The organism is Nocardia sp. NPDC058640, assembly GCF_042716995.1.
Taxonomy (GTDB): domain Bacteria; phylum Actinomycetota; class Actinomycetes; order Mycobacteriales; family Mycobacteriaceae; genus Nocardia.
The window spans coordinates 83,230-123,745 of record NZ_JBHXRG010000012.1; the positions used below are offsets into that span (position 1 = coordinate 83,230).

The window sequence follows — 40,516 nt, forward strand, 5'->3', positions numbered from 1 at the left end:
CGACGGATTGGACGCGGTGTCGATGCGTCGCCTCGCGGACCGCCTCGAAGTGGGCACCATGTCGCTGTACCGACACGTGGCCAACAAGGACGAACTCATCGCGGCCATGACCGACGAGGTCGCCGCCCGCCACCCCTACCCCGACCCCACCGGCCAAGGCTGGACCTGGCGCGACCGGGTTCGCATCGCCGCGGAGATCGACTGGATGCTCTACCAGCGGTATCCCTGGATCCTGCTCACCTTCGCCGTGCCCCGCTACAGTTTCGGACCACAGGGGCTGGCCAGTTTGGCGTGGCTGGTCGAGGGTCTGCGCGAGCTGGATGTGTCCGCGCGCGAGGCGACCACGATGGCGTTCTCGGTGTGGAACTACATTTCCGGAGCGAGCCTGCCGGTGGTCGGCGGGGCTCTACTGGCCGAGAAGCGCACCGCCACCGACGACGCCAACGGTCTGCGCGATCTGCTCGACGGAAAACCTTCCTCCCCCGTCCCGCCCGCCCTGGCCGATCTCAACGGCGCCGGCGTGAGCGACCTGACCTCCGAGGACCTGCTGTTCCTGGGCCTGGAGGCCTTGTGCGACGGTTTCGCCGTCCGCGCCACCCGCCGATCCCCCACGGAATCGACCCCCTAGACAGGTTTTCAAGATCACCACGCTCTGGTGGTTGAATTTCGGACCAGAATCCAACCACCAGAGCGTGGTGATCGATCGACCAGATCGCCGGGCGCCGGGCGCGCCGACGAATGTCGGGCGACACGGTGGGCGTCGGTGGGGAAGACTGGACCCATGACCGACGCGCAACCGCCCGCCGACCGTCGACTCGCCGCTCAGGCCCTCGCTGCCAACGACCCGACCGGGTGGTTCGAACCGCTCTACGCCGAAGCCGCGGCGGGGAACTCGGTGGTCCCCTGGGACCGCGACGTACCCAATCCCCTACTCGTCGACTGGTTCCGCACCGCGGACCTACCCCAGGGCGCACGCGGCCTGGTGATCGGCTGCGGCTACGGCACCGACGCGGAATACGTTGCCTCCCAAGGCATCCGAACCACCGCCTTCGACGTATCCCCCACCGCCATCCGCGCCGCCCGAGCCCGCTTCCCCCACTCCCCCGTGACCTACACCGTCGCCGACCTCCTCGACCCGCCACCCGCATGGCTGCACGCCTTCGACGTGGTCATCGAGTCCATCACCGTCCAATCGCTGCCCCCTGACGTCCGCACCACCGCCATCACCAATATCGCAAACCTGTTGTCCCCCAACGCGACCCTGCTCGTCATCGCCGACATCCACCGTCCCACCGACACCACCGGCCCGCCCTGGCCCCTGACCCGAGCCGACATCGACGCCTTCACCACCCCCGACCTCACCCAGGTCCGCGTGGAAACCGTCCCCCGCCCCGACACCTCGGGCCGCCACCGCTGGCGAGCCGAATTCCACCGCCCTGCGTCGGCGTGAGCCGGAACCCCGGTTCGCCGGTCACCGCACAGCGGTGCGCCACGGGGGCACGGTCAGGTAGGTCGCGGCGCGCAGCAACCACTCCACCGGTCCGTAGGGGTGGCCGCGCAACCACCAGGCACTGAGGGCGAGTTGGGCGGCGAAGGTGAGCAGGGCGATCCCGATCACGGCCAAGGGTGGGACAGTGTCTGCCAGCGCCAGGCCGTACCCGGTGTAGACCAGCACCATCACGATCGACTGGCCGATGTAGTTGGTGGCGGCCATGCGTCCGGCGGGGGCGAGCAGGGCGGTGACGCGGCCCAGTCGCGCGGAACGCGCCGCCAGCAGGACCGCGGCGACGTACGCGAAGGTCATGGCCGGGTTCACCAGTATTTGCAGACCGTGGACCACCGTGGGCGGATGCCACCACTGCATCGATTCCGCGAAGGTCATCGCCGAGATCGGCAGGCCAAGGCCGAAACCGGTCAGCAGTACGCGAAATGACCAGCGGCGCAGCAGATCCGGGTCGGCGAACAGGTTTCGTTTGCCCGCCGCCATGCCGATCAGGAACATGGCCAGGCTCGGCACGCCCTGGGCGAACCAGATCAACAACAGGAACAGCGGCGCGAGTGCGGTCTGGGTGTCCATCGTCGACGCGAAGCTCCCGGTGTAGTCGGCGGCCATCGCGGGCAGGTCGACGAACTCCCCGAACACCAGCACGCCACTGAAGCCCGGCAGCAGACTCCAGGCCGACCACGTCGCGTACAGCACGACCGCGGTGATCACCGCGGTACGGGGCCGCAGCTTGCGCAACGCGATGAGGATCAGGCACAGGAAGGCGTAGAGCGTGAGGATGTCGCCGATCCACAGCAGGTAGACGTGCACCAGCCCGATCGCCATCAGCGCGGCGCACCGTCGCAGCAGTCGGCGCGTGGGCGAGGCCCCGGCTCGCTGCGCCGCCGCGATCTGCAGGGTGAACGAGTATCCGAACAGGAATGCGAACAGCAGGTAGAACCGCCCGGTGAACAGCGCGTCGACCGTGGCGCGCACCAGCAGGTCGACGGTGCCGTCGAAGCGCAGCACCGGGACTTCACGGGTGCCGATCACCGACCACAGCGAGGTCGCCACGAGCACATTGGTGATCAGAATCCCGAACAGGGCGAAGCCGCGCAGAATATCGAGCTCGGCAATGCGATGTCCGGATTGTGCTGCGGGCGTATGGGTTTCGAGCGATTCAGCCATGTACTGAGCGTAGGTGCGCCCCTGTCGGTCTTCGTCCACCGTGAGAACTACATGCATGCCGTACCCGGGTACCCCGCGTCACTCCTGTGGCGTATTGACAACCGCGCGACATCACCCCAGGACCGTCGCCTGATCAACCCACGCCACCCGCAGTGCCACAATGGAGCGGGATCATGCTCGGCAAGTCACTCGCAACCAGCACGGAGGCGGACATGCAGGCAGTTGTCATCGACGAATTCGGCGAACCGAAGGACGTGCTCACCGCGCAGGAGGTGCCCGTTCCCGAGCCTGGAGCTGGGCAGGTGCGGGTAAAGATGGCGCTGTCGCCGATTCACAATCACGATCTGGCGATCATTCGTGGGGTGTACGGGTATCGGCCGCCGTTGCCCGCGATTCCGGGGACCGAGGCGGTCGGTGTTGTGGATGCGGTCGGCGACGGGGTGGATAACCTGCAGGTGGGGCAGCGGATCGCGCTGGCCGGGTTGCAGGGGGCGTGGGCGGATTTCTTCCTCGCGCGTGCCGATCAGGCGGTGCCGATGCCGGACTCGGTGCCCGATGAGACGGCCTGTCAGTTGTTGGCGATGCCGTTGAGCGCGCTGATGTTGCTCGACGATCTGCAGGTGAAGTCCGGGCAGTGGATCGTGGTGAACGCGGCCAATGGCGCGGTGGGGCGTTTGTTGAACTTGTTCGCGAAGGCACGCGGGGTGCGGGTGTTGAGTTTGGTGCGCGGGCCCGCGTCGGTGCTGGCGTTGGAGAAGTTGGGTTACGGGCCGGTGCTGGACACCGAATCGGTGGGCTGGCTGGCCACGGGGGCCGATATCACCGGTGGTGAGCCGATCGTGCGCGCTGTCGACCAGGTCAGTGGTACCGCCGCGGGTGATCTGATGGCGTTGCTGGCGCCGCGCGGTGAACTGATCTCGTTCGGTGCGCTGTCGGGAAAGCCGTTGATCATCGACACCGGGGCTGTGATCTTCAAACAGGCTGTGGTGAAAGGTTTCTGGGGTCAGAAGCGCAGTTCCGAGATCGGGCGTGCCGACTATGTCCGGTTGATCACCGAAGTGGTGACGCTCGCTGCCAACGGGACATTGCGCCAGGATGTGCAGGCCGATTTCCCGCTCGATCAGGCTGCCGAGGCTGCTGTGGTGTCCGAGACTCCCGGTCGCAACGGCAAGGTCGTGCTGCACGGGTCGCGCTGATCGCACCGACTGATCGGCCGGGGATACGACCCGGCCGATCATTGTTTCTGACGAATTACCGCGCGGCACAAGGTTTTCCATGTAGTTCCCACGCCTGATGCGCAGTTCACCGGACCCGGGTACCGTCGATCCGATGGCCGACCTAACGACCCCCGCCCCCGTCGAGTCCATCGGCACCGACTTCTTCGACGACCCGCACGCGCACTACGCCCGCTGGCGCGCCACCGGGCCCGTCCACCGAGTTCTGTTTCCCGACAACGTGATCCGCTGGGTGGTCGTGGGCTACCAGGAAGCCAAGATCGCCCTCGCCGACCCACGTTTCCGCAAGGACATCTCCCACGTCGACGAAATCGTGCAGAGCAAAAAGCAATCCACCCCGACGGACCCGAATGTCCTTGCGCTGCTGAGCCACATGCTCGGCACCGACCCGCCCGTGCACACTCGCCTGCGCAAACTGGTCAACAAGGCGTTCACCAGCAAGCAGGTCGCCGCGCTGCGCCCCCGCATCGAACAGATCACCGAGTCCCTGCTGGACGCGATGAGCGACCGTGACGACGTCGATCTGATGGCCGAGTTCGCCAATCCCCTTCCGGTGACGGTGATCTGCGAACTGCTCGGTGTCCCGTTCGACGACCGCGACGACTTCCAAGCCTGGACAAAGGCTTTGGTGACCGTGGTCGGTGAATCCGCGGAAGAACAGCGTCTGGCCGCGTCGGCGGCGATGGTGGGCTACCTGGCAAAACTGGTGCGCACCAAGCAATCCGAGCCCGCCGACGACCTGCTGTCCCAACTGGTCCTGGCCGACGACGACGGCGACCGGCTCACCGACCGCGAACTCGTCTCCATGGCCTTCCTGCTGCTGGTCGCAGGCCACGAGACCACCGTCAACCTCATCGGCAACGGCGTCCTGGCCCTGCTGCGCAACCCCGACCAGTGGAAGTCCCTGCGCACCGACCCCACCGGAATACCGGCCGCCATCGAGGAATTCCTCCGCTTCGACGGCCCGGTCGACATGGCCACCGTCCGCTACACCACCGAACCGATCACCCTGGGCGACACCGAGATCCCCGCAGACGAACTCGTCTACGTCTCCCTAGCCGCCGCGAACCGAGACCCCGCCCGCTTCCCCGACGCCGATACCCTCACCACCGACACCCCCACCCCCGGCCACCTGGCCTTCGGTCACGGCATCCACTTCTGTGTCGGCGCCCCACTGGCCCGAGTGGAAGCCGAAATCGCCTTCACGGCCCTGCTCCGCCGCTACCCCGACCTGACCCTGTCCCCCACCGCCGACCTGCACTGGCAATCCAGCACGCTCATCCGAGGCCTGCTCGAACTCCCTGTTCGCTTGCGCTGACATCCGGCCGGCGCAGGAATCGCCGGGCTCCCACGCGCAGCCGCGAACAGCGACGCGCTGACCAGATCAGGCAGCTGACGGCGCCGTTCGCGTGTCGATAGTGCCCAGACAACTGGACCGATCGACGTTGACTATCGCACCCGCGCGTGGGCCCTCGCGAGCTCGACACTGGGCGCATGGCACGACTGCAGATCGAAGCGGTGTCGAAGAAGTTCGATGCCGAGTACGCGGTGCGCGAGGTGAGTCTCGACATCGCCGACGGTGAGTTCATGGTGTTGCTGGGGCCCAGCGGGTGCGGCAAGTCCACGTTGTTGCGGATGATCGCCGGGCTCGCGGAGCCGAGCGCCGGGCGGATTTTGGTGGGCGGCGTCGACGTGACGGACGCGGCGCCGCAGCGGCGGGATCTGGCGATGGTGTTCCAGAGCTACGCGCTGTATCCGCATCTGTCGGTGGCGCGCAATATCGGGTTTCCGTTGCGGGCTCGGCGCAGGCCGCGGGCGGAGATCACGCGGCGGGTCGCCGAGGTGGCGGCGACGCTGGAGATCTCGGCGCTGTTGCAGCGACGGCCGGTCGCACTGTCGGGCGGGCAGCGGCAGCGAGTTGCGTTGGCGCGCGCCATGGTTCGTGATCCCGGCGCGTTCCTCATGGATGAGCCGCTGTCGAACCTCGACGCGAAACTGCGCAGCGCGACCCGCGCGGAACTGATCTCGCTGCACCAGCGGCTGGGTGCGACGTTCCTGTATGTCACCCACGATCAGGTCGAGGCGATGACGATGGCCACCCGCATCGCGCTGCTCAACGAGGGTCGCGTCGAACAGTGCGGCACCCCGGAGCAGCTGTACGACCACCCGCGCTCGACCTTCGTGGCCGGCTTTCTCGGCTCGCCCCCGATGAACCTGTTTCCCGCTGTCGTCACCTCGACCGACGGCCACCTGAGGCTGATCGCGGACGGTGTCGACGCCGCGCTGGACATCACCGAGGTTTCCGGCGACGCCACCGCCGTCGTCGCCGGAATCCGTCCCGAACGCCTGCGCATCGACGACACCTCCAGGGATGTCCGTGGCCGGGTGCGGATGGTCGAGAACCTCGGCAGCGAGGAACTCGTGCATCTCGAGTCCGGCCTCTGCCTGCGGGCGGCGCGACCGGCGGGCGTCCGAGTGGGAGAGAACATCGCCTGCCGGGTCGACCCCGCCGACATCCACCTGTTCGACCCCGACACCGGCCTGCGTCTGACTTGGCAAGCATCCCAACCTCTTTCGAAGACAGCCGCAGTTCCCGTCCACTGAGGAGATCACCATGAAACGCACACTGCCCGCACTGGGCCTGGCACTGACCCTCGCTCTCACCGGCTGTGGCCTGGGCACCACCGGGTCCACCGACGCGACCACCACCGCACAGATCCCCGAACTCGCTGCCGACCAACAGGTTTCGATCGTCTTCGAGTCCTACAGCTACGGCGTCGCGGGCGCGTGGACCGACACCTTCAACGCCCTGATCGCCGACTTCAGCGCGAAGCATCCCAACATCAAGGTCACCGCGCAGAAACCGCAGGGCAACAGCCCGAATCCGGCCACCGACACCGTCTCCAGCATCCAGAACCAGATGGTCGCGGGCACCCCGCCCGATGTTGCCCAACTCGGCTTCTCCGACCTGGATTTCACCATCAACCAACTCAAGGCCAAGCCCCTGGACCAACTGGTCGGCGCGCAGGCCGTGCAGCAGAATTTCGACGGCGCCCGGCACGCCTATGCCCCGCGCGCCCGCACGCTCGACGACTGGAAGGGCCACACCTATGGCGTTCCGTTCGTCTTCTCCACGCCCGTGCTGTATTTGAACGCGTCGCTGTTCACCGAGGCCGGGCTCGACCCCGCCAAGCCGCCCACCACCTGGGACGAAGTCACCACCGCCGCGAAGACCATCGCCGACCGCACCGGCAAGGGTGGCGTCTACATCGACTGTCTGACAAAGACTTCCAAGGATTGGTGTTTCCAGTCGCTGGTGCGTTCCAACGGTGGCCGGGTGATCTCCGAAGACCGCAACAGCCTCACCTATGCCGACGCACCCGCCGTCGAAGTCGCCGAGATGGCGCAGAACCTGGTGAACACCGGCAGTATGCCCAAGCTCAACCAGAAACAGGGCTACGAGGCGTTCGCCCGCGGCGAGATCGGCATGATGCTCGAAACCAGTGCGCTGCAAAGCCTTTTCGTCACCGGCTCGAAGGGCAAATGGGACCTGCGTTCGGCGCCGATGCCCGGCTTCGGCACGAAACCGGTTGTGCCGACGAACTCCGGTGCGGGCCTGCATATTCTGTCCGATGACCCCGTAAAGCAGCGTGCGGCGTGGGAGTTGATCAAGCACCTCACCAGCGAGGATTCCTACCAGAAGATCGCGCAGAACATCGGTTACCTGCCGCTGCGGACCGGCCTGCTCGAGGAGGTAGGCGGGCTGAAGGAATGGGCCGACCAGAACCCGCTGTCGCGCCCGAACGTGGCGCAACTGGCCACCATGGAGCCGTGGGTTTCGATGCCGGGCAACAACTATCTGCAGATGCGTGACGGCATGATGGACGCCGTCGAAGCCGTGGTGTTCCAGGGCGCCGACCCGCAGACCACGCTCACCGCGGCCCGTGCGGCGGGCACCGAACTCATGCCGAAATCATGAGCGAGCTGACGATCGTCCAGATCACCGACACCCACCTGCGGGCCGAGGGTGAACTGCTCCACGGGGTCGACACCGCGGCCAATCTGAACACGGTGCTCGCCCGGCTGCGAGAGTTCGGGCAACGCGTCGACGTGCTGATCTTCTCCGGTGATCTCAGCGACAACGGATCACCGCAGGCGTACCGGCGGTTGCGCGCCGCAGTCGAGCCGGTCGCGGCCGACCTCGGTGCCGAAATCGTCTATGCGATGGGCAATCACGACGAACGCACAGCCTTCGGCATCGAATTGCTCGGGTATGAAACCGTGGACTCGACCCAGCCCCACGACCAGTGCGTCGAGGTCGCAGGGGTTCGAATCATCGTGCTGGACAGCACAACTCCGCACGAGCACGACGGCAAGCTCGAACCCGAACAACTCGCCTGGCTGGCAGACATCCTGCGCACGCCCGCCCCGCACGGCACCGTCCTGGTGGTGCACCATCCGCCGCTGCGCTCCCCGCTCGCCACCCTCGACTTCCTCCGCCTCAAAGATGCCGAACAGTTGGCGGAGGTCGTGGCGGGCACCGATGTCCGGATGATTCTGTGCGGGCACAACCACCTCACCGGCGCCTCCGCCCTGGCCGGGATTCCGGTGTGGATCGGCCCCGCCATCGCCTACCGCCTGGATGCGATGGCACCGGCGGGCAGGCACCGCGGCTTCGCCGCACTCGGGTACAGCCGCATCGACGTGCTCGAGTCGACAGTGTTGGCCACCGCGATCGACGCAGCGCCCGCCGAGATGGTCTACGACCGGCCCGAACAGGACATGCTCGACCAGATCGCCGCGATCACCGCCGCCCGGAAGGTGCGGTAGATGTTCGTCATCGAGGCACCGGGGTCGCCGACACCGACCGTGGTGCAGCCGGTGCGCCGACGATTCACCCGCCGCCGGGTGGCACGGTTCGTCGCGCCGTACCTGTACCTGAGTCCGGCGCTGTTGCTGCTGGTCGTATGGACGTATCAGCCACTGGTGCAGGCTGTGCAACTATCCACCTACTCGTGGAACCTGCTACCCACCGCGCCGATGACACCCGTTGGCACCGCCAATTACGAACGGCTGCTCGACCTTCCGTCATTCTGGGGTGCGCTGGGCCGCACCGGGACACTGATTCTGGGTCTGCTGCCGTTCACGGTGGTGCTGCCGGTCGTCATCGCGATGGCAAGCGCACGGGTGACCGGTCGGGCGCGCACCGTCTATCAGGCGCTGGTGTTCGCGCCGTTCCTGGTCGCGCCCGTCGCGGCAGCGGCGGTGTGGCGCTGGTTGCTGCACCCGGGGTCAGGGTTTCTGGCCCAGCTGACCGGCTCCGACCGCAACTGGGTCTACGAGACCTCGACCGCGCAGGCGGTGATCATCGCGATCACCGCCTGGCACCTGATCGGTTTCGCGATGCTCGTGGCGTGGGCGGGCCTGGCCGGGATCAGCGGTGACTACGACGAAGCGGGCAGGGTCGACGGCGCCTCCGCCGGTCAGATCCGGCGCTGGATCACGCTGCCGCTGCTGTCACCCACTGTGTTGTTCCTGGTCCTCACCACCGTATTGCTCAGTCCCACACTGACTTTCCCGCTCATCGACTCGATGACCCAGGGCGGCCCGGCGCAGTCCACCACCAACATCTACTACCTGCTCTGGGACTACGCCTTCCACAGTTTCGACGCCGGTCTGAGCGCCGCGGCCGGTGTGCTGCTGTTCGTCGGCTTCGGCCTGGTGGCCGCAGTGCTGGTCTGGATCTCGGAAAAGGTTGCCGTCCATGACGATTGAACGACTGCGCGGGCTTGGCAGCCATCTGCTGCTGGCCGCCACGGCGCTGGTGTGCGTGTTCCCGATCTACTGGCTGTTCGCGACCTCGCTGCGCAGACCCGAGGACGTCACCTCGCTGTCGCCGATCCCGTGGCCGCTGTCGACGGCCAACTACCTCGACGCGGCGCAGAAGGTCGACATCGTCGGCCTGATCGCCAATACGTTCTTCGTCGCGGTGCTCTCGGCGGCGGGCCAGCTGCTGATCGCGCTGCTGGCTTCCTACGCGTTCGCCGTCTACACGTTCCCGCTGCAGAAGCTGCTGTATCTGGCGTTCGTCGGGGTGTGGCTGGTGCCGTTCCAGGTGACGATGCTGCCCAACTACCTCCTGCTCAACCAGCTGGGCCTGATCAACACGCTGATCGGTGTCGTGCTGCCGACACTGTGCTCGGCGCTTGCGGTACTGCTGTTGCGCCAACACATGTCGGCGTTTCCGAAAGAACTCATCGCCGCCGCGAGGATCGACGGGCGCTCGTCGTGGTCGATCCTGTGGACGGTGGTGGTGCCGAACCTGCGGCCCGCCCTCGCCGCACTGGGCATTGTGTTGTTCATCAACGCGTGGAACGAATACTTCTGGCCCGCAGTGGTTTTGCGTCAGTCCAATGCGGTCTTGCAGCTGGGCCTGCGGAGTTTCATGGGCTCCGAGGGCGATCAGTGGGGGCCGATGATGGCGCTGGCGGGTCTGGCCTGTCTGCCGGTGCTGCTGCTGTATCTGGTGCTGCAACGCCACATCGTCAACGCGTTCGTGCGGTCGGGCCTGAAATAGCCGTCACGCCGCGTCGGTGTGTGCGGTGTCGGCCAGGCAGTCCAAAAACCGGGCCACCGCCGGATTCTGTTCGTCGGCCCGCCACACCACATGCAGATCCAGGGTCGGGACCGGATCGACCAGTTTCACCGCCACCGGGTCGGTGTCCGAGGACCCCATACCCGCCGACACAGCTCGGGGCAACGAGGCGAATCCGACCACTGGGCGCACCGAGACGATATGGGCGGTGGCGCCGGGATCGTCGGCAAGGTGGGTGATGTTCAACGAGATTCGCGTCTGCGCCGCCGAGCGCGCAATCGTGTCGTACATCGCCGGGCACTGATCGCGAGCGAACAGCACACAGTCCTGATCGCGCAGTTCCGCGAACGGCACGTGCGACCGGTGGGCCCAGCGGTGCTGTCGGCCGACGACGGCTACCAGCGGAATCCGTTGCAGCACACGGCGATACCGAAAATCGGCGGTACTGGGGTGACCGTAGACCATGGCCAGATCGAGGGATCCGTCGGCCAGTGCGGCCAGTTGCGGCCCGGTTCGCTTCTCCCACAACGAGACCGAGATGCCGGGGTGCCGGTCGGTCAGTTGGGCCAGCGCGTCGGGCAGCACGTGTTTGCTGGCGGGCAGGTTGTAGCCGATGTTCAGGCTGCCCGCGCGACCGGCGGCGGTCGCCTTCGCGGCCTCGGCTGCCCGGTCGAGTTGGGCGATGATCTGGCGGGCTTGCAGTTCGAACTCCCGGCCCGCCGGCGTCAGCCGAACTTCGTGCGAGTTACGGGCCACCAGTTGGACTTCGAGGGATTTCTCCAGCTTCTGCAACTGGGCACTGAGGCTGGGCTGAGTGAGGTGCAGACGCTGTGCCGCGCGCCCGAAATGCAACTCTTCGGCGAGGGTGATGAACGAGACGAGGTGGCGGAATTCCATGGTGCGGCTCCTTCGACGACACCGCAACGCTATCGACGGCAGCTAACCCGCGATGAATCCCGCCCGCCCGGCAGTGACTGTCCGCATTGCCGGGCGGTGAAAATCAGGAATTCGGGCCGTTGACCACGGCGTAGGCGAAGCCGTCCCAGCCCTTGGCGCCCACGGTTTGGATGACGGTCGCGTCGAGGCTGGGTTCGGCGGCGAGCAGGTCGATCAGGTCGCGGCTGGCTCGGGCGTTGGGATCCTCGGTGTGTTCGTCGGCGACCGTGCCCGCGCGGACCACGTTGTCGACGATGATCACCGAGCCGGGCTCGGTCAGGCGCAGGGCCCATTGGACGTAATTGGAGTTGTTGACCTTGTCTGCGTCGATGAAGACCAGGTCGAAGGGTTCGGTCAGGTCTTCGGCGACGCCGGGCAGGGTGTCCAGGGCGGCGCCGACGAGGATTTCGACGCGGTCGCCTACGCCGGCGCGGTCCAGGTTCTGTCGGGCGACCTTGGCGTGGCGGGGTTCGAATTCGAGGGTGACCACCAGGCCGCCGTCGCCGACCGCGCGGGCCAGCCATTCGGTGCTGTAGCCGCCGAGGGTGCCGATTTCCAGGACCCGGCGGGCCTTCGCGGTGCGCGCCAACAGGTTCAGCAGTTTGCCCTGGGGTGGGGAGACGTCGATGGCGGGCAGGCCCGCGTCGGCGTTGGCGGTCAGGGCGGGCACGCCCTCCTCGCCTACGAGGGTGGTGACGATGTAGTTGTCGACGTCGGCCCAATCGTTGGTCGTCATAGTCGCAGTCTGCCACCGACCGCGAGTAGACACCGGGATCTACTTCGCGGTCTCGACCTCGGTCACGCCGCGGATGAGCGTGGCCGCGTTCAAGGCCATCGACTTCAACGACATCATCGCCTGGGAAAGCTCCAACAGCAGAGTCCCGACCTTCGCGGTGGCGAACGAGATCTCGAACAGCGCGCGGGCGATCAGCGCGGGCGTGGCGGTGCCCGCGGACACCAGCAGAATCGCGGTCGCCTCGGCCAGCATCCCCGCCAGACTGCTCAGGATCTCGACGATGATCGTGCGCACGGTTTCCACGACCCGTTTCATGCCCTCGTTGCACTTGGCGAGCACGTCGGCGATCGCCGCCTTCTCGGCGATCCGGCCGGTGAGTTCGGTGGCCTTCTTCCGGTACGCCTCGGCAGCGCAGCCGGCCCAATCGCCGATGCCGGTGTCCAGCGCGCCCGCCCACGCTTGCGCGGTGGTCTGCAGGTGCGCGGCGATCTTGGCCCAGGAATCGCTATAGGCCTTGACCATGTCGGGGTTGCCGGAGATCGAATCCAGGGACTTGCGCATCGGTTCGACGTGTTCGAGCATCCAGCCCATCAGCTGCGTGCCCAGGAAGTTGAACGGATCGAATTTCGCCAGGGTGGAGGTGCCCTTGATCGCCTTGCCGAACATCGACGCCGCGTCGTACCAATCATGGCCTGTACTGGCCGCTTTGGCGATGGCCTCGGTGCTGTCCAGGACCGAGCCGTCACCGGTGAGCGCCTTGTGCAGGCCGAGTCCGTTCTCCCAGGTGTCGCCGTGCAGCGTGCCTTTCATGATGCCGGCGTTGGGCTCGTCCCCGCCTTGCGGAACACCGACATTGCTGAACAGGAAATTGCTTTCCTGGTAGTAGCTGTTGCGGTAGTCGACGCCGCCTTCGAGCAGGTCGTTCTGCGGGGCTTCGCCGTCGTCGAAGCTGCTCACCGTGCCGGGCAGGATCGTGTGCTGGTTGAGGAATCGGCCCGCCGCGTTGGGTCCGTCGGCCATGGTCAGGCCCTGCTGTCGATCTCGGCGGCGACGACCTTCAGCTCGCCCGCGCGGGTGGTGTCACACGATTCGAACGTGTCGGCGGCGGTGCGCAGTTTCTCGGGCATCTGCGCGGTCGAACTGTCGAGCAGGGCGAGGGTTTCGGTGATCTCGTCGTGCAGCGCGTTGAGCGTGGCCACCGCATACGGCTTCAGTAGTAGGCCGTAACCGTCGTCGGCGTGGGCGAGGTAGTCGGCCGCCTCGAGCGCGGTGGCCACCCCGCGGGCGACTTCGTCCACCGAGCAGGCCTGCGACCTGATCGCCTCGAGATTCACATTCAACACACTGGTCACACCGAGATCCCTTCTCCGGCGAACTCGGTCGAGTCCGCAGTTCTCGATCTGGTTGAAGGCGCCCCTTGTTTCGGAAGGTTCGGTGCCTACTGCAGCCAGGATTTGCGCTGGTAGAACAGATCTTCTTCGGACGGCTCGTCGGGTGCCACGACCCGGTCGCGGTCGGGCTTGCGGGTGGGTGGGGCCGACGTGACCGGCGGCCACGGCTCGGCCGGCGGCATCGGCGCAGGCGTGCTCAGGGGCGCCTCGGGATCAGGGAATCGGTCGTTGTACTGGCCCACGATCGCCGCACCCGCCTCGTCGGTGCCGACCATGTCGTGCACCAGAACGGTCACCCGTTCGCGCAGCCGCGACTGCGCACGCCGCGTGCACGCCATCAACTCGGTCGCGACGGCCGCGGGGTCCATCCCGCGCACCGCAGGGGTCAGGGTGATCGCGGTAGTCGATCCGTCGGCGTCGACGGTCACGCTGATCCGCCCGTCGGCGGAGGTATCGGTGACACTGACCTGCGCCATCTGGCCGTGTAGCTGCTGGTATTTCTCCGCTTGACGTTCCAGATCCTGCGCCCACCGCGCCAGATCATCAGCGGCACTGGTCAAGTCGTCCACGCTGCGCGCCCCTCCCGCCGGTGCCCGGCTGTCGCCGACTAGGAGCGCCCCAAACCCGCCCCGCTCGGATCGCGCCGAGACTACCTCGAGCCTGCGACACGATCGCAGGGCCCCGTCAGAACAGGAAGTACCGCTGCGCCATCGGCAGTTCGGTGGCGGGCTCTTCGGCCCAGACTTCGCCGTCGATGCGCACGGTGAAGGTGTCGGGGTCGACTTCGATGTGTGGCATGGCGTCGTTGTGTGGCATGTCGGCCTTGGTGACGCGGCGAGCGTTCTTGACCGGCACCAACTTTCGACGCACGTTCAAGCGGTTGGCGAGGCCGTCGTCGATGGCCTGTTCGGAGACGAAATGCAGCGAGGTCGCCGCGGCGGCGGGGGCGGCGGCACCGAACATCGGGCGCGGCAGCACCGGCTGCGGGCTGGGGATGGAGGCGTTGGCGTCGCCCATCGCGGCCCAGGCGATCATGCCGCCCTTGAGCACGGCGTGCGGGCGCACGCCGAAGAACGCGGGCTCCCACAGCACCAGGTCGGCGAGTTTGCCGACTTCGATCGAGCCGATCTCGTCGTCGAGTCCGTGCGAAACCGCCGGGCAGATCGTGTATTTGGCGATATAGCGCTGCACGCGGGCGTTGTCGGCCGCGCCGTCGCCGGGCAGGGCGCCGCGGCGACGTTTCATCACGTGCGCGGTCTGCCAGGTGCGCATCACCACTTCGCCGATGCGGCCCATCGCCTGCGAGTCCGAGCCGATCATGGAGATGGCGCCCAGGTCGTGCAGCAGGTCTTCGGCGGCGATGGTGGAAGGGCGGATGCGCGATTCGGCGAAGGCCAGGTCTTCGGGGATCGACGGGCTGAGGTGGTGGCAGACCATGAGCATGTCGAGGTGCTCGTCGAGGGTGTTCACCGTGTGCGGGCGGGTGGGGTTGGTGGAGCTGGGCAGCACGTTGAGATGTGAAGCGACAGTGATGATGTCGGGTGCGTGACCGCCGCCCGCGCCTTCGGTGTGATAGGCGTGGATACCGCGCCCGGCGATCGCGGCGAGGGTGTCCTCGACGAAACCGGCCTCGTTCAACGTGTCCGAGTGCAGTGCCACCTGCACGCCCGCCGCGTCGGCGACGGTGAGGCAGGCGTCGATCGCGGCGGGGGTGGAGCCCCAGTCCTCGTGCAGCTTGAAACCCGATGCGCCGCCGCGCAATTGCTCCCACATGGATTCCTGGCTGACCGTGTTGCCCTTGCCCAGCAGCACGATGTTCATCGGCCAGTGGTCAAGGGATTCCAGCATCCGCGCCAGGTGCCAGGAGCCGGGGGTCACGGTGGTGGCCTTGGAACCTTCGGCGGGGCCGGTGCCGCCGCCGATCAGGGTGGTGATGCCGCCGCCCAGGGCTTCGTCCATGAGCTGCGGGCAGATGAAATGCACGTGGCAGTCGATCGCGCCCGCGGTGAGAATACGGCCGTTACCAGCGATGATCTCCGTGGACGGGCCCACCACCAGGTCTTTGTGCACGCCGGTCATCGTGTCGGGGTTGCCCGCCTTGCCGATGCCGCAGATTCGCCCGTCGCGGATGCCCACGTCGGCTTTGATGATGCCCCAGTGGTCGATGATGACCACGCCGGTGATGACCGTGTCGGGAGCGCCGTCGGCACGGGTGGCGCGCGACTGCCCCATCGACTCGCGCAGCACCTTGCCGCCGCCGAACACCGCCTCCTCGCCCGCGAGTCCCGGTCCGCCGCTGCGGTCTTCGGTGATCTCGATGAGCAAGTCGGTGTCGGCCAGGCGGATTCGGTCGCCGGTGGTCGGACCGAACAGTTCGGCGTAGCGGGCGCGGCTCAGTTCGGTCATCGGTTCTCTCCCGGACGTCGCGGCGACGCTGCTGCCGCGCAATGGTTTTCGTGTGACTCAGGCATCGAGGTGCCCCGGCGGGTTCATGCTGATGCCGTAGACCTCACGGGTGCCGCCGATCGGGACCAGCGAAACTCGTTGCGGCAGGCCGGGTTCGAAACGCACCGCGGTCCCGGCGGGAATGTCGAGCCGATGGCCGTGCGCGGCCTCGCGATCAAAGGCCAAGGCGGCGTTGGACTGTGGGAAGTGCACGTGGCTGCCCACCTGCACGGGCCGGTCGCCGGTATTGACCACCTCGAGCTCGACACGCACCGCGCCGGCATTCAGTTCGATCGTGCCCTCGGCACACAAGTACTCACCGGGAATCATGGGCGTCGCCTATCCGATCGGGTGGTGCACGGTCACGAGCTTGGTGCCGTCGGGGAACGTCGCCTCGACCTGCACGTCATGGATCATCTCCGGCACGCCGTCCATCACGTCGTCGCGGGTGAGCACCGACCGCCCCGACGACATCAACTCCGCCACCGTCCGCCCGTCGCGCGCGCCCTCGAGCACGTGATCGCTGATCAACGCGATCGACTCGGGATGGTTCAACTTCAACCCCCGCGCTTGCCTGCGGCGTGCCAGCTCGGCCGCGTAACTCAACAGCAGCCGTTCCTGCTCGTGCGGCGACAAGCGCATACGTTCTCTCCTGTGCGGATCGTGGTCGGTGAGCGACATTCTGGCATGTCCCGCGTCGGCGCGGCGACCGCCGAGACCCTGACCGGGGACTACCCCCGCGCGGTTTACGCGATGTTAACGAAAAGCCCGCTCTCGGCGATAGCCAACCAACATTGCTGACAAATCCGTCACTGAAACCAGGTGATGTTCCATGGTCAGGCACCTCCTCGCCGCGGTGGCCGCTGCCGCGCTGCTGGCGGTCGGTATGGCGTGTGCGCCGTTCCGGACATCGGAACCCGAGTCGAATCAGCGGCCGACCACCTCGGTCAGTCGCACCAAAGCGGTGGTCATCGAACCCGACCAGGTGGGCGACGCGTTGCATCAACGGGCGCGCACGCCGCCACCGCCCTCCGCGCCCGTGGTTCTTCCGCCCCCCGCAGTGCCGCCGGAAGTGCGTCCCGAACCCGCGCCTCCGGCCCCCGCGCCGATAGCCCCGGTGACCCGTACTCCACACTTCGTTCCCCCACCGGCCCCGGCACCGCCACCCCCGCCGCCTGAGCCCGAGCCTGAGCCGACGACGACGACCACTCCCCCACCGACAACAGAAACAACAACCCCCACAACCACTTCCACCACGCCGACAGAAACGACCGAGACGACGACACAGACCACACCCACCGAGGACTCGGAAGAGGAGTAAGACGACCCCAACACCGACCCAACGAAACCCATTGGCGCCGAATCCGATAGCCGACGTACCGTCACCCCATGACCAACTGGACCGGCCTACTCAACGTGGTCGACGTCGAAGCCACCTGCTGGACCGGCGACCCACCTCCCGGCCAGACCAACGAGATCATCGAAATCGGCATCACCGTAGTCGATCTCGCCACCCGAACCCGGCTGAGCAAGCACGGCATCATCGTGCGCCCGACCCGGTCCACGGTCAGCGAGTTCTGCACCGAACTCACCACCCTCACCCAGCAACAGGTCGACCAGGGCATCGACTTCGCCCAGGCCTGCCGTCTACTGACCACCGAGTTCGCCGCCCGCGACCGCCCCTGGGCGAGCTGGGGCGACTACGACCGCAACCAGTTCCGCACCCAATGCGCCGCCACCGGCGTCGATTACCCCTTCGGCCCCGACCACACCAACGCCAAGTTGGTCTTCACCGAGTCCCACGCCCTGCGCCGTCGACCAGGAATGGACAAGGCGCTGAAGCTGGCCGAACTCCCCCTCGACGGCACCCACCACCGCGGCGAGGACGACGCCTGGAACATCGCCGCCCTGGTCGTGAACGTGCTCGACCGCGACAGCTGGCGCATCACCACGGTCGACTGAGGGACGGCGCTGCGCGTCTCGACGGGCGAACTTCAGGCCGCGAGGTTCTGTAGCCGGACCTGTCCGCGTGCGACCAGGCGGCCGTCCGCGTCGGTGACCACCACGACCCACAGTTGCTGGCTGCGGCCGCGGTGAATCGGGGTGGCTTCGGCGGTGAGCAGGCCTTCGCGGACCGCGCGCAGGAAGTCGGTGTTGTTGTTCACGCCCACGACCGTGCCGCGGTCGCCGAACCAGACGCCGCCGCCGACGCTGGCCAGGGTTTCGATGACGGTGCAGTAGACGCCGCCGTTCTGGATGCCCGCCGGCTGGTGCAGTTGCGGCCGCACGTCCCATTCGCCGCGCACCCGGTCGGGGGTGACCTCGGTGAAGCGAAGACCGATCAGGTCGGTGAAGGTGCCTTCACTGGCCTTGTTCATCAGTTCGGGCGTGACGTCGGCCAGCGACAGCGGCATTTCGCTCATACCGTCCGGTTTACACCATCCGAAACGCCGTGCCGCACCCGGGAAGACGTAGCGGCGGGCACCGTCGTGAAGACGGGGCCCGCCGCGGCAGGATGGCGGAGTCGACCGCAGCCCTCGGGACTACCGGCTCATCCGTACGCCGAGTTGAGCATAGGTCAGGCTTACCTAAGTAGTCAACTCCTTGCCCGCGCAGCGTCAATCGAGAACCGCGACGGCTTCGACTTCCACGAGATGGTCGGGGTCCGACAGCGCCGCGACACCGATCAGCGTGCCCGGCGCCAACGGGGTCATCCCGAGACTTTCCGCGGCTCGGGCGAGCCCGTCGACGAAGGCACCCATCTTGTCCGGCGTCCAGTCCACGACGTAGACGGTCAACTTCACCACGTCGGCGAATGTGGCACCGACCTCCGCCAGCGCGATGCCGACATTGCGGTAGGACTGCGCGATCTGGGCCGCGAGATCGCCCGCGCCGACCGTGTTCCCGTCGGCGTCCCACGACACCTGCCCCGCGATGTACACCGTGCGCGAACCGGTCGCCACCGCCACCTGACGGTAGAGGTCGATCGCGGGCAGATCCTTCGGGTTCACCAGGGTGATGGACATTGCTTCCTACTTTCACTCAGTCACTTGCGGTTCCTCAGTAACCATAGGAGAGTGATCGCTGACGTGGAAGAACGCACTTTTTCGAAACGGAGGAACCCGATGGTTACCCAGCAGCTCAGCGGCCTGCCCGAGGATGCCGACATCGGCCGCGCCGACTCGTTGGCGCGCGAGATCTTCTCCGATATCGCCAACAAATGGGCCCTGCTCATCATCGAAACGCTCGGCGACCAGACCCTGCGGTTCAGCGAACTGCGCAACGGCATCGACGGCATCAGCCACAAGATGCTCACCCAGAACCTGCGCATGATGGAACGCAACGGCTTGCTCGAACGCACCGTATTCCCCACGGTCCCACCGCGCGTGGAGTACCGGCTCACCGAACCCGGCCGCGGACTGCGCACAACAGTGGACTCCATGTGTGCGTGGACCCAGCGCTACCTCGCCGATATCGAGACCTCGCGGCGGCACTTCGACAAGTGACGCGCCGGTAGCCCCACCCCGGGTTTGCTCAACACGATCGCAATACTCCATGATCGCTGTACCTCTATGTGGTTCCGAGGCTTGTGTCGATGGTGATAGCTCATGTTCTGGGCGTTCGACGGCCAGCGTGAGCGCGGCGAGAGAGGCAAGATTTCGTGAGTAGCAGTCGAATTCCCCGGTGGGCCGTGCAGGCGGCGATGTGTGCGGCGGTCGTCGGGGCCGCGGTCACAGCGCCCGTGCAGGCCGAACCACTGTGGCCGGGCGGGCCCGATGTACCGGGCGTGCCCGCCATCGTTCCCCCGCCGCCGCCCGAACCGGTGGTGGCGCCGTGCAGCGAGAAAGCCCGTGCGTGCCTGCAGTTGTCGACCAACAACGCGTGGTTGATGGACGAAGGGAAGGTCACCTTCGGCCCCAGCCCGATGTCGCACGGCCGTCCCGGGTACGAAACGCCGCCCGGAGTGTTCAAGGTGGCGTTCAAGAAGCCGTTCCACTGGAGCACTTTGCACAACGCGCCCATGGAGTACGCGGTGTTCTTCAACGGTGACATCGCCTATCACATCGGACCGACCGAGGAGCAGTCCCACGGTTGCATCCGGTTGACGCCGGAAGGCGCGAAGGCGCACTACGATTGGCTGCAACCGGGCGACATCGTCGAAGTTGTTGCCTGAGTTCCGAATTCACGAAAGGGAGGCCGGCACACCGGCCTCCCTTTTTCGTACCGAGGCGGCGAGGGCGTCGAACAGCCAGAGTTGGGCGGCGCCGGAGGTGACGGGTTCGCCGGTGAGAGTGGTTGTCAGGTGCCAGTATCGGCGGACTCGGTGGTCGGCGCCCGCGGCGTCGGTGAGGAGTTGGCGGCGAAATGTCGGGGTGTCGCGACGGGCGCGGGCGGTGGCGTGGATGTTGACGTAGTGGTCCAGTTCCGCGCCGGGTGCGGGGGTTCGACCCGCGGCGACCAGGGGTGCGACCGCGATGCAGGCGTCCGCTACGTCGAGCAGCAGGCGGCGTTCGTCACGGACGCCGGGGGTGCTGCGGTGGCGGATGGTGTCGTACATGGAACGGGAAAGACCCGGGTTCGACACTGTCGCAATGAGTTCCGCGTAGGCGATCAGATCGTCGGCGCGGGCGTCAGAGGTCAACTCGGGGACGTTCATGCCGAGGAAGCCGTCGATGGCCGAGGCCGGTAGCGGGGCGAGCTGACGGCGCCAGAACGTGACCAGCACGTCCCGGGCCGCGCGTGGATCCACCACCGCGGCAATCAGATTCAGTTGGTCGCAGTGCGTGTCAGGCGCTGCCGACTCGACAGCGTGCAACAGAGCCCGGCGGCGGTACAGGGCGGCGAGTTCGTCGTCGACGGCGGCGCGTTCGGCGGCGATCACCTCCGCGATCGAACGGGTGCCGGTCAGCACGTCCTCGATCGCGGCCAAGCCGACGCCGAACGACCGCAGCCTGCGCAACAGCATCAGTCGATCCACCGCCTCAGGACCGAATATCCGATGCCCGGTGGCTGTGCGCGCGACATCCAAAAGTCCCGCGTCGCAATAGAACCGGATCGTGCGCACCGCGACGCCGGTTCTGGCCGCGACCTCCCCGATCGTCAGATGTGTGATCCGAGTCACTTCCACTGGCACCTCCACCCTGGTGGAGCTCCTACGGTACCGAGAACGCCACGCGAAGGAGACCCGACCATGACCGGACAGCGCACCACCGAAGACACGATCTGGCAGGCGGTGGCCGAGGAACGCACCACCCTGGTCGCCCTGCTCGAAAACCTGCCCGAATCGGCATGGGACACCGCGTCACTGTGTGAGGGCTGGCGGGCCCGGGATGTGGTAGCCCACCTGGTGCTCGCCACCCGCATCACGATCGCCTCCCTGGTGGTGAATCTGGTTCGCGCGCACGGTAATACAGACCGCCTCATCCATGACACGGCGGTTCGCCATGCCGACCGAACACCCACTGCCGAGTTGCTGTCCGAACTCCGAGGCACCGTCGATTCCCGGGCCACGCCGATCGGCACCACACCGATCGATCGCCTGATGGACCTGCTGGTGCACGGTCAGGACATCGCCGTCCCACTCGGCATCGACCGAGTGATGCCACCGGAAGCCGCACGAATGTCTCTCGAGCGCGTCTGGACGATGGGTTCGCCGTTTCACGCGCGAACACGCCTCGCCGGATACGAATTGACCACCACCGACGCGACGTGGACGGCGGGCGCCGGCACCCCGATCTCCGGCACCGCTGCCCAGCTACTGATGGTGGTCACCGGTCGAACCTTCCCCGATCGGTTATCCCGGTGATGTTCAGACCACGCAGCAGTCCGCAGCGGCGGCTGACCGGTGCTGCGGACTGCGGGAGATGTCGAGGATCAGGCGGTGACGGTGGGGCGGTCGACAGTATCGGTTGAAATGCTTACCGCTGGTTCAGGTTCCGAGGTTGCGCCGGCCGAGATTCGGCGCAGCAACGTCACTGCCAGCACCGCGCCCGCGGCTGACAGCGCCGCGGCGGTCCAGGAGGCGGCGTTAAGGCCGTTGGTGAAGGCTTCTCGGCCTGCGGCGATCATGGATTCGGCCAGGTCGGCGGGCAGGGTTTCTGCGGAACTCAGTGCGCCGGAGAGGGTTTCGGAGGCGGCTCCTTCGGCATCCGACATTCCGGCGCGGTAGGCGGCGGCACCCACGCTGCCCAGCAAGGCCACGCCCAGGGCGACGCCGAGGTCGCTGGCGGTGCTTTCCACCGCCGACGCCGCGCCCGCCTTCTCCGGTGGGGCCGCGCCCATGACCAGGCCGGGGATCAGTGCCATGGCCGGGGCGATGCCGGGGTAGAGGATGTAGAAACCGACGATGAGCAGCGGTAGGCCGCCGACGCTGTCGACCTGGGCCAGGACCAGGTAACCCACTGCTGACACCGCCAGGCCGGCGGCGATCAGGTAGGCGGGGCGGACTCGGGCGGCGATGGCGGGGGTGAGTGTGGAGACGATGACCAGGCCGATCGCGGCGGGCAGGATCCACAGGCCCGCCTGCAGCGGCGACTGGGCGGCGACCATTTGCAGGTACTGGGTGAACAGCAGGTACACCCCGCCCAGAGCGATGGCGGCGAGCATGTACACGCTCAGCGAACCACTGAAGGTGCGGTTCGTGAACAGGCGCACGTCGAGCATCGGGTCGGGCAGGCGCAGTTGCCTGCGGACGAACATCACCGCGAACACCACACCGGCGACCAGGGGCAGCAGAGATTCGACCGTGGCACCGGTTTCGGCCAGCTTCTTCACGCCGTACACGAACGGCAGCAGCGCGGCCAACGACAGCGCGACGCTGAGCGGATCGATCCGACCCGCCTGTGGCGCACGGTATTCGGGGATCAGGAACGGCACCGCGAGAACCACCAATGCCATCACCGGCACGCCGATCAGCATCGACGCACCCCACCACAGCGACGCCAACATCAGCCCGCCCAGCAGCGGGCCCAGTGCCACACCGGCCGACACCGACGCGGCCCACAGACCGATCGCGGTGGCGCGCTGCCGGTCGTCACGGAACATGGTGGTGATCAGCGACAGGGTGGCGGGCATGACCGCGGCCGCGCCCAGACCCATCACCGCACGCGCGGTGATCAGCATTTCCGCGTTCGGCGCGAAGGCCGCGAGCACCGACGCCAGACCGAACAGCGCCGCACCGGCCAGCAGTAGTCGACGTCGACCGAGTCGGTCGCCGAGGGTGCCCATGGTGACCAGGAATCCGGCCATGACGAAGCCGTAGATGTCGTTGATCCACAACAGTTGACCGCTGCCCGGTGACAGGTCGGCGGCGATGTACGGGGTGGCGAGGAACAGCACGGTCATGGTCAGGAACAGCAGGACCGTGGGCAGCAGCAGGACCGCAAGGCCCAGCCATTGGCGGGTGCCTGCCCGCTCGGGGATTTCGGTGAACTCGGACATCAGGAGGTTCCCTTTCGGCGATGATGCGAACTGGGACCGACCTTGCCGGGGCGGGCTTCGGAATCCCTTCGGGTCGACTCCAGACGGCCTCGAGCTGTCGTGCCGTGCGCACCCGTTTAGGGTGGGTGACATGCGTTTCGGAGTGCTGGGGCCGTTGGCGGTATGGACCGACGACGCGCGCCCGGTCCGCATTCCAGAGCTCAAAGTGCGGGTGCTGCTCGCGGCGCTGCTGGTGGAACCGGGACGGGTCGTGCCCGCCGACCGGCTCGTCGACGACCTGTGGGGTACGGCGTTGCCCGCCAATCCCGCCGGGTCGCTGCAGACCCGCGCCTCGCAATTGCGGCGCGTGCTCGGCGACGCCGAAGCAGGCGGCCGGGAACTGCTGGTGTCGCGCTCCCCCGGCTATCTCCTGGACGTGGCCGCGGGCTCGGTGGACTCCCAGGTATTCCAGCAGTTGCTGCGCCGCGCCCGCGACACCGACGACATCAGCACTCGCGCAACACTTCTCGCCGAAGCGCTGGCCTTGTGGCGTGGGGATGCGCTCGCCGATCTGGCCGATCACGACTTCGCGCGAATCCCGGTGCTGCGTCTCGAGGAGCAGCGACTGACCGCCGTCGAGGACCACGCGCAGGCCCGCATCGCGCTGGGCGACCACGATCTGGTCGCCGACGAACTCGGCGAGCTCACCGAAACGCATCCGCTGCGTGAACGTTTGCGTGGCGCGCACATGCTGGCGCTGTACCGATCGGGGCGGCACGGGGAGGCCCTGGACTCCTACCGGCGGTTACGCGATCACCTCGCCGAGGAGCTCGGCCTGGACCCCAGCCCGGAGCTGGCCGCGTTGCATCGTGCTGTGCTGGAACAGGATCCGGCGCTGGGTGCACCGGTTCGGCCTGCCGCGGCGCCGGTGACGCCGCGTCGCGATCTGCCCGTTCCGGCTACCTCGTTGATCGGGCGCGAGGACGATCTCGCGGCGATCGGCGCGCTGCTGGGCGTCGAAAGGCTGGTAACGCTCGTCGGGCCGGGTGGCGTGGGCAAGACTCGACTCGCATTAGCTAGTGCCGCAACATATCCCGCGCGTGACGGCGTGCTGTTCGTCGAGCTGGCGGGGCTGTGCGTGGACAGCGATCCGGATAACGCGTTGCGAGCGCTCACCGAAGTTGTCGCAGCCGCATTCGAGGTTCGTGACGATTCTGCCCCGTCGAGTCCATTCCCGGTGCCGGACAACGGCTCTCAATTGAGTCACCTCGCCGAGACGGTGCGCGCCAAGCAACTGTTGCTCGTGCTGGACAACGGTGAGCACGTCGCCGATGCGGCCGCGAGGGTCGTGTCACGCCTGCTCGCCGCCGCACCCGAACTGCGGGTACTGGTCACCAGCCAGGTGCCACTGAACATCGCCGGCGAACACATCTGGCCGGTGTCCCCGCTGGCCGTTCCCGACGCACTGCGGACCGCGGACGCGGCCGACTCCACATCGGTGGCCGACCTGCAACTCTCCTCCGCCGCACAGCTTTTCGTCGAACGCACCCGATCGAGCACGCCCGGTTTCACCGTCACCGACGACAATGCCGCCGCGATCGCCACCATCGTCGCCCACCTCGACGGACTGCCGCTGGCCCTGGAACTAGCCGCCACTCGGGTTCGCGCGCTGGGCGTACACACCCTCGCTGAACGCATCGACGACCGATTCACCCTGCTGTCGGCCGGTTATCGGGACGCGCCGGACCGGCAGCGCACCTTGCGCGCGGTGATCGATTGGAGCTGGGAACTGCTCGATGACGCCGAACGCACAGTGCTGCAACGACTCTCGGTTCACGCCGACGGCGCGACTCTAGAGTCGGCGGAGGCGGTCAGCGCGGGCGGCAGTATCGCGACCGGAGATGTCGCGGAAATCCTCGCGCGACTGGTCGATCGGTCCCTGATCATCGCCCCCACCACCGATGTTCGCCCGCGCTTCCGGCTGCTGAAATCGATCGCCGCCTACGGTGTCGACCGATTGCGTGACAGCGGTGCGGAATCCCCCACGCGCCTGCGACATCTCGCCTACTACCTCGACTTCGCCGACCGCGCCGACCGACACCTGCGCACCGCCGACCAACGCCGCTGGCTGTCCCGCCTGGACACCGAGTCCCCCGATCTGCGCCGAGCACTCGAAACAGCCCGTGCCGCAGGCAGATCCGCTGACGCGTTACGCCTGGTCAACGCCCTGGCCTGGTACTGGGTGATGCGGGGACGGCTGGCCGAGGGCATCCGATCCCTGGACGTCGCCCTCGCGGTGCCCGGCGACACCGACCCGACCGCACGTCGGGTCGCCCTGCTGTGGCGCCGGGCGTTGGCATTGGGCGCGGGCCATGCCGAATCAGCGGGCACCCGGTCGGCGGAACCCACGCACCACCCCGCGCCACGTCCCGGCCCCGCGGAACTGCGCGCGCGCTGGTACCTCGCCCACGCGCACTCCGGCTTCGCCGCCCACCAGGACATGGACGACGCCGCGGACCTGCTCATCGCCTTCGCCGACGACGACTGGGGCGTCGCGGCCGCCTCGGCGTCACTGGCGCGCGAGGCGTTCGGCCGCGGCGACCTGACCGGACTGTGCGAGCACGCGCGACGCAGCAGGGACCTGTTCGCCCGCACCGGTGACCGCTGGGGCCAGGGCATCGCGGACTTCCTGCTCGGCAGCCACGCCGAAGTCACCGGCGACCTCGACGCCGCCCGCGACTACCACCGCGCCGCCCTGACCACCGCCGAAGAACTGGGCCTGTGGACCGAAGTCGGCGAACGACTCACCTCGCTGGGTCGGCTCGCGTTACTGCGCGGCGAGCTCGAGCACAGCGCCGAACTGCACGAACGCGCCCGTCAGGTCGCCGTGGACCAGGGCCACCTCGTCGGGGAGGAGTCCGCCGTTCTCGGCCTCGGCCTGGTCGCCCGGCGCCGAGGTGACTTGCCCGCCGCCCGCGAATACCTCGGCGCGTGGCTGGACTGGCATCTACGCGCCGGGTCGCACTTCGGCGCCGCGCTGATCCTCGCCGAACTGGGCTTCACCGCCGAATTGTCCGGCGACGCCATCGAAGCCGAACAGCTGCACCTGCGCGGCCTCGACAGCGCCCTGCGCACGGGCGACCCACGCGCCCACGCACTGGCGCTGGAAGGTCTGGCCGGATCCCGTTCGCTGGCAGGGCATTCCACGCACGCCGCCCACCTTCTCGGCGCCGCCGACGCCCTCCGCCGGTCCACCGGCGCCCCACTGCCCGATGCCGAACGCGGCGATGTCGACCGCATCGAAGCCCGCATCATCGCCGACATCGGGGCACTGCCCCTATCGACCGAACTCGCCACGGGCCGCACGCTGGACCCCACCACCCTGCACACAGCGCAACCCGCGAACCCCTGAGCGCAGACCTCGAGTCGACCCTGAGTTCCTCCGAAGCCCGCCCCGGCACGGTGAACCCATGACACACACCGACAGCACCAGAAGCCGCGCCCACGTCCACACCTTCGCCGATATCAAACCCGACTTCGACAGCATCGTCGGCGCGATCAACTACGCCACCATGACCACCGTCGACACCAAAGGCCGGCCACGGTCACGAGTGCTGATCCCGGTGTGGGAGACCGATTCCGAACAACCCCTCGGCTGGCTCGGCACCTATCGCACGCCGGTGAAAGCCGCGCATATCGCGGGAAATCCACACGTCACCTTTTCCTATTGGAGCCCGGCCCAGAACACGGTCTCGGTCGACACCGTGGCCACCTGGACCGACGACCCCGCCGAACGCGAACACGTCTGGGACCTGTACCGCCACGGCAGCCCGCCGGGTGCGGGTTATGACCCCGGTCAATTCTGGCGCGGGCCGACCGATCCCGAATTCGCGGTGCTGCGGCTGCAGCCGTGGCGGATCCAGGTATTGCGCCGTCGCGATCTGGTCACCGGAATTCCCGCGCGAATCTGGCGGAGCTCGAATCAGGGGAATTGATCACCGCCCGAGACTTTCGCCAAATCTCCACTTTTCATAGCAAATATGCATTTCTTCCCGCGACGTGGGCGTGGCAGGTCATCAAATTTGCCGAACGGGCTTCGTCGCCCACCAGCGTCCCCTCAGTTATGACGCCGAACGAACCGACCGGCCCGTCAAGACAGATCTATCCCCCTTGACAGATGCACCTAAACACGCCCAGTACTGGCAGTACCGGATATACCTGTTTCACGCAGTCGCAGTAACTACTGGTCACATGCAGTGTGACGACTCACGAGGGCAAGCGCCGAGCAGCTTCCATCAGGAAGAAAAAAATGAACGAATCCAAGTGAGTGAAACGCCCGGTTGCCACTCCTCGCCAACGGCGCTACGTTACCGGCGTCACATCTGGTAGCGAATGCAAGGAGAAAGATCATGGGCTCATTCCAAGAGCTGCTCACAGCCTTCCTGGAGGGGTACGGCTCGCTCGCGGTGGCCGATACATTGCTCCCGACGTTCATGGGCTCGCTGGCTGGGTTCTTCGCGTAATTCGCCAACCGTGGGCACCGTCGTTCAGCCGCAGGGCTGCATCAATACCTCTCAGGAGTAACACGTGGGATCGTTGTACGAATTTCTCGCGACCGGCACTGGCAGTCTCAGTGCGGCCGTGACGCCTTTCCTCAATGCGCTGATCAGCGCGAGCGGCGGCCCGTACGCCCCGTAATCGCGGGCGTGGCACACATCTTCATCACTCATCAGGCAAGGAAATACACATGGGCTCGTTGACCGACCTGCTTTTGATCGCCATCTCGGGACTGGGTTCCGCGCAAGAGGGCGACAACCTGCTGTCGACCTTCCTCGGCTCGGCGCAGGCATTCTTCCCGTAATTCCCCCTCACCATCAGGAGTAAAAACATGGGTTCCCTTTTCGAACCACTGTCGTCGGCTGCGGGCAGCCTCAGCAACACCGCCCTGCCGTTCATCCAGGCACTGATCAGCCTCAGCGGTGGCACGCCCACCCCCGGTAAGTAGTTCCAGCGCACGTAGTTTCAGCGCGGTACGGGGGTCGGCCATCGGTCGGCCCCCGCTTCCGCCCGAGAAGTCAGCAGGCTCGCAACACCATGAACAACGAAATGCTCCGCGTCATCATGTCGACCGCCTGTGCCCTGGCCATCGCCACGACGCCCGTGTTCATCGACGGCGCGCAGGCGTCGGCGACACCGGGCGCACGACTGGTGAGCCAGACCGCATCCGGCCAGGTCACCGAGCTCGAGGTCTACTCGCCCGCGATGGATCGCACGATCGCCCTGCGCGTGCTGCGACCGACCGACACCTCGCGCCCCGCGCCCACGCTGTATCTGCTCAACGGCGCAGGCGGCGGCGAGGATGCGGCCAACTGGCAGGGTCAGACCGATGCCGACGGGTTCTTCGCCGACAAGCACGTCAACGTGGTGACCCCGATGGAGGGGGCTTTCAGTTATTACACCGACTGGCAGCGGCCCGACGAGGGACTGGCCAAGAACCTCGAGAACAACGGCAACAACATGTGGACCACGTTCCTCACCCAGGAACTGCCGCCGGTGATCGACGCGGCGTTCGACACCACCGGCGAGAACTCCCTCGCGGGCATCTCGATGGCGGGCACCTCGGTCCTCGATCTCGCGATTCAGGCCCCTGACCTGTACCGCAGCGTGGCCGCGTACAGCGGCTGCGCGATGACCAGCGACCCGATCGGCAAAGCCTTCGTCTCGCTGGTCGTGCGCATGGGCGGCGGGAACACCGAGAACATGTGGGGCCCGGACAACGACGCGACCTGGCGCGAACACGACCCCTACGTGCAGGCACATCGCCTGCCCAATATCCCGATCTACGTCTCCGCGGGCACCGGGCTGCCCGGCCCGCACGACACGCTGACCAATCCGCGCGTGCACATCAACGGCAAGAACCCGTCGAACATCCTCACCAATCAGATGCTGGTGGGCGGCGGCATCGAGGCCGCGACCGCGTACTGCACCGCCAGTCTGGCGCACCGCACGCGCGAACTCGGGCGCACGAACATCACCTACAACATCCGGCCCACCGGCACCCATTCGTGGGGCTATTGGGAAGACGACCTGCACACCTCCTGGCCGATGATGGCCATGGCACTCGGCATATGAGCGCTGAACTGCGGGTGGGCACCCAGCGGCTGAGCCCGCGCGACGCGGTGTTCGTCTACGACGAGACCGACCGGCACGTGTCCAATGTCGTCGCGGTGTACTTCGCCGACGCCTCGGGCCGCTCCGCGTTGACCACCGACCAGGTGCTGGCCTGGGCGCGCACGAGTATCGGGCACGCGCCGCTGTTCTCCCGGCGATTGCGGCGGGTTCCGATGGACCTGGATCTGCCGTACTGGGTGCCCGACCCCACGCTGTCGGTACGCGAGCACATCACGTTGACACGGCCTGCAACATGGGATGATGCCCGCGCCCGGATCGCCGAAATAACTTCGGCGCGAATGGATCTCACGCGTCCGCCGTGGGAGATCCATGTCATGGACGGGGTAGAAGGCGTGCCGGCGATGCCGGGTGCGACCACGATCGTGGTGCTGAAGTTCCACCACAGCGTCGGCGACGGTGTCGCGACCAGGGAGCTGGAACAGCGACTGTTCGGCACGAAATCCGCGCCTTCGGTTCAGCTCGATCGAGCTCGGCCGATATCCGCCGCCGTGCGGACGGTCGGCGCGCTGACGTCGGCGCCGGTGCGTTTCATCGCCGGACTGCGCCGCTCGCGGGCGGCCAAGGACGAACTACAGGCCCTCGGTACGATGAAAGAGCCTGTCCCCCTGCGTCCGGCAACCAGGTTCAACCGAGACATCCACTCGGAGTTGACGTTTCACCTGCTGCCGATCCCCATGAAGGAAGTACTGGCAGCGAAAGCCGCAGCGCCACAACGCGTCACGGTCAACGACCTGATGCTGACCACCATCGCGGGCGCGTTGGCCACCTACCTGGCCGAACGCGACGAGACACCCGACGGCTCACTGGCGGCGATGGTGCCGATGTCCATGCGCGGTGTGGCCGAATGGGATTCAGCCAATCAACTCACCCAGATGATCGTGGATCTGCACACCGACATCACCGACCCGATCGCCCGACTCCGAGCCATCAAAGACTCCGCGGGCGCGGCCAAGAAGCGCACCAGGGACCCGGTCGTTCAGCGCACCGACCGCCTAGTCGAAACCGCACCCGCCCTGCTGCTGCGCGCCGCGGGCTGGGCCAGAGCCCAACGCCGTTTCGACGACTCCCCCACGGTCCCACTGTGCAACACCACCATCAGCAACATCCCCCCGGTGACCGACACCCTCACCTTCCGCGACCGACCGATCACCCGCGTCGTCGGCTCACTGCCCATCCTCGACGGCGACGGCCTACGCCACCTGATCACCTCCCAAGGCGACGAGATCGTCATCGCGGTCACCACGAACGCCGCGATGATGCCCGACCCGCAGCACTACGGCGACCTACTGCTCGCGTCCTTCCGCGAACTCGCCGCCGCCCTGCTCGCGTTCGGCATTCCGGCGCCCACCAGCACCTGAACCCGGCGGGACTCGACCTGGACACTCGATCACCAGGCAACCACGCAAAATCCTTCTCGGCCGATATTTGCGTCAGAGCCTGGTGATCATCCGTCCAACCGCTAGCGCTGCAGGCAGCTGCTGCGCCGCACCGCGAGACCCCGCTCCTCGAACGCACCGAGCAGCAACTGGCCCCGGCGAGCCCCCGCGGCGGCATCCGCGCGAGCCAGATCGGGCACGTAGGTAGCCGCGCCGACAACGGATTCGCCGACCAGCGCCCAGAACCGGCGAGCCGACAGCCCCGAGCACCGGGTGAGCACCGACTGCAACGGCATCAGCGACGAGGCGCACCGCTGCGCGAGCCAGACCGCCATGGCCGCCTCACAGGGGAACGCGACCGCGCCGGGTTCGGGATCGCAGTCCACGACCCGGATCGTGGTGTCGGTCAGCCCGGCCCAGTCGATGCCGCCGTCGTTGTCGTGGTGGATCCACAGGTTGTCGCGACCGGGATCCCACGCCTGGGCGTCCATCACGAACAGCGCGGTGACTCGGCCCGCGACCGCGTGGATGAGTGCGGTGGCCACGACTTCGGCGGCGATGTCGTCATTGATCATCTCCGCGGCGTGCCTGCGATACATCAGTTCGACGCGGCCCTCGGACAGCCCGTTCGGAATATGCCACCATCGCCGTTTACCCTGTCCGCTCATCGCCGCGACGGCATACACGCGCGGATGTTCGGGTTGCAGGGCTTGCAACCTGGCACAGGCGCGGTCGAACGCGGCGGTGGACACGGACGTGGTGGTGACGGGCTCGGACATCGAACCTCCTCGAACGGTTGGTTCCCGTGACGATGATGTCTCGGAACATAGGTTAGGCTTACCAGACTCGACAAGTCATGTCCGGTTCGAGGCAGGAGAAGTTCGTCGCCGTGATTCACCCTGGGGCCGTCAGACGTCGTCGTCTGACCGGGCTTCTTCTGCTCGTTGTGTTGCTCACCGTGGCAGTGGTCGCCAGCATTGCCATCGGCACTCGCTCGCTGTCACCGACCACGGTGTTCGACGCGCTCGTACACGGTCTCGGCTGTGACGGCGGCCCGTTCCGATGCCCGGCCCGCTCCACCGCCGAGGAAATCGTGCGTGAGCTACGTCTGCCGCGCACCGCACTTGCCCTGGTCGCCGGGATGGCGTTGGGCGTGGCGGGCGCGCTCATTCAGGGGTATACCCGGAATCCGCTCGCTGATGCCGGATTGTTAGGACTCAATGCGGGAGCCGGGTTTCTGGCGGCGCTGAGCATCTTCGTTTTCGGGTTCACCGCGCCCGCGCAGTACATCTGGTTCGCCTTCGCCGGGTCGGCGATCGCGGGGGTGATCGTGTTCGGGGTGTCCTCGATCGGCGGCGGCAAAGCCAGCCCGTTGAGCCTGATCCTGGCCGGTGCCGCAGTGACTGCCTTTTTGCAGGCGATGACGAATGCGGTGATCGTGCTGGACAACGCGGCGCTGGACACTTACCGGTTCTGGGTGGTCGGCACGGTGAACGGGCGCGACGCCGGGGTGTTCTGGCAGGTACTGCCATTTCTGGTGGTCGGGTTGGCGATGGCGATCGCGGCGGCGCCGGGGCTGAACCTGTTGAGCCTGGGCGACGATGTCGCGCGCGGGCTCGGCGTGGATGTCGGGCGGGCGCGGGCGTTCGGGTTGGTCGCGGTGGTGCTGCTCAGCGGTGCCGCCACCGCGGCGGTCGGGCCCATCGCGTTTCTCGGACTGGTGGTGCCGCACATCGCGCGCACGATCACCGGGCCCGACAACCGGTGGTTGATTCCGTACTCGGCGCTGCTGGGCGGGTTGTTGCTGTTGGTGGCCGATATCGCCGGACGGGTTGTGGCGCGGCCGGGCGAACTGCAGGTCGGGGTGATGTTGGCCGCGGTCGGTGCGCCGTTCTTCATCGTGCTGGTGCGCCGCAAGAAGTTGGTGTCGCTGTGAGTGAGATCGAGCTGCGAAAAGTTCGTCCGGCGTTGCGCTTCGGGCCCGTGTCGCTGGTCCTTCGGCCGGTGATGCTCGGCATCGTGCTCACGCTGGCGGTCGCGGTGGTGCTGCTGTTCTGCCTCGACATCGCCGTCGGCGACACCCATATCCCCCTCGGCCGCGTGCTCGATGTCCTCGGCGGCGGCGGTTCCCGATCGCAACGCTTCATCATCCTCGAATCGCGCCTGCCCCGCGCCCTCACCGCCGTGGTGGTCGGCGCCGCGCTCGGACTGTCCGGTGCTTTGATGCAGTCGATCCTGCACAACCCCCTCGCCGGCCCCGACGTCCTCGGCATCACTACCGGCGCCGGCGTCGGCGCGGTCGCGGTGCTGGTCGGTAGCGGTGGCGCGACAACCGGCCTGATCGCCACCGTCGGCACACCCCTTGCGGCCCTGACCGGCGGACTTCTCACCGCCGTCGTCATCTATCTGCTGGCCTGGGGACGCGGCCGCGCCGGTGAACGCGGCGTCACCGGTTTCCGCTTGGTCCTGATCGGCATCGGCGTCAACGCCGTCCTGATGTCGGTGATCAGCTGGCTGCTCACCCGCGCCAGCCTCACCGACGCCGCCCGCGCCCAACTCTGGCTCAACGGCTCACTCAACGCCGCCGACATGTCCAGCGTCGTGCCCGCGGCGATCGCGTTGACCCTCGTGACCGTGGTGTCGCTGGTGTCCGCGCGAACACTGGCCGCGCTGCGCCTCGGTGAGGAATCCACGCGAGTACTCGGGGTGCGCATCCAGTCACAACAGGCGCTTCTGATCGGCGCATCGGTAGTCGCGGCGTCGGTGGCGACAGCGGCGGTCGGCCCGGTCGGGTTCGTCGCGCTGGCCGCCCCACAAATCGCCCGGATGGCCCTGCGCACCCCCGGCGAACCGCTGATCGCCTCGGCCCTCACCGGTGCCGCCCTGGTCGCGGGCGCCGACATCGTCTCCCGCACCCTGCTGCCCGTCGACCTCCCGGTCGGTATCGTCACCGCCGCGCTGGGCGGACCGTTCCTGCTCTACCTGCTCGTGCGCATGAACCGGAAGGCCACGCTGTCATGACCACCCCCGTTCACCGCCTCGCCGCCGACGCTGTTTCCCTCGGCTACGGCGACCGGGTGATCGTCGACGAACTCAGCCTCGACATCGCCCCCGGCGTGGTCACCACCGTCATCGGCCCCAACGGCTGCGGCAAATCCACCCTGCTGAAATCGCTGGGCAGGCTGCTGCGCCCGCGCGACGGCCAGGTCGTACTCGACGGCAAAGCCATCTCGTCGATGAAGACCAAGGACGTGGCCCGGGTGGTGGGCATGCTGCCGCAGACACCCGTGGCACCCGAGGGGCTCACCGTGGCCGACCTGGTCGCGCGCGGACGTCACCCGCATCAGTCCTGGTTGCGGCAGTGGTCCGCCGACGACGAGACCGAGGTCGCCGCCGCGCTGACCCACACCGGCATCGCCGACCTGGCCGACCGCAGCCTCGACGAACTGTCCGGCGGCCAACGCCAACGCGCCTGGATCTCCATGGCACTGGCCCAGGGCACCGACATCCTGCTGCTGGACGAACCCACCACCTACCTCGACCTCGCGCACTCCCTGGAGGTCCTGGATCTGGTCGACCGCCTGCACGCCGAATTCGGCCGCACGGTGGTGATGGTGCTGCACGATCTCAACCTCGCCATCCGCTACAGCGACGAACTCGTGGTCATGAAGGAAGGTCGCATCGTCGCGCAGGGCAAACCGGCCGACATCGTCACCGCCGAACTGCTCGCCGACGTCTTCGGTCTCGAGGCCACCGTGCTCACCGATCCGGTGTCTGGGCGGCCGATGGTGGTCCCGATCGGGACCAGGCACGTGCGCGGCGCGGTCGGGTATGACGAATGACACACAGCAAACACCGGGTTACGACAAACTGTAGTACGCACGTTTGTCGTTGAGGCCGTAAAATCGGTGGGATGGCAGGTCTCGGCGAACTCGAAAAAGCGGTCATGGACCAGTTGTGGTCGGCCGATGAGCCACTGACGGTGCGGCAGGTCCACGAAGCGCTGGCCGCGCGGCGCGAGCTCGCGTACACCACGGTGATGACGGTGCTCCAACGATTGGCGAAAAAGGATCTGGTCGTGCAGCGACGCGACGATCGCGCGCATCGATACGCACCGGTTCACACCCGCGACGAACTGGTCGCGAGCCTGATGGTCGACGCGCTGCAACAGGCCGACGCCGCAGGTAGTCGCGCCGCGGCGCTGGTGCACTTCGTGGAACAGGTCGGCAAGGACGAAGCCGACGCACTGCGCGAGGCGTTGGCAAAGCTCGAATCCGACGAAAACAGCGGCTAGACTCCCTGGCGGCTCTCACAATGGAGTGAGCGCCACCTCGCCCCACAACGCAGTGAGCAGAGTCGATGAACGCAACCGCGGCAGTCTTCGCTGGCCTCGCCTTGCTTCTCGCAGGGCCGGTACCAGCGTTGTTGAGTCGCGCTACCTGGGTGCATCGCAGTCCACGCGCGGCCCTGGTGTTGTGGCAGGCCATCGCGCTGGCCGCCGTGCTCAGCGCCTTCGGCTCCGGCTTGGCCATCGCCAGTCTGCTGCTGGTTCCCGGCCCCGACGGTAGGCCGACCACCTCGCCCACCCAGGAGATCGACGCGCTCGGTCTGCCGCTGTGGCTGCTGTATGTGCTGGTCTTCGCCCTGACCCTGATGGTCGGTGCCCGGTTGATGTTCTCGATCGTGCGCGTCGGTGTGCACACCCGACGCCGCCGCTCTCGTCATCGGATGCTGGTCGACCTGCTCGATCAGAGCGGTCCGGTGCGGCGCGCCGCCGATATCCGCGTGCTGGCCGCCACCGAACCCATCGCCTACTGCCTGCCCGGCCTTCGCCAACGCGTGGTGATCAGCGAGGGCACGCTGACCAGCCTCGATGATGCCGAAGTCACCGCGATCGTGAGCCACGAACGCTCCCACCTGCGCGCCCGCCACGACCTCGTGCTCGAGGCGTTCACCGCCGTGCACGAGGCCTTCCCCCGCGTTGTCCGCAGCAAAGCCGCTCTGGGCCAGGTGAAACTGCTGATCGAACTGCTCGCCGACGACTCCGCGGTCAAGGTCACCGGCCCCAAACCCCTAGCGCGCGCGCTGATCGCCTGCGCCAAGTCCACCGCACCGCAGGGCGCGCTGGCCGCGGGCGGACCGAGCACTCTGATTCGCATCCAACGGCTGGCCACTACTACCGGAGACGTGAGAGTCGCCACCGCCGCCTATCTCGGCTCGGCCGCGATTCTGGTCGTGCCGACCCTGGCCGTGGCGGTGCCGTGGCTGCAGGAATTGCGTCGCCTGTTCCACGGCTGACCTGGCGATCAACCGCCGTTTCCCGCAGCGTTCCCGGCCGGCAAGATCGACAGCCGCAACCCGGTTCGATCACGGAACAGACGTTGCCACAACCACTTACCTGACCAGCTTGTTTACCCAACCGAGGCCGAACACGCCTATCCTGGGAGACCGGTCCTTCCTGCTGGGCCGCGCCCCGCTCACGCCGAAGCGCGTATTCGGGTAATCGGCGCCGATCATCGTTCGGCGCGATTCGCAGCCCAACGAAAGGCCAACTTGACCACCTCTGCTGTGTCCAACGAACCGACCTTCGCCGAACTCGGCCTGCCCGTGGAACTGGTGCAGACCCTGCGCAACGCGGGCATCGACAAGCCGTTCCCCATCCAGGCCGCCACCATCGGCGACGCCCTGTCCGGGCGTGACGTGCTCGGTCGCGGCCCCACCGGCTCGGGCAAGACCCTGGCCTTCGGCCTGCCGATGCTGACCCGCCTGGCCCAGAGCGGCCAGTCCAAGCCCGGCCGCCCGCGCGGCCTGGTGCTGGTGCCCACCCGCGAGCTCGCGACCCAGATCGAGAAGGCCCTCGAAGAAGGCGCCCGCTCGCTGGGCCTTCGCGTGGCCTCGGTCGTCGGTGGCGCGCCGATCAAGCGTCAGGCCGACCGCCTCGCACGCGGCGTCGACCTGCTCATCGCGACGCCGGGACGCCTCGACGACCTGATCAAGCAGCGCAACGCCGACCTGTCCGACGTGACGATCACCGCGCTGGACGAGGCCGACCACATGGCCGACATGGGCTTCCTGCCCCAGGTCACCCGCCTGCTGGACCGCACCCCCAAGCAGGGTCAGCGTCTGCTGTTCTCGGCCACCCTCGACGGTGACGTGGACAAGCTGGTCAAGCGCTACATGCACAACCCGGTCACCCACTCGACCGCGCCCGCCGAGGCCTCGGTCAGCACCATGACCCACCACCTGCTCTACGTGCGCGACAAGAACATCAAGCGCACCGTGGCCACCGAGATCGCCGCCCGCGACGGTCTGACCATCATGTTCGTGCGCACCAAGCACGGCGCCGACCGCCTGGCCAAGCAGCTGCGCGGCGCCGGTGTCGACGCGGGCTCGCTGCACGGCGGCAAGGCCCAGAACAACCGGGTCCGCACCCTGGCTGCCTTCGCCGACGGGTCGGTGCCGGTGCTGGTCACCACCGACGTCGCCGCGCGCGGCATCCACATCGACGGTGTCTCGCTGGTCGTGCACTTCGACCCGCCCGCCGAGCACAAGGCGTACCTGCACCGCGCGGGCCGCACCGCGCGCGCCGGTGAAGACGGCGTGGTCGTCACGCTGGTCACCGACGAGGAGCGCAAGGACGTCGCCGCGATGACCCGCAAGGCGGGCGTGCAGACCGACGGTGTGGACGTGCGTCCCGGCGACCGGAACCTGGTGGAGATCACCGGTGCCCGCAAGCCCAGCGGTATCGCCCTGGCCACGCCGGTCGCGCCCGCACAGCCCACGCGCTCCGCGGCAGGCGGCGGTCGTACCCGCCGTCCGCGCACCGGCGCCCCGACCGCCGAGCCTGGTCGTAGCGGTGCCCCGCGCCGTGACCGTCCGGCGCACGAATCGCGCACGCGGAAGCCGACCGTGACCGGCGGCGGACACGCCCGCACGGGCGACACGCCGACTAGTTCTCGTCGTCGCGCCGCGCGTCCGGCGTCTCCCGCGGTGCACCGCAACCGCACCGCAAACTGAGTGATGGCGTGGCCGAACCGATTACGGTTCGGCCCCGCTGCTTTTCCGGGGATGCCGCGTGCGCCGTCGAGATGCCCGAACCCTGCGACTCCCCTGCGCGGCCGCGCGCTGACGCGAGCTGATCGACCACACTGAGCCGGTGACGAACCATCCGATCGCGGCCATCGTGTGCGCGCTGATCGCGGCCATGTTGTTCGCGCTGGCCGCCGTGGCGCAGCAACAGGCCGCCGCGGCCGTGCCCGAGGGCGCTTCGCTCATGAGCACCCTGCTCCGCAGTCCCCGCTGGTGGTCCGGGATCGGTGGCGACGCCGGTGGTTACGCCATGCAGGTCCTCGCACTCACCTTCGGTGCGGTGCTGGTGGTTCAGCCGATCCTGGTGAGCGCCTTGGTGTTTGCGCTCCCGCTGTCGGCGCGACTCAACGGCCAGCGCATCACCGCACGCGCCGCCACGTCCGCGCTGATCCTCGTCGCCGCGCTCGCCCTGTTCCTGATCGTGGGCGATCCGACCGTCGGCGAAGACAACGCACCCTTCCGAAAGTGGTTGGCGCCCTTGGCAATTCTTCTGGGAGTCATCGCGGCGGCAACCCTGGTCGGCCTGCTGGTTTCGAGCCGATCAGCCAAGGCACTCGCGCTCGGCCTCGCCGGTGGCGCCCTGTTCGGTCTCGCCGCGGCACTGACAGATCGCGTGGTCCACCTGTTCGGCGACGGCCTCGGCGCGGTCCTGAGCGGCTGGCAGACCTGGACCCTGGTGGCCGCGGGCCTGCTCGGCCTCTACCTGCAACAGCGCGCCTTCCAAGTCGGACCACTGTCGGCCTCCCTGCCCGCCTTCACTGTCGCCGAACCCCTCGCCGCCGCGTTCCTCGGCCTCACCGCCCTCGACGAACAGTTGCGCACCGACGGTGTCGGCCTGGTCGTGGTCGCCGCCTGCGTGGTGGTGATGTGCGCGGCGACGGTCGTTCTGTGCCGGACCAGAGCGGTCGCCGAACAGCCGAACAGCTGAATCGGTACGGGGGATTGCGCACCGGAGTACTCACAGGGCTACCATTGGTCAAGTGCGATTTCTTCCGGGACCCCAGCCGCCGTATGACCTGACCTACGACGACCTGTTCCTGGTCCCGAACCGGACCGAGGTTGCGTCCCGGTTCGATGTGGACCTGGCCAGCGTCGACGGGTCCGGTACCACCATCCCCCTCGTGGTCGCGAACATGACCGCCGTCGCGGGCAAGCGCATGGCCGAGACCGTCGCCCGCCGTGGCGGCATCGTGGTTCTCCCCCAGGACCTGCCGCTGCCCGCCGCCGCCGACACCATCGCGTTCGTCAAGAGCCGTTCGCTGACCGCCGACACCCCCGTCACCCTGGACCCCGAGCGTTCGGTGTCCGACGCGATGGCCCTGATGCACAAGCGTGCGCACGGTGCCGTGGTGGTCGTGGAAGGTGGCAAGCCGGTCGGTGTGGTCACCGAGGCCGCCTGCGCCGATGTCGACCGGTTCGCGCGTCTGCGCGAGGTCGCGTTCACCGATTTCGTCCAGGTCCCCGTCGAGGCGTCCCCCCGTGACATCTTCGACCGCCTCGCCGAAGCCCACGCCCAGCTCGCGGTGCTCACCCACCCCGACGGCACCCTCGCGGGCGTCATGACCCGCACCGGCACCGTGCGCGCCGGCATCTACACCCCCGCCGTCGACGCGAACGGCAAGCTGCGCGTCGCGGCCGCGGTCGGCATCAACGGTGACGTGGCCGCCAAGGCCAAGGCCCTGGCCGAAGCCGGCGCCGACGTGCTCGTGCTCGACACCGCGCACGGCCACCAGACCAAGATGCTGGAATCCCTGCGCACCGTCGCCGACCTCAACCTCGGCCTGCCCCTGGTGGCCGGCAACGTGGTCTCCGGTGACGGCGTGCGCGATCTCGCCGCGGCGGGCGCGAACATCATCAAGGTCGGTGTTGGCCCCGGCGCCATGTGCACCACCCGCATGATGACCGGCGTCGGCCGCCCGCAGTTCTCCGCGGTGGCCGAATGTGCCGCTGCGGCAAAGGAACTGGGCGTGCACGTGTGGGCCGACGGTGGCGTGCGCCACCCCCGCGACGTCGCTCTGGCCCTGGCCGCCGGCGCGTCGAACGTGATGATCGGTTCCTGGTTCGCCGGCACCTACGAGTCCCCCGGCGACCTGCGCATCGACCGCGACGGCAACAAGTACAAGGAAAGCTTCGGCATGGCGTCCAAGCGTGCCGTGGCGGCGCGCACCGCCGCCGACAGCTCCTTCGACCGGGCCCGCAAGGCCCTGTTCGAAGAGGGCATCTCCAGCTCGCGGATGCGTCTGGACCCCGAGCGCCCCGGTGTCGAGGACCTCATCGACCACATCACCTCGGGTGTGCGCAGCTCCTGCACCTACGCCGGTGCGCGTTCGCTGCCGGAATTCCATGAGAAGGCCGTGCTCGGCGTGCAGTCCGCAGCCGGTTTCGCGGAAGGTCGCCCGCTGCCCAGCGGCTGGTGAACCCCGCGCGACGG

General features: G+C 67.5%; 40 protein-coding genes and 1 pseudogene (1 of these 41 cut by a window edge). 27 read left to right on the forward strand and 14 right to left on the reverse strand.

The genetic code is table 11. The features are described from left to right. Together ACFWU5_RS15805 and ACFWU5_RS15810 are read left to right on the forward strand one after the other, a co-directional pair. On the forward strand, nt 1-628 hold the 3' portion of the coding sequence (locus ACFWU5_RS15805) for a TetR/AcrR family transcriptional regulator (RefSeq protein ID WP_379267656.1). It extends 62 nt beyond the left edge of the window; only the last 628 of its 690 coding nucleotides appear in the window; its start codon lies off the left edge, out of view; it ends in the stop codon at nt 626-628. Between the two features lie 153 nt (nt 629-781). Beyond that, entirely contained in the window at nt 782-1,450 is a 669-nt protein-coding gene (locus ACFWU5_RS15810) for a class I SAM-dependent methyltransferase (RefSeq protein WP_379267657.1), read from the forward strand. 21 nt (nt 1,451-1,471) lie between these two features. Here ACFWU5_RS15810 and ACFWU5_RS15815 read toward each other — a convergent pair whose 3' ends face one another. Then, nucleotides 1,472-2,671, reverse strand: a complete 1,200-nt coding sequence (locus tag ACFWU5_RS15815; protein WP_379267658.1) for a DUF418 domain-containing protein — start codon at nt 2,669-2,671, stop codon at nt 1,472-1,474. A 212-nt stretch (nt 2,672-2,883) separates the two neighbouring features. On the opposite strand from ACFWU5_RS15815, the gene ACFWU5_RS15820 reads away from it, so the two are divergent. From ACFWU5_RS15820 to ACFWU5_RS15855, 8 genes and pseudogenes are all read left to right on the forward strand, one after another. Further along, nucleotides 2,884-3,867, forward strand: a complete 984-nt coding sequence (locus ACFWU5_RS15820) for a zinc-binding dehydrogenase (RefSeq protein ID WP_379267659.1) — start codon at nt 2,884-2,886, stop codon at nt 3,865-3,867. Nucleotides 3,868-4,000: 133 nt separating this feature from the next. Continuing rightward, nucleotides 4,001-5,224, forward strand: coding sequence for a cytochrome P450 (locus tag ACFWU5_RS15825; RefSeq protein WP_379242064.1), 1,224 nt, complete (start codon nt 4,001-4,003; stop codon nt 5,222-5,224). Nucleotides 5,225-5,499: 275 nt separating this feature from the next. Next, nucleotides 5,500-5,823 (forward strand): annotated as a pseudogene (locus ACFWU5_RS15830) (ATP-binding cassette domain-containing protein); the annotation flags it as partial. Between the two features lie 291 nt (nt 5,824-6,114). Beyond that, nucleotides 6,115-6,510, forward strand: a complete 396-nt coding sequence (locus ACFWU5_RS15835) for a TOBE domain-containing protein (RefSeq protein WP_379267686.1) — start codon at nt 6,115-6,117, stop codon at nt 6,508-6,510. Between the two features lie 10 nt (nt 6,511-6,520). Further along, on the forward strand, nt 6,521-7,885 hold the full coding sequence (locus ACFWU5_RS15840) for an ABC transporter substrate-binding protein (RefSeq protein ID WP_379267660.1): 1,365 nt from the start codon (nt 6,521-6,523) through the stop codon (nt 7,883-7,885). Beyond that, nucleotides 7,882-8,736, forward strand: a complete 855-nt coding sequence (locus ACFWU5_RS15845; protein WP_379242066.1) for a metallophosphoesterase — start codon at nt 7,882-7,884, stop codon at nt 8,734-8,736. Before ACFWU5_RS15840 ends, ACFWU5_RS15845 begins: the two co-directional genes overlap by 4 nt. Further along, on the forward strand, nt 8,737-9,681 hold the full coding sequence (locus tag ACFWU5_RS15850; RefSeq protein ID WP_379267661.1) for a carbohydrate ABC transporter permease: 945 nt from the start codon (nt 8,737-8,739) through the stop codon (nt 9,679-9,681). After that, a complete protein-coding gene (locus ACFWU5_RS15855) occupies nt 9,671-10,483 on the forward strand; it encodes a carbohydrate ABC transporter permease (protein WP_379267662.1) in 813 nt (270 codons plus the stop codon). Before ACFWU5_RS15850 ends, ACFWU5_RS15855 begins: the two co-directional genes overlap by 11 nt. 3 nt (nt 10,484-10,486) lie before the next feature. Here ACFWU5_RS15855 and ACFWU5_RS15860 read toward each other — a convergent pair whose 3' ends face one another. The 8 genes from ACFWU5_RS15860 to ACFWU5_RS15895 all read right to left on the reverse strand — a co-directional run bounded on the left by ACFWU5_RS15860 (nt 10,487) and on the right by ACFWU5_RS15895 (nt 16,651). Beyond that, on the reverse strand, nt 10,487-11,398 hold the full coding sequence (locus tag ACFWU5_RS15860; protein WP_379242069.1) for a LysR family transcriptional regulator: 912 nt from the start codon (nt 11,396-11,398) through the stop codon (nt 10,487-10,489). A 103-nt stretch (nt 11,399-11,501) separates the two neighbouring features. Next, on the reverse strand, nt 11,502-12,173 hold the full coding sequence (locus tag ACFWU5_RS15865) for an O-methyltransferase (RefSeq protein WP_379267663.1): 672 nt from the start codon (nt 12,171-12,173) through the stop codon (nt 11,502-11,504). Nucleotides 12,174-12,212: 39 nt separating this feature from the next. Next, the gene (locus ACFWU5_RS15870; protein WP_379267664.1) at nt 12,213-13,193 is read right to left on the reverse strand and encodes a hypothetical protein; all 981 of its coding nucleotides are present in this window, start codon (nt 13,191-13,193) and stop codon (nt 12,213-12,215) included. 2 nt (nt 13,194-13,195) lie between these two features. Next, nucleotides 13,196-13,525: a type VII secretion target gene (locus ACFWU5_RS15875; protein WP_379267665.1), complete on the reverse strand. Its 330-nt coding sequence runs from the start codon at nt 13,523-13,525 to the stop codon at nt 13,196-13,198. Nucleotides 13,526-13,611: 86 nt separating this feature from the next. Beyond that, nucleotides 13,612-14,133, reverse strand: a complete 522-nt coding sequence (locus tag ACFWU5_RS15880; protein WP_379242073.1) for a YbaB/EbfC family nucleoid-associated protein — start codon at nt 14,131-14,133, stop codon at nt 13,612-13,614. Nucleotides 14,134-14,248: 115 nt separating this feature from the next. After that, nucleotides 14,249-15,970: an urease subunit alpha gene (locus tag ACFWU5_RS15885; RefSeq protein ID WP_379267666.1), complete on the reverse strand. Its 1,722-nt coding sequence runs from the start codon at nt 15,968-15,970 to the stop codon at nt 14,249-14,251. A gap of 57 nt (nt 15,971-16,027) precedes the next feature. Next, complete coding sequence (locus tag ACFWU5_RS15890) at nt 16,028-16,339, reverse strand: urease subunit beta (RefSeq protein WP_379267667.1); 312 nt, start codon at nt 16,337-16,339, stop codon at nt 16,028-16,030. A 9-nt stretch (nt 16,340-16,348) separates the two neighbouring features. Continuing rightward, the gene (locus ACFWU5_RS15895) at nt 16,349-16,651 is read right to left on the reverse strand and encodes an urease subunit gamma (RefSeq protein WP_378557353.1); all 303 of its coding nucleotides are present in this window, start codon (nt 16,649-16,651) and stop codon (nt 16,349-16,351) included. A gap of 190 nt (nt 16,652-16,841) precedes the next feature. Here ACFWU5_RS15895 and ACFWU5_RS15900 point away from each other — a divergent pair, with 190 nt between their 5' ends. Beyond that, complete coding sequence (locus ACFWU5_RS15900; protein WP_379267668.1) at nt 16,842-17,330, forward strand: hypothetical protein; 489 nt, start codon at nt 16,842-16,844, stop codon at nt 17,328-17,330. A gap of 68 nt (nt 17,331-17,398) precedes the next feature. Then, nucleotides 17,399-17,971 carry an exonuclease domain-containing protein gene (locus ACFWU5_RS15905; protein ID WP_379267669.1) on the forward strand — a complete coding sequence of 191 codons (573 nt, stop codon included), beginning with the start codon at nt 17,399-17,401 and terminating at the stop codon, nt 17,969-17,971. Between the two features lie 32 nt (nt 17,972-18,003). Here the strand turns inward: ACFWU5_RS15905 and ACFWU5_RS15910 are convergent, their stop codons facing one another. Both ACFWU5_RS15910 and ACFWU5_RS15915 read right to left on the reverse strand, forming a co-directional pair. Beyond that, nucleotides 18,004-18,423 (reverse strand): PaaI family thioesterase, encoded by a 420-nt coding sequence (locus ACFWU5_RS15910; RefSeq protein ID WP_379267687.1) that lies wholly within the window; start codon nt 18,421-18,423, stop codon nt 18,004-18,006. 204 nt (nt 18,424-18,627) lie between these two features. After that, a complete protein-coding gene (locus ACFWU5_RS15915) occupies nt 18,628-19,035 on the reverse strand; it encodes a RidA family protein (protein WP_379267670.1) in 408 nt (135 codons plus the stop codon). Nucleotides 19,036-19,134: 99 nt separating this feature from the next. Here ACFWU5_RS15915 and ACFWU5_RS15920 point away from each other — a divergent pair, with 99 nt between their 5' ends. Then, nucleotides 19,135-19,515, forward strand: a complete 381-nt coding sequence (locus tag ACFWU5_RS15920) for a winged helix-turn-helix transcriptional regulator (RefSeq protein WP_379242085.1) — start codon at nt 19,135-19,137, stop codon at nt 19,513-19,515. 155 nt (nt 19,516-19,670) lie between these two features. After that, a complete protein-coding gene (locus tag ACFWU5_RS15925) occupies nt 19,671-20,183 on the forward strand; it encodes a L,D-transpeptidase (protein ID WP_379242086.1) in 513 nt (170 codons plus the stop codon). A 9-nt stretch (nt 20,184-20,192) separates the two neighbouring features. Here the strand turns inward: ACFWU5_RS15925 and ACFWU5_RS15930 are convergent, their stop codons facing one another. Continuing rightward, nucleotides 20,193-21,131 carry a MerR family transcriptional regulator gene (locus ACFWU5_RS15930; RefSeq protein WP_379242087.1) on the reverse strand — a complete coding sequence of 313 codons (939 nt, stop codon included), beginning with the start codon at nt 21,129-21,131 and terminating at the stop codon, nt 20,193-20,195. Between the two features lie 69 nt (nt 21,132-21,200). On the opposite strand from ACFWU5_RS15930, the gene ACFWU5_RS15935 reads away from it, so the two are divergent. Then, nucleotides 21,201-21,815, forward strand: a complete 615-nt coding sequence (locus ACFWU5_RS15935; RefSeq protein WP_379267671.1) for a maleylpyruvate isomerase family mycothiol-dependent enzyme — start codon at nt 21,201-21,203, stop codon at nt 21,813-21,815. 68 nt (nt 21,816-21,883) lie between these two features. On the opposite strand, the gene ACFWU5_RS15940 is transcribed toward ACFWU5_RS15935, so the two are convergent. Beyond that, entirely contained in the window at nt 21,884-23,449 is a 1,566-nt protein-coding gene (locus ACFWU5_RS15940; RefSeq protein ID WP_379267672.1) for an MFS transporter, read from the reverse strand. Nucleotides 23,450-23,579: 130 nt separating this feature from the next. On the opposite strand from ACFWU5_RS15940, the gene ACFWU5_RS15945 reads away from it, so the two are divergent. From ACFWU5_RS15945 to ACFWU5_RS15960, 4 genes are all read left to right on the forward strand, one after another. Continuing rightward, nucleotides 23,580-26,840, forward strand: coding sequence for a BTAD domain-containing putative transcriptional regulator (locus ACFWU5_RS15945; RefSeq protein ID WP_379267673.1), 3,261 nt, complete (start codon nt 23,580-23,582; stop codon nt 26,838-26,840). 58 nt (nt 26,841-26,898) lie between these two features. After that, the gene (locus ACFWU5_RS15950; protein WP_379242091.1) at nt 26,899-27,423 is read left to right on the forward strand and encodes a pyridoxamine 5'-phosphate oxidase family protein; all 525 of its coding nucleotides are present in this window, start codon (nt 26,899-26,901) and stop codon (nt 27,421-27,423) included. 1,099 nt (nt 27,424-28,522) lie between these two features. After that, complete coding sequence (locus ACFWU5_RS15955) at nt 28,523-29,560, forward strand: alpha/beta hydrolase (RefSeq protein WP_379267674.1); 1,038 nt, start codon at nt 28,523-28,525, stop codon at nt 29,558-29,560. After that, nucleotides 29,557-30,978: a wax ester/triacylglycerol synthase family O-acyltransferase gene (locus ACFWU5_RS15960; protein ID WP_379267675.1), complete on the forward strand. Its 1,422-nt coding sequence runs from the start codon at nt 29,557-29,559 to the stop codon at nt 30,976-30,978. Before ACFWU5_RS15955 ends, ACFWU5_RS15960 begins: the two co-directional genes overlap by 4 nt. Before the next feature lie 101 nt (nt 30,979-31,079). Here ACFWU5_RS15960 and ACFWU5_RS15965 read toward each other — a convergent pair whose 3' ends face one another. Continuing rightward, nucleotides 31,080-31,775, reverse strand: a complete 696-nt coding sequence (locus ACFWU5_RS15965) for a hypothetical protein (RefSeq protein WP_379242094.1) — start codon at nt 31,773-31,775, stop codon at nt 31,080-31,082. A gap of 77 nt (nt 31,776-31,852) precedes the next feature. Between ACFWU5_RS15965 and ACFWU5_RS15970 the strand changes: the two genes are divergently transcribed. From ACFWU5_RS15970 to ACFWU5_RS16005, 8 genes are all read left to right on the forward strand, one after another. Beyond that, a complete protein-coding gene (locus ACFWU5_RS15970; protein WP_379267676.1) occupies nt 31,853-32,932 on the forward strand; it encodes a FecCD family ABC transporter permease in 1,080 nt (359 codons plus the stop codon). A 71-nt stretch (nt 32,933-33,003) separates the two neighbouring features. Next, the gene (locus ACFWU5_RS15975) at nt 33,004-34,017 is read left to right on the forward strand and encodes a FecCD family ABC transporter permease (protein WP_379267688.1); all 1,014 of its coding nucleotides are present in this window, start codon (nt 33,004-33,006) and stop codon (nt 34,015-34,017) included. Beyond that, nucleotides 34,014-34,838 carry an ABC transporter ATP-binding protein gene (locus ACFWU5_RS15980; protein ID WP_379267677.1) on the forward strand — a complete coding sequence of 275 codons (825 nt, stop codon included), beginning with the start codon at nt 34,014-34,016 and terminating at the stop codon, nt 34,836-34,838. The genes ACFWU5_RS15975 and ACFWU5_RS15980 overlap by 4 nt, the downstream gene beginning before the upstream one ends. A 62-nt stretch (nt 34,839-34,900) precedes the next feature. Continuing rightward, nucleotides 34,901-35,290: a BlaI/MecI/CopY family transcriptional regulator gene (locus tag ACFWU5_RS15985; RefSeq protein ID WP_281220972.1), complete on the forward strand. Its 390-nt coding sequence runs from the start codon at nt 34,901-34,903 to the stop codon at nt 35,288-35,290. A gap of 65 nt (nt 35,291-35,355) precedes the next feature. Beyond that, nucleotides 35,356-36,294 carry a M48 family metalloprotease gene (locus ACFWU5_RS15990; protein WP_379267678.1) on the forward strand — a complete coding sequence of 313 codons (939 nt, stop codon included), beginning with the start codon at nt 35,356-35,358 and terminating at the stop codon, nt 36,292-36,294. A gap of 255 nt (nt 36,295-36,549) precedes the next feature. Next, the gene (locus ACFWU5_RS15995; RefSeq protein WP_379242098.1) at nt 36,550-38,013 is read left to right on the forward strand and encodes a DEAD/DEAH box helicase; all 1,464 of its coding nucleotides are present in this window, start codon (nt 36,550-36,552) and stop codon (nt 38,011-38,013) included. A gap of 139 nt (nt 38,014-38,152) precedes the next feature. Then, a complete protein-coding gene (locus ACFWU5_RS16000; protein ID WP_379267679.1) occupies nt 38,153-39,013 on the forward strand; it encodes a DMT family transporter in 861 nt (286 codons plus the stop codon). 52 nt (nt 39,014-39,065) lie between these two features. Next, complete coding sequence (locus ACFWU5_RS16005; RefSeq protein ID WP_379267680.1) at nt 39,066-40,502, forward strand: GuaB1 family IMP dehydrogenase-related protein; 1,437 nt, start codon at nt 39,066-39,068, stop codon at nt 40,500-40,502. The last annotated feature ends 14 nt before the right edge of the window (nt 40,503-40,516 follow it).

What these genes read in the sequence shown, in the direction of transcription:
- ACFWU5_RS15810 (WP_379267657.1), top strand. Translation starts at nt 782, where the DNA reads ATGACCGACGCGCAACCGCCCGCCGACCGTCGACTCGCCGCTCAGGCC.
- ACFWU5_RS15815 (WP_379267658.1), bottom strand. Translation starts at nt 2,671, where the DNA reads ATGGCTGAATCGCTCGAAACCCATACGCCCGCAGCACAATCCGGACAT.
- ACFWU5_RS15820 (WP_379267659.1), top strand. Translation starts at nt 2,884, where the DNA reads ATGCAGGCAGTTGTCATCGACGAATTCGGCGAACCGAAGGACGTGCTC.
- ACFWU5_RS15825 (WP_379242064.1), top strand. Translation starts at nt 4,001, where the DNA reads ATGGCCGACCTAACGACCCCCGCCCCCGTCGAGTCCATCGGCACCGAC.
- ACFWU5_RS15835 (WP_379267686.1), top strand. Translation starts at nt 6,115, where the DNA reads ATGAACCTGTTTCCCGCTGTCGTCACCTCGACCGACGGCCACCTGAGG.
- ACFWU5_RS15840 (WP_379267660.1), top strand. Translation starts at nt 6,521, where the DNA reads ATGAAACGCACACTGCCCGCACTGGGCCTGGCACTGACCCTCGCTCTC.
- ACFWU5_RS15845 (WP_379242066.1), top strand. Translation starts at nt 7,882, where the DNA reads ATGAGCGAGCTGACGATCGTCCAGATCACCGACACCCACCTGCGGGCC.
- ACFWU5_RS15850 (WP_379267661.1), top strand. Translation starts at nt 8,737, where the DNA reads ATGTTCGTCATCGAGGCACCGGGGTCGCCGACACCGACCGTGGTGCAG.
- ACFWU5_RS15855 (WP_379267662.1), top strand. Translation starts at nt 9,671, where the DNA reads ATGACGATTGAACGACTGCGCGGGCTTGGCAGCCATCTGCTGCTGGCC.
- ACFWU5_RS15860 (WP_379242069.1), bottom strand. Translation starts at nt 11,398, where the DNA reads ATGGAATTCCGCCACCTCGTCTCGTTCATCACCCTCGCCGAAGAGTTG.
- ACFWU5_RS15865 (WP_379267663.1), bottom strand. Translation starts at nt 12,173, where the DNA reads ATGACGACCAACGATTGGGCCGACGTCGACAACTACATCGTCACCACC.
- ACFWU5_RS15870 (WP_379267664.1), bottom strand. Translation starts at nt 13,193, where the DNA reads ATGGCCGACGGACCCAACGCGGCGGGCCGATTCCTCAACCAGCACACG.
- ACFWU5_RS15885 (WP_379267666.1), bottom strand. Translation starts at nt 15,970, where the DNA reads ATGACCGAACTGAGCCGCGCCCGCTACGCCGAACTGTTCGGTCCGACC.
- ACFWU5_RS15890 (WP_379267667.1), bottom strand. Translation starts at nt 16,339, where the DNA reads ATGATTCCCGGTGAGTACTTGTGTGCCGAGGGCACGATCGAACTGAAT.
- ACFWU5_RS15895 (WP_378557353.1), bottom strand. Translation starts at nt 16,651, where the DNA reads ATGCGCTTGTCGCCGCACGAGCAGGAACGGCTGCTGTTGAGTTACGCG.
- ACFWU5_RS15900 (WP_379267668.1), top strand. Translation starts at nt 16,842, where the DNA reads ATGGTCAGGCACCTCCTCGCCGCGGTGGCCGCTGCCGCGCTGCTGGCG.
- ACFWU5_RS15905 (WP_379267669.1), top strand. Translation starts at nt 17,399, where the DNA reads ATGACCAACTGGACCGGCCTACTCAACGTGGTCGACGTCGAAGCCACC.
- ACFWU5_RS15910 (WP_379267687.1), bottom strand. Translation starts at nt 18,423, where the DNA reads ATGCCGCTGTCGCTGGCCGACGTCACGCCCGAACTGATGAACAAGGCC.
- ACFWU5_RS15915 (WP_379267670.1), bottom strand. Translation starts at nt 19,035, where the DNA reads ATGTCCATCACCCTGGTGAACCCGAAGGATCTGCCCGCGATCGACCTC.
- ACFWU5_RS15920 (WP_379242085.1), top strand. Translation starts at nt 19,135, where the DNA reads ATGGTTACCCAGCAGCTCAGCGGCCTGCCCGAGGATGCCGACATCGGC.
- ACFWU5_RS15935 (WP_379267671.1), top strand. Translation starts at nt 21,201, where the DNA reads ATGACCGGACAGCGCACCACCGAAGACACGATCTGGCAGGCGGTGGCC.
- ACFWU5_RS15940 (WP_379267672.1), bottom strand. Translation starts at nt 23,449, where the DNA reads ATGTCCGAGTTCACCGAAATCCCCGAGCGGGCAGGCACCCGCCAATGG.
- ACFWU5_RS15945 (WP_379267673.1), top strand. Translation starts at nt 23,580, where the DNA reads ATGCGTTTCGGAGTGCTGGGGCCGTTGGCGGTATGGACCGACGACGCG.
- ACFWU5_RS15950 (WP_379242091.1), top strand. Translation starts at nt 26,899, where the DNA reads ATGACACACACCGACAGCACCAGAAGCCGCGCCCACGTCCACACCTTC.
- ACFWU5_RS15955 (WP_379267674.1), top strand. Translation starts at nt 28,523, where the DNA reads ATGAACAACGAAATGCTCCGCGTCATCATGTCGACCGCCTGTGCCCTG.
- ACFWU5_RS15960 (WP_379267675.1), top strand. Translation starts at nt 29,557, where the DNA reads ATGAGCGCTGAACTGCGGGTGGGCACCCAGCGGCTGAGCCCGCGCGAC.
- ACFWU5_RS15965 (WP_379242094.1), bottom strand. Translation starts at nt 31,775, where the DNA reads ATGTCCGAGCCCGTCACCACCACGTCCGTGTCCACCGCCGCGTTCGAC.
- ACFWU5_RS15970 (WP_379267676.1), top strand. Translation starts at nt 31,853, where the DNA reads ATGTCCGGTTCGAGGCAGGAGAAGTTCGTCGCCGTGATTCACCCTGGG.
- ACFWU5_RS15975 (WP_379267688.1), top strand. Translation starts at nt 33,004, where the DNA reads ATGCTCGGCATCGTGCTCACGCTGGCGGTCGCGGTGGTGCTGCTGTTC.
- ACFWU5_RS15980 (WP_379267677.1), top strand. Translation starts at nt 34,014, where the DNA reads ATGACCACCCCCGTTCACCGCCTCGCCGCCGACGCTGTTTCCCTCGGC.
- ACFWU5_RS15990 (WP_379267678.1), top strand. Translation starts at nt 35,356, where the DNA reads ATGAACGCAACCGCGGCAGTCTTCGCTGGCCTCGCCTTGCTTCTCGCA.